Raw genomic sequence first — 42,129 nt, 5'->3', positions numbered from 1 at the left:
CGCAGTCGTCCCGCCACCGGTCGTCGGCGCAGTCGTCCCGCCACCGGTCGTCGGCGCAGTCGTCCCGCCACCGGTCGTCGGCGCAGTCGTCCCGCCACCGGTCGTCGGCGCAGTCGTCCCGCCGACCGTGTTACCGCCGCCGACCGTATTACCACTCCCCGCGATGACGGAGCCACCGATGGTGGAACCGATGATCTGGTTCAGGTTGTTGGTTGTCTGATTGACGACTTGGTTTATCACCGTCTGCGACAGGCCAAGGCTTCTCCCCGCGGCCTGTGCCGCCGCTACGCCCTGCGCCCTCGCCTCTTGCGGGGAAGCGCCCCTGCTCCTCGCCGCTTGTGCCGCGTTCGTTCCGGCAGCTGCGGCAGCGGCTGCACCTGCACCTGCTCCTGCCGATGTCGCTGAACCCCCTCCGGTGCAGGCCACAGGGCCTATGGAGAAGCTGCCCGCGCCCGTTACGGCGGTCGGTCCGATACGACCGTCAGGAGAAGATCGCACCATCATTCCCCCAGGGGAGACGGTGAACGTCCCGTTGGGACCGAAGTTCTCTCCCGTCAAGGTGCTTCCTACCACCCGACACGCCTGGGCCGGGGCAGCGGAAGCAGGTGCGGCAGTGGTCGCAGCCAGTCCTCCGACGAGCGCGACTGTTGCGGCGGAACTCAGGACGACGTTTCCTCTCACGGTTTTCTCCTTTTCGGCACTGTGCTTGCTTGCTGTTCCCGTCACCGTCGTGAGCGGCGGCCACAGCCACGGCGTGGCTCCGGCGTGACGCTGGCGTAGTGACGGAACTGGGCAGCAGCAACTCCGAGCGGAATCCCGGAATCCCTCCTCGAACAGCTTGCGCGTCCTCTTTGAAATTGTCGCGCCGAAATCTTTTTTCGTATTCAACCAGCCATGACTGGGGAGTTGACTCCGGCGACCGTCCGCTGGGCACCGGCACGGTGTGCGCGGGAAGAACCGAAGAACAGGAGAAGGATGAGAAAATGTACGCGAAGGCACTTCGCCGGGCGGAACAAGTGCCGTACGAGGCGCAACCCGGAGAATGTGACCCAGCTGAACGAGACGGGCCAGCAGCAGACCGGACCGAACGCTACGATGATTGTCGACGCCCGGTCCCAGTTCTACGAGAACCGTCCCCGTTGAGCCATGACGCCGGGGCCACCGAAGCCTAAGGGCCGTCCCGTATCCCCTGGCGGGCGCGCGACGACAGCTACGGCACCTCGCCGCATTGTCGGAACGTCCGCATACATCCAGCATGCGGACGCCCCTCCGCCTTGCGATGCACCGCATCCGACGCCGCGCGCTGATCCACCGGGGATTACGGGACCCCTTAGGCGCGCTGATGGGACATTCCAGTTCACTCCGAGCCTTTGGGCTGATGAACATGAAGAAGACAACCTTGCGGAACACCGGTGTCGCAGCGGCGGCCTCCTTCTTGGCGGCCGGCATATTGGGCACATCAGCAAGTGAATCCGTTGCCTCACCGAATAATTCCCAGGTCGCATCGTCGGCACTCAAGTGCTACACGGCCATTAACAATCCGAACAAGACCGTTTGCTACCGGGTTTCGCAGCGGGCTCTGAATACGGGCAGTCGGATTGTATTCTTCCCCTTCCTTATTCAGGTGCCCACGCCTTCGAATCCGCCAACTCCGGCCGTCGTGAATGCTTTGCCGCCGCCCCCGCCGGATCTGCCTCCAGGGGATTCCTCCAACGGCACCGGACAGTCGTTCCAGCCACCAGCCGGCTGAGACCGTCCTCACCGGGGACCGTCGGGCTCCCGGCAGACCGTGGACCCGGCGCACCCCGGAGCCTGAGGGCTGTCCCGTAATCCCTGGCGGGCCGAGCAGCGCTGTTGTGGTGCGACCGGTGCCGCAGGGCGGTTGCCCACGGACCTCGCGCGACTTTCCTCCTCATCGCGCCTCCCGGCACCGGCCCATCCCCTCAGTCGAACCGGCCCATCCTCTCAGTCAAAGGGACGGCGGCCGGGGCCGCATGCCGTGTGCGCCGGACGGGTGAGGTCCGGAGCGGCAGTGGCACTCGGGGAACGGTTGCCCTCTGGAGTTGCGGCGTCCCGGGAGCCTGCGTCGTGACGGTGGACGGGCGGGACCGCCCGGACGGGCCTCGGCGTCCGGGGGCCGTGCCGCTGCCACCTGCAGGGGGCCGATCCGGGTGCGGTCGTACGTGCCTGCGCCCCCGGGGATTCCGAGGGCACAGGCTTACGGCCTGGTGCACGACAGCGAGTGGATCAGGCCGTCAGGGTGTGCGAGCAGTCGATCGTCAGCGGCCGTATCGGATCAGGGCGCGGACCATGCGGCAGGTCGTGTCGGACGGCGGGTGGATGCCGATGCGCTCGGCGATCGTGTGTATCTTTTCGTTGGTCGCGGTCGACGGGTAGTAGACGCCCGTGTCGAGCAGGGCGATCGCCAGGCGCATGGCCTTCAGGCGGCGGTTGTGGGTGACGTACCACTCGCGGGGCCGGCCCGCGGGGAGCGGCTTCTTCCGCAGCGGCTTGTGGAGCGGCTCGGTCGTGACTACGGCAACGGCCATGTGCAACCTCCTGGCACGGTCGTGGAACCCTCACGAACTCCCTCTATTTTACGGCCCACCACTGACAATCGTCGCTGGCCGGCGGGGCTTTCGGAACGTCATTCCCGTACCGTTGGCCCCATGGAGATCTGGATCAATCCCGCCTGTTCGAAGTGCCGCGGCGCGGTGGAACTGCTCGACGCGGAGGGTGCCGAGTACACCGTCCGCCGCTACCTGGAGGACGTGCCTTCGCCGGACGAGATCCGGGCGGTGCTCGGCCGGCTCGGGCTGGAGCCGTGGGACATCACGCGGACGCAGGAGGCGGGGGCGAAGGAACTCGGGCTCAAGGAGTGGCCGCGCGAAGCCGGTTCACGAGAGCGGTGGATCTCGGCGCTCGCCGGGCATCCGAAGCTGATCCAGCGGCCGATCATCACGGCCGACGACGGGACCGCCGTCGTGGCACGCACGGACGAGGCGGTACGGGACGCCATGAAGCGCTGAACGTGTCGCAGGGCGGGAGCGGCCGGGTCATCGCAGGCTCTCGGCCCTCAGGAAGTCCTCCATCCTGCTGTTCAGTTCGGTGGCCGCCGGCTCGTGCAGCGGCAGGGTGTGGTGTGTCGCGCCGGGGATCACCGCCGTCCGCGCGTGCGGGAGCAGCCGGGCCGCCGCGGCGGCGACGCGGGCCGCGTCATGGGCCCGGCTGCGTTCGGCGAGCAGGATCAGGGTCGGCACGTCCAGTCCGCCCAGGGACCCGGGTGCGGGGCGGGGTCCGGTGACGGGGCGGGCGGACGGGAAGGCGGCTGCCGCGCAGCGCAGTTGCAGCCACACCGGGTCGAGTTCGGCATGACCCGTCTCCCACTCCAGGAAGGCGCGCGTCCGTTTCGCACCGGGGCGGAGCAGCATCGGCAGCGCGTGCAGCAGATAGCCGGGGCGGAAACCGGAGAAGCACTGGGTCGGGTCGAGGAGGATCAGTTTCCGGACGCGGTGGGGCGGCGCGTGCAGCGCATGGTGGAGGGCGATCCAGGCCCCGTACGAATGCCCGCACAGTGCGCTCCCGTCGGCGTTCAGGCCGTCCAGCACCGCGTCGAGCCACGTCGTCAGGTCCTCCGCCGTACGGATCGGGCGCGTTCCCGCGACGCTGCGGCCGGGGTCACCGACGAGGTCGACGGCGTGGACGCGATGGGTTCGGCCCAGATGGGCGGCCTGGGCGTACCAGACGGTGGAGGTACAACCACCGCCGGCCAGCAGCACCAGGGGCGGGGCACCCTCGGAGCCGTAACTGTTGACGTGGGTGGTGCCGTACGGGGTGGGGACCCGGGTGCCGCGGGTGCCCGTCGGCCACCTGGCCGCCAGGACCTCGTCGTACGCGTCGAGGAATGACGCAGCGGTGGTCATGTGATGCCTCCCCGGTCGGATACCGACGATATTATCTCGCTCAGCGAGACAATAAAGGTGATCGGAGAAAGGAGGCGCCTGAGTGACCGCCCAGGGGCCCGAGCTGGAGATCGTCCATCTGCTGCGCAAGGTGACGGTCGAATTCGGCCTGCGCCAGGCCGAATTCGCCACCCGGCACGGCATGCATCCCACCGATGTGCGGGCCCTGATCTGCCTGCTGGACGCCGGGCGGGCCGGCACGGACGCGACGGCCGGGTGGCTCGGTGCACAGCTCGGACTCAACTCCGCGGGCACCACGTCACTCATCGACCGCCTGGAACGTCTGGGCCACCTCGACCGCGCCCGTGACCCGCGGGACCGGCGACGGGTCCTGCTGAGCGTGACGCCACGTGCCGTGGAGCTGGGCCGGTCCTTCTTCGGGCCGCTGATCGACGACACGGTGGCAGTGCTGCGCACATTCGACGAGAGCGAGACGGTCGCGGTCCGACGCTTCCTGCACACCGCTCACCGGGCCGTCGCACCCCCTCCCCCGTCCGGGCGGGATGCTGACGGGGCGGCCGGAACGGATGGATAGTTCCTCGTGCGCAGGGACACGCCCGCCGCCGCCCCATGTCCCGCTCCCGTTACGGCCTGGTGCACGATGGAGAGTGGACGCCGGGAGCCCGCTCGCTGTCGTGCACCAGGCCGTTACTTCCCCGCCTGCCCCTCCGCCTCGGCCAGCAGCTCCGTCAGACGCAGGCCGAACCGTACGTCGCAGGGGTGCGGCTCGCCCGTGCGCACCGAGTCGATCAGGGCGTCCACCGCTGACCGGAAGGAGCCGACCGGATCGCTCCACCGCGGCAGTGCGACGGTTCCTTCTTCGCCCCTGATCTCGATCTCCGCGCCCACCGCGCCGACCGGGGCGCCCAGCGCGAGCGTCACCGTGCTGGAGGCGCCGGAGGTGTGGCGGAGGATCAGGTGCGTGGTGTCGGACGGACCACGGGCCGCGGTCAGTTGTGTGACGTCGCCCAGGATGGGGATGAGGACCGACAGGACGTGCGGGCCGACGTCCCACAGACCGCCCTTCTCGCGGCGCCAGGGCGAGGCCGCGTACTCACTGGTCGCGCCGGGGGCGAACAGCGCCCCGATCCACTCGGCGCGAGCGGTGAACCAGCCGTCCACGGCGGCCTGTTCGGTGATCCAGTCGGATGTCTCGGCCGCGAAGCGCAGGGTGCAGAAGACGATGGACGCGGCCCCCGTGTGCTCCGTGGCCCGGGCGACCTCGCGGGCTGCCGCCACGGTGGTCGCGACCGGCTTGTCCAGCAGCAGATGACGGCCGGTGGCGGCGGCGCGGGCGGCGAGCGGGGCCTGGACGTCCGGCGGCACGGCGAACGCGATCGCGTCGCTGGCCGCGAAGAGCTCGTCGATGCCCGCATCGCCGGTGTACGGCGTGGTGCCGTGGGCGGCGGCCAGCGCGTTCGCGGCTTCGGGCCGTCGGCCCCACACGCCGCTCAGAGCGACGCCGGGGTGGGCTGCGAGGGCGGGGGCCTGGGTGTTCCGGGCCCAGGGGCCCGCACCGACGAGGCCGATACGCAACGGGGTCGGGGGAAGTGTCGTCATGGGGCAAGTCTGCCGGGTTCGCCGGACCGCTCCCGTATTGAACTGGCGCCGAGTGGACTTCCTGGCTACGTTTGCGGTGCCGGCCGCGGGACTCCGGCGCGACTTCCGGGACTTGCCTCTGAAGCACTGATTTCGCTGTTCGCGCCCCCAATCCCCGGCCGGCGTTCCGCCCCTTCGCACCGGGGCGCGCGACACCACGGGGGAAACCATGACGACCAGCGGCGAGACCGCGCGCGCCGGGGCCGGTTCCGACCTCGTCGCCGCCGAGGACGTGCTCCTCTTCGTCAACGCGGCGATCACCGCGACCGGACAGCGCGAGTTCCGTACGACCGCGTATCAGCAGCAACTCTCGCTGGACTTCCTCCATGAGTACGTACGGGTCAACTATCGCCGCGTGTACGCCGCCGCGCTCGCCCTCGACATCAACGACCACAACGCCGCGCGCATCGTCCAGGGGCTGCTGGAGACCGCCGCCGACGCGACCGCCGAGGAGAAGGGCACCGAGGGCCGGCTGATCGCCGCCCGACTGGCGAAGCTGCCGCCGCAGCGCGTCTACCGGCTGTTCCGCGCGCTGCGCGGGGCGAAGGTGAACAACCGGCGGACCCGCGCGATCATGCGCGACTGGCTGGCCGCCCGGCCGGACTGGGCACACGACGCGGTGAAGTACCGCTCCGGCCTGAAGACGGCCGCGCGCCATGTCCACCTTCGGTTCGACGGGCCGGACGGGCCGGACGAGCTAGGGGACTTCCTGTTCCGGCCGGGGCGTCGGCCGCGCTACCGGCACCGGCTGCTCGACGCGTGGCGGCGCGCCCACTACGAGCAGGGGGCCGTCGACGAGCTGCCCTTCACCGTCGCGGAGGGCTTCGCCGCCCGGCACGGGATGAAGCGCGAGGTGTTCCTTGAGCGGGCGGTGCCGAGGATGACCCGGCTGGAGCGGCTGCGGAGCCTGGGGCAGCGCACGGCCGGGGACGAGGCTCCGCTGCCCCAGGGCGTCGACCTGACCGTGATGCCGCTGACCCGGCTCGCCCTGTACGTCCTGTCGCTCGGCTTCGGGGCGCGCCGGCTCCACCGCGAGGAGCTGACCCATGCCCTGCGGGCCGCCGCCCGCCGCGCGGCGGGACCGCATGCCGGGAGCTGGGGCCGGGTCGCCGCCGTACTGGACGACAGCTACTCGTCGTCCGGATCGGGCGAGAAGCGGCGCCGCCCGCTCGCCGTGGCGCTGGCCTGCCACTTCCTGCTGGAGGCGCTGGCCGCGCCTGGGGCGTACACCGCGCTGTGGACCTCGGGCGGCACCGATCCGCTGCTGGCCAGGCCCTGGGGACCGACCCCACTCGGCATCCGGGTACTGGACGCCCTGGAGCACGGTCCGGACCGGCTGGTCATCGTCTCGGACGGCTGGGACAACGCGCCGCCCGGACTCGCGGGCGAGGTGCTGCGGGTGTGGCGGACCCGGCTCGACCCGGACCGTCGCACGGCGGTGGTGCATGTGAACCCCGTATACGACGCGGACGGATTCGACGTGCGTCACCTCGCACCGGGCGTCCCCACCGCCGGTATCCGGGACGCGGAGGATCTGCCCGCGCTGGTGGAGATCGCGCAGTTCGCCGAGGGACGTACGGGAACGGCGGCCCTGTACGCCTACCTGGACCGCCAGGTCGCACGTTTCACCGGTGAGCAGAGAGGGGCAGCGGCGTGAACAGGCTCGAACTGTCCGGGCTCGCCGCTCGCCCCGCGCAGGTGTGGGGCGGCATCCGTCTGGTGCCGCTGGTGCGTGAGCAGCCGGTCGAGGGGCTCCGGCTGCACCGGGTGCTCCACACGGGGTACGGGAACGGCGTCGTGGACGTCGGTCCGCGCACGCGCTACACCTCGTACATCCCGCACGGCTTCGTCGCCGACTGGTCCGGCGAGGGCGCACAGTCCGCCGCGTACGGTACGCAGCTCGGCGCCGGACCCGGCGCCCCGGCCGGGAACCCGCCGCCCCGGACCGCCCGGCTCCAGCGCCACCACCATCGGATGGCCAAGCGGCAGCCGGGCGACCGGCTGCGCTTCCTGCCGTTGCACCTCGCGCTGGAGGGCTATCTCGCCCTGCACTTCGGTGGCCCCGTCGTCGCCTGGGAGGAGTGGTCGCGCCAGGCGCTGCGCGACGGGCTCTCGCCGCGCGCCGAGGACGCGTACCTGGGGTGGTCGGTGCGCGGGCTCGGTGACGCACTGCGGGCCTTCGAGATCCATCCCGGCCAGTGCGGGGTGATGGTGTACGCGGCCGACGCGCTCGCCGCCGCCTTCGTGACGCCGCATCCGGACGACTACCGCCTGCTGCACCCTTCGCTGATCGAGGATCTGTACGGGGAACTGGTCCACCAGTACGCGCTGTACGGTGCGCCCGTCCCGGAGTTCGCGGCGCGTATTCCCGACGGTCCGCGGCTGGGAACGCTCGCCGGTCTGCGGGCGGCGGCGCTGGCGCAGGAACGGGAGTGGGCCGAGGCGCACGACACGCTGTTCGCGCGAGAGCTGCTGGACACCTCGTACACCTTCGACCGGGTGTACCGGATGGGTTCGTTCACGCTGTGGCGGCTCCTGCCTCCGTTCCTCCGTACCGGGGAGGGCCGCCACATCGGCGAGACGATCACCGACCACAAGGGGCAGGTCGCGTATCTGAAGACGTTCCGGCTGTCCGAGGCCCAGATCAGGCGTGGACATCTGCTGCACCGGCTCTCCGACGCCGACTGGCGGCTCGCGCGGGCGGCCGAGGCGCTGGGCACCAGTGAGGAAGAACTGGTGCGCCGGATCCGCGCCGCCGGTTTCGAGACCCTGCTCAGAGCCCGCGCGTAACGCGGAAATCCTCGGTAACACGGGGTTCACACCCGGGCAACGGACGGGAAATCGCGTCTTGCGAAGCTGCGCTGCAGAGACCGGACCGCAGCACCGCAACACCCGCGAAGGATGGCTTCCGTGACGTTCAAGGCTGAGTACATCTGGATCGACGGCACCGAGCCGACCGCCAAGCTCCGTTCGAAGACGAAGATCATGGCCGGGAGTCCGTCGCAGGATGTGGCGGGGCTGCCGATCTGGGGCTTCGACGGTTCGAGCACCAACCAGGCCGAGGGCCACGCCTCCGACCGGGTGCTGAAGCCGGTCTTCACGTGTCCGGACCCGATCCGCGGCGGCGACGACATCCTCGTCCTGTGCGAGGTCCTCGACATCGACATGACGCCGCACGAGTCCAACACCCGTGCCGAGCTTCGTCCGACGGCCGAGCGGTTCGCCGGCCAGGAGCCGATCTTCGGCATCGAGCAGGAGTACACCTTCTTCGACGGCCACCGCCCGCTCGGCTTCCCCGAGGGCGGCTTCCCTGCCGCGCAGGGCGGCTACTACTGCGGGGTCGGTGCCGACGAGATCTTCGGCCGCGACATCGTCGAGAAGCACCTCGACAACTGCCTGAAGGCGGGCCTCGGCATCTCCGGCATCAACGCCGAAGTGATGCCCGGCCAGTGGGAGTTCCAGGTCGGCCCGCTGTCCCCGCTGGAGGTCTCCGACCAGCTGTGGGTCGCCCGCTGGCTGCTGTACCGCACCGCCGAGGACTTCGGCGTCTCCGCGACCCTCGACCCGAAGCCGGTCAAGGGCGACTGGAACGGAGCGGGTGCGCACACCAACTTCTCCACCAAGGCGATGCGCGAAGGACCCGAGGGCTATGCCGCGATCATCACCGCGTGCGAGTCGCTGGGCGAGGGCTCGAAGCCGATGGACCACGTCAAGAACTACGGCGCGGGCATCGACGACCGTCTGACCGGTCTGCACGAGACCGCTCCGTGGAACGAGTACAGCTACGGCGTCTCCGACCGAGGCGCCTCGGTCCGCATCCCGTGGCAGGTCGAGCAGGACCAGAAGGGCTACATCGAGGACCGCCGCCCGAACGCCAACGTCGACCCGTACGTCGTCACGCGGCTGATCGTCGACACCTGCTGCACCGCGCTGGAGAAGGCCGACCAGGTCTGATCCTCGACCGTCGTCAGCACGACGGGGCGTCCGACCGGCTGGTCGGACGCCCCGTCGGCTCCTCCGCCGCCCCGCCTCCCGAGCAGGTGAGGAACCTAACGCCAAGGGTCCGTATCGACGGCTGAGAGAGGCCTGCTGCGCCGTCACGTTCTCTGGTTCAATGGGGGCATGGCCAGCATCCAGCACACCTCGACAGGTCGCAGCGACCTCGAACCGTTCTGGCCGTCCCGTCAGCATCACGACTTCGACCGGGTGTGTTGCCGCGCGTTGAACGCGCAGGCCCTCTAAAGCCGCTCACCCCGGCCTTCGGTCCGCGCGCCAGTAAGTCCGTCCCTCGACGACTCCTTCGCGCGAAAGAGCTGACCCTCATGGCAAACACTGACACCTTCTCCGCCGCAGCCGCTGCCACCGCGGCGCCTCCGGCGACCGCTGCGGCCACCGCCTCCGCCCGCCCGCTCTCCCCCCACCGCCACCGGCTGCGCGCCGTCGCCCCCGACGAGGTCGTCCAGCTGGCCGATGTGGCTGAGTTCCTGCCGCCGGGTGCCACCTGGCTGCCCGCACCCCAGCACACCCTTCCGGCGCTGCCGGGCCGCCCGCCGATGATCGGCTACCTGGTGCTCGTACCGGCCGACCAGCAGCCGGCCGTCACCGCGGCCACCGCCGCGGCCGCCCAGTACGTGGTGCCGTCGCCGGTGAAGGACCCGGCCGCGGGTCCGGTGCGCATCGACCCCGTACAGCGCGTCGCCGCGGTCGACGGGAACACGCTCGACCTCACCTTCCTGGAGTTCGAGCTGCTCGCCCACCTCGTCGCGCACCCGCACCGGGTGCACACCCGCGATCAGTTGGTGACCACGGTCTGGGGCTACGGACATGTGGGCGATGGACGGACCGTGGACGTCCATGTCGCCCGGCTGCGCCGCAAGCTGGGCGCCGAGCACCGCCGGACGATCCAGACGGTGCGGCGCGTCGGCTACAAGTACGCCCCCTGAGGCCTGTCACCGTACGCAGCCAAGCACGGCGCTCGGTCGGATCCCTGCTCTCAGCTGCGCATATCGGGCGCCCGTGCCGAGCGGCAGCCGACTGGGCCGCCGCTCGGCACCTCCCCGGTGAGGTCGCGTGCCTCCAGGATCTCCTGCGTCTTCCTGCTGTTCTTCACACCGGCCGGTTTCGCCGACCGGAATCGGTTCGGGCCCCGGGAGACATGGCCGTCTTTAGGGAAGCCCTTGGCCAGCGCTGGGGCGCGAGTGGCCACCTGCGGGGAGTGTCCACAGGCTGCCGTCAGCTGAGCCCGGTCACGTCGGCGTCACGCCGCGGTGATGCCCGGCACCCCACGCTGGCTGATGCAGGCAAGCGCAAACCCGCTTTCGAACGCAAGGAATCCACCATGATGACAAGCATTCGGCAAGGAATTCCCCGCATCATCGGCGCGTCGTGCTTGGCCGCGGCCCTCGCGGGCGGCGTAGGCGCGACAAGCGCCGCAGCAGCGCCCCAGACCCCGCCAACGGCCCCGTCCGCAGTCTGCAATCGGTTCCAGCCACAGTTCTGCAACGGCAATGTCCTCCAGCAGGGCGCTCAGACCGGCCGGGGTGGCGGCAACGTCCTCCAGCAGGGCGCACAGACCGGCCGCGGTAACGGCAACGTCCTCCAGCAGGGCGCACAGACCGGCCGCGGTAACGGCAACGTCCTCCAGCAGGGCGCACAGACCGGCCGGGGTGGCGGCAACGTCCTCCAGCAGGGCGCTCAGACCGGTGGCAACGGCAACGTGCTGCAGCAGGGCGCTCAGACCGGCCGGGGTGGCGGCAACGTCCTCCAGCAGGGCGCTCAGACCGGCCGGGGTGGCGGCAACGTCCTCCAGCAGGGCGCACAGACCGGTGGCAACGGCAACGTCCTCCAGCAGGGCGCACAGACCGGCCGGGGTGGCGGCAACGTCCTCCAGCAAGGCGCACAGACCGGTGGCAACGGCAACGTCCTCCAGCAAGGTGCCCAGACCGGCCCCGGCAACGGCAACGTCCTCCAGCAGGGCGCACAGACCGGTGGCAACGGCAACGTCCTCCAGCAGGGCGCACAGACCGGTGGCAACGGCAACGTGCTGCAGCAAGGCGCCCAGACCGGCCCCGAGAACGGCAACGTGCTGCAGCAAGGCGCCCAGACCGGCCCCGAGAACGGCAACGTGCTGCAGCAAGGCGCCCAGACCGGCCCCGGCAACGGCAACGTCCTCCAGCAGGGCGCACAGACCGGCCCCGAGAACGGCAACGTCCTCCAGCAGGGCGCCCAGACCGGCCCCGAGAACGGCAACGTCCTCCAGCAGGGCGCCCAGACCGGCCCCGAGAACGGCAACGTCCTCCAGCAGGGCGCCCAGACGTGACCTCTGTCGCGAGCTGACCACGCCAGACCTACCGACCAGACTCGACAACGCGAACCCGCCACTGGGCAGTGGCGGGTTCGCCAATTCCGTGATAAGTCCGTCCCCTCGAACTGTGGGGGCGTTCCGATACAACCAGCTCCGCGGCGAGGCCGGTCCGGTACTCGCGTTGCCCTGATCCGGGCCTCGGCCCGGATCCCCGGCCGCCGGTGAAGGTATGACGGTGGACGTACTTGGCCTGAGAGCTCGTGACACGATCTTGTGGAAGCTGTTTGTCCTCTACAACGACATGGCCTGACAACTCCTGCCCGGGAGACGGGGTTCGGCTCGGGACGGACGTGCCGGCGCCGCCCGGACCGGCGGCAGAAGGCAGGAGTCTTCGACCGGCGGCACCGGCTCCTGCTCGCCAAGCTGAATGCGGCCGGCGAACTCGACTGGTCCCGGGCGTGCGTGGACGGTTCCCACATCCGTGCGAAGAAGGGGGCGCCGACACCGGTCCGTCGCCGGTCGACCGGCGGAAGGCGGGCAGCAAACAACCACCTGATCCGCGACGGACGCGACACCCCGCTCAAGGTCATCGCGACCGCGGCCAACGTCGACGACGTCACCCGGACCCTCGCTCCGGTCGAAGGGATCGCGCCCGTCGCGGGCTGCCCCGGCCGGCCCTGCCGCAGGCTCGAAGCCCTGCTCGGCGACAAGGGCTACGACATTCGACGGGTAGACCCCTCACCGACCTGCCCACATCATGAGACTGGCCACACGAAGGCGCCCTTGTCGCTGAAGATCACGCGGTGCCAGGGTTCAACCGCATCGGAACTCAGCAGGAGGAGGGGGAATGAAGAGAATCGCGTCGATAGTCGGTGGAATGGTGCTGGCAGCCTGCTCTTCATGTCCCCGTCCGCCGACGCAGCGTCGTACGGTTGCGCCGGCTCCGAGATCGATTCGTACGCCCTCAAGACCAGTGGCGGGGTGACGAACGGGACCATCCACCGGTTCCACGACTCGTCGTCGGGGAAGAACTGCGCGGTGGCCGTGGCGAGTTCGGCGGGAGGGTACGGCACGCCCACCCTGAAGATGGTGTGGCTGATGAAGTGCCCTGCCGGGTACAAGGCGTGGGCGCCGTGCGACGACGCCCACGACGCGTACATACAGGACCCTGCCGTGGGCAGCACGACGAAGTACTCCCAGTACGCGGGGCCCGTGTCGCTGAGCGCAGCCGGGCGGTGCGTCGCCGTCGGCGGGAGCATCACGTCCCCGAGCGGGACCAATGCCCATTACACGACCTATGCCACCCACTGCGGCTGAGCCCATCGCGCAGATTTCCGTACGTTCCGTAAGTCCATTTCCGATCCGCCTGCTACGGAACCTTTGGTTCTACGCCTGATACGCCTGATCAAGGGCTGTGTCGAACGCCCCGCTCAGCTGCGTCTCGTCGCGGGTGCACAGCCGGTGGGCCCGGACTGTGGCTGATCTCGCATGCAGTGGCAGCCCGGTGGTGATCGACCTGACGGTACCGCGCTCGTCCCGAAACAGACGCGCCATCACCCTCATCAGGAAGATCTCGCAGCACCCGACCCCGTTCAAGTACGCGGCTGTGCACGTCGGCTCGTACGCCGACGTGCACAGCCACTCACGCAGTCACAGCTACAGGGATCCGTTGCCGGGGCGCGACCGCTGCAGTTCGGACACGAGCCGGCGCAGCCGCGGTGTGGGCCGAAGCCCCAACTCGTCGTGGAGGTGCTGCTCGTAGCGTTCGAAGTCGCACAGCGCCTCGGACCGGTTGTCCTCCGCCAGGTGGGCACGGATCAGCGAAGCCTGGCTGCTCTCCCGCAGCGGATCCGCTTGAACGGCCGCACGGGCGGCCGTCACGGCTCCGGCGAACTCCTTCGTGTCGATGAAGACTCCCGTCAGTGCCTCAAGGGCGTGGAGTCGAAGTTGCCGCCATTGCTCGGCCTCCGGCAACATCCACTCGTCGTACCAGCCGGGCAGCAAGTCGACGGAGAGCTGGTCGACGGTCGCCGCGTTGAGGTCGAGCTCCTCGGCCGGGACATGGGGATCGAGTATGCGCTGGGCCAACGACCGGGCTCGGTACAGGTCGACGGTGGCTTCCCGCGCGAGACGCAGCTCGGCGGGGCAGATGTTCAGCGCTTGCTTCCCGAGGCCCTGCAGGCGTGACAGTGCCGACCGCAGGTTCGTGTTCGCACCCTGCTCGGATGCTTCGGGCCAAAGACTCCCGGCGACCAGAGCCCGGGGGACAGCAGCCCGGTAGTTGAGCGCGATGAACGCCAGAAGTCGCTTCGAGCCGACTGGGACGGTCACCGGTTCATCGCCGACCACGATGTCGAAACCGCCGAGAAGAGAGATGCTCACGGACGGCACGAGCCTGGTGGGTGGCGGAGAGAAAGCGAGATCATATGAACTCATGGCTTTGGGATCGCGTAGGGGTCGGTATACCCGGCGCCCGACGACCGGCCGCGCCGCCATTGCTGAGGGCCAGCGATCTTTACACCTCCCGCTTAGCCATGCTGCTCTACCCGCCGAGAGTTGTCGAATTGTCCCAATCGGGGCCCAGGAATGGCGCCCTCCGGCCACCTTCTGCAGATATGGCGCACGGGTCGAGCGTGCCGCGCAGCCCGCTCCCGCCGTTCGGGTGGCAGCCGGTGTGAGTGGCGTCCGCTGATGGCACCGCGGTGCACTGCACGGCACAAGTGCGCCAGGGTGGCCATCGCACCATTCGCCCCTTCTGTTGAACGTATAAACACTGTCGGCGGTATGTGCCGCAGCCGCCCCGGCCGGTGGTGAGCGGGCCGGGGCGGTCGGTCAGCCGCGCGTCCCGGACATCGCCAGTGCCTCGGGCGTACCCGTCTCCGGCTCGCCGTGCTCCAGGCCCGGCAGCCGGGCCAGCCCGCGCGGGGTCCGCCAGTTCCGCTCCCCCAGCAGGGCCATCACGGAGGGCAGCAGGACCATCCGTACGATCGTGGCGTCCAGCAGTACCGCGACGGCGAGGCCGACGCCCATCTGTTGCATGTCCTGCATCGACAGCGTCCCGAAGACCGCGAACACCGCGACCATGATCAGGGCGGCACCGGTCACCGCGCCCGCCGTCCGCCGGATGCCCTCGTCGATGGCGGCCCGGGTGCCCAGACCGCGGTCACGGGCCTCACGGATCCGGGAGACCACGAACACGTGGTAGTCCATGGAGAGTCCGAACAGGACGACCAGGACGAACAGCGGAATCCAGGCCTCGATCGCGCCGACGCCCTCCGAACCGATCAGCGAGGCCCCCCGGCCGTGCTGGAAGACGGCGACCATCACTCCGTACGCGGCGGCCACGGAGAGCAGGTTGAGCACGATCGAGGTCACGGCGATGACGTACGAGCGGAAGCAGAACAGCATCAGCAGGAAGGTCACGGCCGTGATGAAGACGAAGACCGGGACGATGCCGCGCTTCAGCTGGTCGTTGAAGTCCACGGACCCGGCGATCTCCCCGGTCACGTACACCTGGGCCCCCGTGCCGTCGAACGCGGCGGGCAACCGCTTCTCGCGCAGCTCGGAGAGGTCGGCCGCACCGCCGGGGAGCGGTACCTCGATCTCGGCGACGTTCTGCGCCGTGTGGACGGTGACCTTGTCGAAGCCGTCGAACGCCTTGCGCAGCGCGGGTGTCCCGATGTGGTCGGCCTTGACCACGACGCGTGCCGGGGCGGGGCCGCCGGGGAAGTTCTCGTTGATCTGCCGGTAGGCGACCGAGAGCTGCGAGTCGGAGCCGAACTGCTTCTCCAGGCCGAGCTGTTCGGTCTTCATGCCCAGGGCGGGCGCGGCGAGGGCGAGCAGTACGACGACCGAGGCCGCCGCGAAGATCTTCGGCCGCGACAGGACCGGCTTCAGCACCGTGCCGGCGAATCCGCCGCTGGTGCGTGCGCGCCGGTTCCCCAGCCGGTTCCCCCGGCCCCCGAGGAACGGCACCCGTCCCGCGTCGGTCCGGTCGCCCAGCCAGGACAGCAGTGCGGGAAGCACCGTCACCGAGCCCAGCATCGCGATGAAGACCACGATGATCGTGGCGAGCGCGAAGCCCTTGAACAGCATCAGCCCGGACAGGAACATGCCGGCCATCGCGACCATGACCGTGAGTCCGGAGACGAGCACGGCCCGGCCGCTGGTCGCCGCCGCGATCCGCAGGGCGGTTTCGGCATCGCGCCCCGCCGCCCGCTCGTCGCGCTCGCGCCGCAGGTAGAAGAGGCAGTAGTCGACGCCGACGGCGAAGCCCATCAGGAACATCACGGAGTACGTGGTCTGGAACAGGTGCAGTTGGTGGCTGGCGAGCGAGAGCAGTCCGAAGGCGGCCATGCAGGCGGTCAGTGCCAGCCCGACCGGGAGCAGCGCCGCGACGACCGCCCCGAAGGCGACCAGCAGAATGCCCAGGGCCAGGGGTACGGCGGTGAACTCGGCCTTCTTGAAGTCCTCGGACAGCAGGTCGCCGAGCCACTTCCCGGCGCTGGCCTCGCCGAACTGGTGGATGGTGACGCCGGGATGGTCCGCCCGGACGCCGGACACGGCGTCGAGCACGGGCTGCACCCTGTCCGGCGCCGTCGCCGCGTCCCCCTTCATGTCGAAGGTGATCAGCGCGTCCTTGCCGTCCTTGGAGGGGATCGGCCCCGCGACGTGCGTCACCTCGCCGGTCCTGTCGAGGGCCGCGGCGACCTCACGGGCGACTCCTCGCCAGTCGTCCGCCTTCGCGGTCGACACCATGACCAGCTCACCGGCCGGCTGCCCGAGCCCGGCGTCGTCGAGAATGCGCTCGGCCCGCGCCGAATCGCCCGCGGCGTTCTCCGCGTCGTCCATCTCGACCAGGCCGGATGCCCCGCCGATGGCCGTGGTGAGCACGACGAAGAGCAGCCAGCCGAGAATGGCGGTCCTGCGGTGGTGTGCGCTCCACCCACCGATGCGTGCCGCGAGGTTGCGCCTCATGGCGTGTTCGCCCCCAGAAGTCGGATCGAAGTCAATGGCAGCCGACGCCGGACGCGTCGCTGACGGACGCTGATGAATCTAGGAACGGCCGGCCGGCCGCCCCAGCCGTCGGGCACCCCTCTCACGGAGCCGTAGGGCGAAGGCGTCGGGGTGGTGCTGGGTACACCCCCGCCCGGGTGGCGAAACGGCTGCCCCCCGGGGAGCCGTCCGGGTGAGACTGTCCTCGGACGGGTCCGGCACGAGGGCCCGGCGAGGGGAGACGGACCGAGATGAACGCGATACGGACCCGGACACGGGGCGCGCTGCTGGCAGCCTGGCGGGGCGTCCTGGTGTCGATCGCCAGCCTGTTCGGGTCGATCACCCTCTTCGTGTGGGCCGTGCTCTCCATCGTCTTCATCCCGCTGGGCATCGGCCTGGTCACCACCCCCTACGTGCTGGAGCTGGTCCGCAAGCACGCCAACCGGCGCAGGCTGCTCGCGGTCACCTGGTGCGACATCCGTATCCCGGTCCCGTACCGGCCTTTCCCGAAGGATGTGCGCACCGGCTTCACCGGGCAGGTGGAGCGGACCACGCTGTTGCTGAAGGACCCGGCGACCTGGCGTGACATCCAGTGGCTGCTGGTCGACATGACCGCCGGCTACGTGGTGGCGGTCCTGGCCTCCGCGCTGCTGGTGTACCCGGTGGAGGGTTTCGTCCTGGCGGCCGGGTTGTGGCGGGTCTTCACCGACGACCGTTACTGGTACGCGTTCGTGCCGGTCGACAGCCAGGCGACGGGCCTTGCCGCCGCCGCGCTCGGCGTGGTGTTCTTCGCGACCGGTCTGCTGGTCGGCCGGCCGCTGCTGCGGCTGCACTTCGTGATCGCCCGCGCGATGCTGGCTCCCACCCAGGAGCAGGAGCTGGCCCGGCGCATCGACCGGCTGACCGAGACGCGGCACGAGGCCGTGGACACCGCCGCCTCCGAGCTGCGGCGCATCGAGCGGGACCTGCATGACGGGGCGCAGGCCCGGCTGGTCGCCATGGGAATGAACCTGGGCGCCGTGGAGGCGCTCATCGAGAAGGACCCGGAGCAGGCGAAGAAGCTCCTCGCCATGGCTCGCGAGTCGTCGGCCGAAGCCCTCACGGAGCTGCGCGATCTGGTCCGTGGCATCCACCCGCCGGTCCTCGCCGAGCGCGGACTGGGGGACGCGGTCAAGGCGTTGGCGCTGCGGCTGCCGATCGAGTCGGAGGTCCGGGTGGAGATGAACGGACGGGCGGACGCCGCGGTCGAGTCGGCGGCGTACTTCGCGGTGAGCGAGACGCTGACGAACACCGCCAAGCACTCGGGGGCCGACCGGGTCTGGGTGGACATCCATCACGCGGACGCCACACTGCGGGTCTCCGTCACGGACAACGGCAGGGGCGGTGCCGCGGTCGGATCCGGATCGGGTCTGAGCGGAATCGAACGCCGACTCGGTACATTCGACGGCATCATGGCCGTCAGCAGCCCCGCGGGCGGTCCCACCATGGTGACCATGGAGATCCCTTGCGAGTTGTCCTAGCCGAAGATCTCTTCCTGCTGCGCGACGGCCTGGTCCGGCTGCTGGAGGCGTACGACTTCGAGATCGCGGCAGCTGTGGAGACCGGGCCCGAACTGACCCGGGCCCTGGCCGAGTCGGCACCGGACGTCGCGGTCGTCGACGTCCGGCTTCCGCCGTCGCACACGGACGAGGGCCTGCAGTGTGCGCTGGCGGCCCGGCGGGCCAGGCCGGGGCTGCCGGTGCTCGTGCTCTCGCAGCACGTGGAGCAGTTGTACGCGCGCGAGCTGCTGGCGGACGGCAACGGCGGCATCGGCTATCTGCTCAAGGACCGGGTCTTCGACGCCGACCAGTTCATCGACGCGGTACGCAGGGTCGCCGCGGGCGGTACCGCGATGGACCCGCAGGTGATCTCGCAGCTGCTGTCGCGGCGCTCGCAGGACAAGCCGATGGGCGGGCTGACCCCGCGTGAGCTGGAGGTCATGGAGCTGATGGCGCAGGGCCGTTCGAACGCGGCGATCGCCTCGCAGATGGTGATCACGGAGCGGGCGGTGGCCAAGCACACCTCGAACATCTTCGGGAAGCTCGGTCTGCCGCCGTCCGACGACGACAACCGCCGCGTTCTCGCGGTGCTCGCCTATCTCGACCGGGGCTGAACCGAGCCCGCGGCCGGGGCCGCGCAGCCCTCGTGAGGTACGCGGCCCCGGCGGTCACGGCGCCGTGGTCAGGTGCAGTGTCGTCGCCCCCAGATGCGGTGTCGCCCGGGACTCCAGCACCTTCACCCGTACCGAGGTGGCGGTGACCGGCGCGGTCAGGGGCAGGATGCGGCGGTGGCCGATCGTCGTGCCCTCGGCGATCCGCTGCCAGGTCCCACCGATCCGGGCCTCCACGGCGAACTTCTCCACCCGCTGCCCGTGCCGGACGTCCTCACGGACGGCGACCCGGTCGAAGGTGTACGGGGCCGGGCCCTGCTTGCGTACGTCGGTGCCGTAGATCCGTCGTACGTCGGAACCGAAGGCGGTCAGTGACGCGACATCGGCGTCGTCGATCCGGCCGTCCTTGTTCGGCGGGACGTTGAGCAGCAGGGAGGCGTTGCGGCCGACGCTCTTCTCGTACAGGTTCATCAGCTGGGCGGGGGACTTGGGCTTCTCGTTCGGGTGGTGGAACCAGCCGGGCCTGATCGAGACGTCGGCCTCGGCCGGGTACCACTGCAGGTAGTTGACCGACGGGTCGAGGATCCTGGCCCGGGAACCGATGTCGGAGTCGGTCGAGTCGTTGGGGAGGCTGCCGAGCCCCGTCCACGGGTCGGTGGTGTGCGGGGTGACGCTCCACTCGGTCTCGCGGGCGACGCCGCTCTCGTTGCCGACCCAGCGCACGCCCTGCGGGCCCTGGAAGACGACGGTGTTCGGCGAGAGCGCCTTGACCATGTCGAACCACTGCTTGACGTTGTACTTCTGCGTGATGCCGGAGCCGGACCAGGGGTTGGCGCCGTCGAGCCAGAGTTCCTCGATCGGCCCGTACTGGGTGAAGAGTTCGTAGAGCTGGTTGAGGTAGTACGCGTCGTAGTCGTCGGCCATCACCTCGAAGACGGGCAGCTTGCCGCGCTCGACCGCGGCGGCCCGGTCGTCGCCGGGGACGAGGGTGGGGATGGTGCGCTGCGTGACCGCGCTGCCGTTGCCGAAGCGGCCCTCACCGGCCGGGGCGCGGTCGCCGTCCTCCAGGGCCATGCGCTCGGGCAGGCTGAGCGGCTTGCCCTCGGCCTGCTTCTTGCGGATCGTGTCGACCCACTGCGCGTGCCAGGCGTGCGGGAGTTCGGCGCCGTCGGAGGGCGAGAGGTAGAGCCCGACCTTCAGGCCCGCCTTGCGGGCGGCCTTCACGTACGCGGCCACGACATCGGGGCTGCCGGGGCTGAGCGCGACCGAGTGGTCGGTGTACCGGCTCGGGTAGAGCACGAAGCCGTCGTGGTGCTTGGCGGTGAGCATGACCTGCTCGACACCGGCGGCCTTGTAGGCGCGCATCCACTGGTCGGCGTCGATGGCCGTGGGGGCGAAGAGCTTCTCGTCCTCCGTACCGGAGCCCCACTCGCGGCCGGTGAACGTGTTCATCCCGAAGTGCGTGAAGGCGGTGACCTCCCGCTGCTGCCAGGCGAGTTGACCGCGGGTGGGAACGATGTCCGCGGCCTTCTCGAGGATCCGGTCCGGGCTGTCGCAGGACTCGACGGTCATCTGCGAGGCGGGCTTCACGGGCGCGGAGCACGGGGTCCCCGGCGGCGCCGACCGCTGGTCCACGGGCTGCTGCGCGATGGCCTGTACGGGGACGAGCGCGGCGGCCGCCGCCAGTGCGAGCGCACTGAGCACACGGGTACGTCGTGCCATGGTTCCCTCCCATTCCCGACCAGTATTGGTCGGATCTCTTGGGTGTCGACGTGCGCATGCTGCCGCACGGAACGACTCACGGGAAGGGCGTGCACAACATACGTCCTATCTATCGCCCCTAAAGTCCAAGCATCAGCCGGAACCGGAGCCCGGCACCCGCACCCACCCCGATCGCAATGAACCAGCCCGGAACGCCCGGAGCCCGGCACCGGCACCGGAACCCGCCTCAGTCACCGAACCAGCCCGGCACGTCCAGCCGGAACGCACCCGCGGGCACCATCGTGCGCAGATCGTCCTCCAGCGCGCGCACCCGGCCCTCGCCGAGCACCCGGACCCATTCGGCACGCAGCCGGTCGAAGCCCTCCGCCGATCCGACCAGGACGTCGACGCCCCGCGCGGTCAGCCGGACCAGCTTGCGCCGGCCGTCGCGGGGGTCGTCGACGCGTTCCACATAGCCGAGCGCCTCCAACTTCTCGACAGTCTTGCCCGCGGCCTGTTTGGAGACTCCGAGCCGTCGGCCGATCTCGCTGGCCGTCGCCCCGTCACGACCGACGGCCTGGAGCGCGAAACCGTGCGCGGGCCGCACATCGGGATGCCCCCGCTCGGCGAGCTCACGGTGCAACTCATCGATGATCGACCGGAATCCGGCGAACATCAGCAGGGGCAGTTCGAAGCCCGCCCCGGCACTCGCGGACGCCCGGGCCGCCACCCCGGCCCTCGCCTCAGCCATTGCAAAACTCGACAACCTGATTTACCTTTTCGTCAATCACGTTGTCGAGTTTAGCGTGAGCACCCACGGTGAGAACCCACCACGAGAGGTCACCCATGCCCGCGTCCGCGTTCCCCGACCACACCCTCGAATCCGCCCCGCCCGCTGCCCGCCGCGCCATGGAGGCGGTGTCGCGGAAACAGGGCCACCTGCCCTCCGCGGTCGCCCGGCTCGCCTCGTCCCCCGAGCTGCTCGACGGCTTCCTGAAGATCAGCGCGCTCTTCGAGTCGACCACCCTGGACCCGCTCTCCCGCGAGACCCTGATCATGACGATGGCGGTCCGCAACGAGTGCCACGTCTGCGTGGCGATGCACAGCGCGAAGCTCACCGCCCTCGACGCCGCCCCCGAGGTGCTCGCCGCGCTGCGCGAGCAGCGCGTGGTCCCGGACGAACGGCTGGAAGCGATCAGGCAGTTCACCCTGTCCGTGATCGCGACGGCCGGAGCCGTGGACGACGGGACGCTCCAGGCGTTCCTGGCCCACGGGTACACCACCCGCAACGCCCTGGAAGTGGTCCTGGGCATCGGCGCGTACACGATGTCGACGCTGGGCAACCGGATGACGGGAGCGTCGCTGGATCCCCAAATGGCCGCCTTCGCCTGATCCTTGGCCGCCTCCTCTCCCAGAGCGGAGGCGGCCGGGCCGCGTGGCGCGACGACGGCCCTCCCACCCGGTTGCGGCGGCCGAACGGCTGGATCGGGACGAACCGCCGCACGCCCCATTGCCCGCCCCGTCCCCCGTCAATAAGTTGCGCACCGCACACGCCTGTTGTCGCATGCGCCACCATGAACAACACCGAGGAGTGCGGACCATGCCGGAACCTTCCCTGCCCTTCAGCTCCTCCCGACCGTCGAGACGTACGGTGCTGGGCGCCGCCGGAGCCGTAGGCGCCGCCGCCGCGGTCGGTGCCTCCGCACCCGCCCGTGCGGCCGCCGCGCCGACGACCCCTCCCCGCGCACCCCTGGACCTCGCCCCCGCACGCGAGGCCCTGGGCCGTCTGCTGCCGGACCACGCGGACCAGTTCCGCATCCGCGCACTCCCGGGCGACGACGGCCCCGACCGCTTCCGGGTCACCGGCGCCACCGGCCGGATCGAGATCGCCGCCACCACCCCGGTCGCCGCGCTCACCGGGGCGCACTGGTATCTCAAGTACACCTGCCACCGGGTCGTTTCATGGTCCGGCAGCCGCACCGACCTCCCCCGTCGGCTCCCCGCCCCCCGCGCTCCCGTCCAGCGGTCCGCGACCGTGCCGCACCGGTTCGCGCTCAACGACACACACGACGGCTACACCGCCCCGTACGCCGACTGGCCGCGCTGGGAACGAATGATCGACGTCCTCGCCCTGCACGGCTGCAACGAGGTCCTGGTCACCGCCGGGCAGGAGGCCGTCTACCACCGCCTGCTTCAGGACTTCGGCTACACCGACGCCGAGGCCCTCGCCTGGCTGCCGGCACCGTCCCACCAGCCGTGGTGGCTGCTCCAGAACATGAGCGGATACGGCGGACCGCTCGGTGCCGAGTTGATCGGCCGGCGCGCCGAACTGGGCCGGCGCATCGCCGACCGGATGCGGGAACTGGGCATGGCACCGGTCTTCCCCGGCTACTTCGGCACGGTTCCGGACGGCTTCGTGGCTCGCAACCCGGGGGCCCGGGTCGTCCCGCAGGGCACCTGGAACGGACTGCGCCGCCCCGACTGGCTCGACCCGCGCACGCCCGTCTTCGCCGAGCTTGCCGCCGCCTTCTACCGGCACCAGGAGGAGCTGTTCGGCCCGGCGGACCACTTCAAGATGGATCTGCTGCACGAGGGTGGCACCGCCGGTGACGTCCCCGTGCCGGACGCCGCCCGCGCCGTCGAGGCGGCCCTGCGGACCGCGCGTCCCGCCGCGACCTGGGTGATCCTCGGCTGGCAGGCCAATCCGCGGCCGGCTCTGCTGGAGGCGATCGACACCGACCGGATCCTGATCGTCGACGGTCTCTCCGATCTGGACACCGTCACCGACCGGGAGAAGGACTGGGGCGGGGCCCCGTACGCCTTCGGCACCATTCCGAACTTCGGCGGCCGGACCACGATCGGCGCCAACACCGACCGCTGGACGGAGAAGTTCACGGCCTGGCGCGACAAGCCGGGCAGCGCCCTGGCCGGTACGGCGTACATGCCGGAGGCGGCCGAACGCGATCCGGCGGCGTTCGAGCTGTTCAGCGAGCTGGCCTGGCGGCCCGGGAAGATCGACCGGGAGGCCTGGTTCCGGGAGTACCCACAGGTCCGTTACGGCGGCCGCGACCGGTCCGCCGAGGCGGCCTTCGCCGCACTGGCCGCCACCGCGTACCGGCTGACGAGCACGGACGGCCGCCCCGTCGACTCCCTCTTCTCCCGTCGCCCGAGCATCACCGCGTCGGTCGGCACCGCCTTCGACCCGGCCGGATTCGACCGGGCGTTCGCGGCGCTCCTCGACGTGCACCCGTCCCTGCGTGACTCGGACACCTACCGCCACGACCTCACCGACCTGGCCCGGCAGGCGCTCGCCAACCGCTCCCGGACCCTGCTGCCGCGGCTCCGGGCCGCCCACGCGGACGGGGACGGGGACGGATTCCGCGCGCTCGCCGCTCTCTGGCTGAGGCTGATGCGGCTGACGGAGGCGATGTCGGGCTGTCACCGGGCCTTTCTGCTCGGGCCGTGGCTGGAGGACGCCAAACGGCTGGCGACGAGCCCGGCGGAGGCGGTGCGGCTGGAATGGACGGCCCGCACCCTGATCACCACCTGGGCGGACCGGACGGCCGCCGACAATCTCAGCAACTACGCCAACCGCGACTGGCAGGGGCTGATGGCCGAGGTCCATCTCCCGCAGTGGCAGGCGTACTTGGACGAACTGACCGACGCGCTCGACGAGGGCAGAGCGGCGAAGCCCTTCGACTGGTACGTGGGCGAGGAGGAGTGGACCCGGCGGACCACGGGCTTCCCGGTGCGGCCGACGGGCGATGCCCACCGCACGGCCCGACGGGTCTTCGACGTCCTGTCCACCGCGCCGTACCAGGGGACCGTCACGGTCCTCGCCGATCCGGTGGCGTTCACCCCGGGCAGCTCCGGCACGGTGACGGCCGCTTTCCGCAATCTGAACGGACTGCGGTCCACCGGGCGGATCGACTTCGCGCTCACGGGCCTCGACGCCCGTGCGACGGGCGACACCTTCGTCGAGGAGGTCGCGGCCGGCGGTTCGGGCTCGGTCGGCTGGCGGGTGACGGCCCCGTCCGAGCCGTTGACCGCACCGCTGCGGCCGATGCCGTACGAGCTGCGCACCGCGTACGGACCGCGCGGCCAGGAGCGGGTGACCGACCGGCAGCGCGGTGCGGTGTACATGGCGGCTCCCCTGGAGGCCGGCTGGCGCACGTACACGGTCAACGCGGCGGTCTTCGGGCAGCTGGGCGAGCGGTACGCGATCAACGGCGCGGGCCAGGACCTGTGGAAGGGCACCGCCCAGTTCGGCACGGCGTACCGGGAGGGGGCGTGGGCCGACGGGTCGTCCGTGACCGTGCGGGTCGACGCGCAGGAGGACACCGGGGGCTGGGCACGGTCCGGCATCATGGTGCGCGACGGCCTCGCGACGCCGGGTTCCGCCGGGTTCCTGAACCTGGCGGTGACGCCGTCCAACGGTGTGGTGCTGTCGTACGACACGAACGGCGACGGCACGCTCGACGCGTACCAGCGGATCACCGGGATCAGGGCCCCGGTGCTGCTCCGGCTGACCCGGGCCGGGGGCACCTGCACCGGTTCCTGTTCCACCGACGGCGGGGTGACCTGGCGGGTGGTGGCCACGGTCGCCGTGCCGGGAGCGGCGGCGGCCTCGGACGTGGGGATGTTCATGAGCGCGACGAACGGCGGGAGCGGGCTGCGCGGCACGGTCGAGTTCAGTGGATGGCGGCTGTCGTGAGCCGTGCCCGGACGCCGCGCGCGCGAATGCGCCAATGCGCCGGGCGCACCGTGACGCACCGGGGTGACCATCGCACGATTCGCTCGTTCTGCCGATCGTGCGCCCACTGCCCGAGGTACCTTCCGCAGCCGCCCCGGCCGGGGCTGAGCAGGCCGCGCTCGTCGCGCACTATCCGCGACTGGTCCGGCTCGGCTATCTCGTGCTGTCGCCGTCCCTCGGCAGCCATCGCCGGGTTCTGACGGCGCACACGCTGGCCCAGCGGTCACTGTTGTCGGTGCGCCGGGAAGAGGGTGCGGCCGAGGGCCGCGTCCCGCTGCAGCGTCGGCCCGGTGGCCCGGCGGTGGACCCGTCCTACGCCCGCGTCCGCGAGCGGGTGCTGCGTGCGGCGCTGACGGCGGGCCGTCCATGGCACCGCGTCCGGCTGCCGCCGTACCTCCCGCTGGTGTGGGGGCTGCGGCTGTTGCCGCACTCGGGCGGATCGGATGAACTCGCCCTGGAGCACGCCCTGTCGGCCCTGTCCGGCCCCGGGCGCGCCGCCCATGTCCTGCGCGGCCTGGAGCGGCTGGCCGACGTCGAGGTGCGGCGCGTGCTGGCCGCCGCCGGGGTGGCGGACCCGCATGCGGCGCTCGCGGAGGCGGACGGCGTGTCGGCACCGTACGCGCTCCTCGCGTCCCCGGAGTTCGATCCCTGTTCGCTCCAGGCCCGCCCGCCGGATCTGCCGCGCCGTCGCCGGCGCGCGAAGGCGGCGGTGGCGGCCGTCGCCGCGCTGCTGGTGTGCGCGACACTGCTGGGGCTGCCGGGCGGCGGCTGGGGACGTGACACATCGCCCGCGTCGCGTCCCCGTCAGGCCCCCGCCGCGCAGACCCCGGATCCCGGCGCGTTGGGCCGGGTGCCGGCGACGTACTGGCGACGCTCGCCGCGTACCGACTTCAGCTCCTGGCCCACCCGGGGCGACCGTGCCCGGGACCTCCCGCTGCTGCGCCGCGCGCTCACCGCGTGGGCGCGGCCGGACGGCGCGGTGCGCGTGTCGGCGACTGCGGGCACTCCCACGGGGCCGCCGATGGGCGCCCCTCAGTTGCTGTACGCGGGCCGGGTGGGCCGGGCGACGGTGGTGCTGTTCTACGACGGGCTGCGCGTCGTGCGGTACGCGGAACCGCAGGGCCCCGCCCCGGCCGTGGGCGCGGCGCTCGACTTCGCCCGGGTCGACAGTGCCGACAGGGCCTCGGCGGGCGCCCTGGTCGCGGGCCGTACGGGCGACCGGATCCGCTATCTCACCGCGCCCTGGGTGCGTGCGGTGTCCGTACGGGATCTGCTCGCTCCGGGCGGCGGCGCGCGTCCCCTGCACCGCACCGCCGACGGCGTGACCGCCGCGCTGAGGAGCACGGTCATGGCCCGGAGCTGTCGCGTCTGGGACGCGATCGAACTGCGGGACGGCGCGACGACCCGTCTGATGACGGACCTCGGCGAGCTGACTCCCGTCCGGCTGACGTCGGGCCCGCCGTCGGCCCCGCACGACGTCGACGGGCGGGCGGAGCGGGACAGTTGGGCGCGGACCGCCTGCCTGCTGCCGGCGGTCCGTTCGCACGGTGTGCGAACGGTGAACTCCTGGCAGTACGCCGAGCAGCCGCTGCCGGAGGGCAACGGCTCGGCGCGCTGGCTGTGCACCAGGGCGGAGACCTGGCGGGGCACCGGGAGCCGGGTGCTCGCCCAGTTCCAGGCCCCGTCGGCCCCGTCCGTGGCGACGGGCGGGCCGCCCGGAGCGGTCGCGGCCCGTGCCGAGGACTCACCGGCGTGCGGAACGCGCGATCCACGGGTGCTGGCCGGGGTGTTGTGGAAGTCGCACGGCGGCCACTGGTACGTACTGGCCGCGGGCAGCGAGCAGTTCGTCTCGCTGACCACGTCGGGCGGGGTGGAGGGGAGGTCCGACGGCCGGTTCCTCGCCGTACCCGCCGGGGCGGGCGACCGGGCACGGCTGAACGGGACGCTGGCGGACGGCGGCCGCATGGGCGCCCTGCGCTGACGGCCCGAACCCCCGGGCAGGACCGGGAATTTCCACGCACACCTCTGTTCCCACGGCTTACCCGCCAGTACATTGACGCCATGTCTAACACGCAGCCAGCGCCGGTCGCGTCGGAGCGGACGCAGCTCATGGCCCGCAAGGTCTCCTTCGCCTGGGAGAAGACGCCCCTGCACTGGGTGCCGGGCGATCCGTTCACCACGCACACCATCAATGTGCTCCATCTGCTGCTGCCCGCCGGGGAGCGATGGTTCATCCATGTGTACCGGCAGGTGCTGCCGTACATCCATGACGAGCAACTGCGCCAGGACGTCATCGGGTTCATCGGCCAGGAGGCCGTGCACTCCCAGGCGCACGACGACGTCCTGCCGCGTCTGAAGCAGCTCGGTCTCGATCCGACGCCGTACACCGCGCAGGTCGACTGGTTCTTCGAGAAGCTGCTGGGCGACCGGACGCTGCCGCCGGGCCGGGCGCGCACATGGTGGCTGATGGAGCGGGTGGCGACGATCGCCGCGATCGAGCACTACACCGCCTTCCTGGGCGACTGGGTGCTGAACGCCGACGAGCTGGACCGGCGCGGCGCCGATCCGACGATGCTGGACCTGCTGCGCTGGCACGGCGCGGAGGAGGTCGAGCACCGCTCGGTCGCGTTCGACGTGTTCATGCATGTCGACGGCAGCTACCGGCGGCGGGTACGGACCTGGGCCACGGCGTTCACCGCACTGTTCTTCTTCTGGCAGCGCGGCACGCGCTTCTTCATGGAGAACGACCCGACCCTGATGCAGGGCAAGGCCTCGTTCAAGGAGTTCTACAGCAGCGGCAGGCGCGGCACCCTGCCCGCGACCGGTGATCTGCTGCGCTCCATCCCCCGTTACCTGAGCCGGGCCTACCATCCCTCGCAGGAGGGCAGTACCGCCCAGGCCGTCGACTATCTCGCCCAGTCGCCCGCGGCCACGGCCGCCGAGGCCCGTATGACGGGAACCAGCTGACCATGCCGCTCCCCCTGCCCCGCCTGCGCACCGCCGTCCTCGTCACCGGCGCCGCGCTGTTCGCGAAGCGGGCCATGCGCAAGCGCATCCGGAACTCCCCGCTCTGGCCGCTGCCAGCCCTGGAGAACCCGGTCTCGGGCCACTCCGACCGCAGCTCCACCACCACCCGCCGACTGCTGATCACCGAGCGGACCACCCCCGCCGAGGGTGTGGTCCGACTCCGCCTGGAAGGCCCCGACCTGCCCGCCTGGCAGCCGGGCGCGCACCTCGATCTCCTCCTTCCCTCCGGCCTGGTCCGCCAGTACTCCCTCTGCGGGGACCCGTCCGACCGCGACGCGTACACGATCGCGACCCGCCTGGTGGAGGACGGCCGGGGCGGTTCCCACGAGGTGCACACCCGGCTCCACGAGGGCGTGGAGGTCGAGATCCGCGCCCCCCGCAACCGCTTCCCCCTCGTCGCGGCCCCCGCGTACCTCTTCGTCGCCGGCGGCATCGGCATCACCCCGATCCTGCCGATGCTGCGGTCCGTGGCCGCCTCGGGCGCCGACTGGCGGCTGCTGTACGGCGGCCGGTCCCGCGCCTCGATGCCCTTCCTGGACGAGATCGAGAAGCTGGGCGCGGAGGGCGGCCGGGTGACGATCGTCCCCGCCGACGAGATGGGTCACCCGGACGCGCCCGCGGCCCTGGCGGACACGGTCGAGGGCACAGCCGTCCACTGCTGCGGCCCGGAGCCGTTGATGGACGCGGTCGCCGCCGCCCTCCCACCCGGCCGCACCCTGCATCTGGAACGCTTCACGGCGGCGACCACGTCGTCCACCGACTCCGGCCCCTTCGAGGTCGAACTGCGGCGCTCCGGCCGCACGGTCCGGGTGGCGCCGGACCAGTCGGTGCTGGCCGCGGTGCGCGAGGAGCTGCGTCACGTCCCGTACTCCTGCGAGCAGGGCTTCTGCGGAACGTGCCAACAGCGCGTCCTGGAGGGCGAGATCGACCACCGCGACGAACTCCTGACGGACTCGGAACGGGGCGATTCGATGCTCATCTGCGTGTCGCGGTGCCGGGGGGAGAGACTGGTGCTGGACCTGTGACGGCGGATGGCCGGATGTCGCCCGGCGCGGTGGGCCGCCCCGGCCCGCCACCTCTCCCCCGCGGCCCCACTCGGTACGCTGTCCACCATGACGACCGGGGTGCGGCGCAGGATGGGCGTCGAGGAGCGCAGGCAACAGCTGATCGGTGTCGCGCTGGAGCTGTTCAGCCACCGTTCCCCGGACGAGGTCTCGATCGACGAGATCGCGGCCGCTGCCGGAATCTCGCGGCCGTTGGTCTACCACTACTTCCCGGGGAAGCAGAGCCTGTACGAGGCGGCGCTGCGACGGGCGGCCGACGAACTGGCGGCGCGGTTCGTGGAGCCGCGCGAAGGTCCCCTCGGGGAACGGCTGTTGAGGGTGATGGGCCGGTTCTTCGACTTCGTCGAGGAGCACGGGCCGGGGTTCTCGGCGTTGATGCGGGGCGGACCCGCGGTGGGGTCGTCGACGGCCAACGCGATGATCGACGGGGTGCGGCAGGCGGCGTACGAGCAGATCCTGGCCCATCTGGGGGTCGAGGATCCCCCGGCGCGGCTGGAGTTGGTCGTGCGGTCGTGGGTTTCGCTGGCCGAGTCGACCGCGCTGATCTGGCTTGACGGACGGCGGATCGCGCGCGCGGAGCTGGAGTTGCAGCTGGTGCACGACTTCGCGGCGCTGGCCGCGGTGAGTGCCGCGTACAACACGGAGATGGCGGGCGTCGTGCTGCGCGTCCTCGGACAGGAACCGACGGACGGGCCGTTCGGGGAGCTGTTGGACCGGCTCTCCGCGCTGGCGCCCGCCGTGCCGACCGTCCCCGCGCAGCGACTGCCGTAAGGGCTGTCCCGCACCCCCTGGCCGGGACGGCCCTCAGCTGAGCAGTTCGCCCTGGAGCGCGGCCGCCAGACCGACCTCCGCGTTGTCCGTCCGCCCCCGGTCGAAGGCGCGCTGGTAGGCGTCGTCGCCGACGGCCGCGCGGGCCTGGCGTTCGCACGCCTCGCGCAACGGGCCCAGTTCCGGGGTGCCGCGCTGCGGGTGGCCGACCATGCGCCAGTAGACCTGTCCCGTGCCGTACACCCGGGCGGCGCGGGCGCCCGCGCCCTGCGCGGCGATCGCCGCGGCCAGGATGTCCAGGCCGAGCGCGATACCGAAGCTGTCGCGCATGCGGTGCTTGCCCGCGAGCATCGAGCGGGCGTAGGAGGCGGAGGATTCGGCGTCGCCCCGCAGCAGGGCGATCAGGGCGAGTTGGTAGTCGACGTAGCTGCGGGTCCAGCACTCGTCCTGGGCTTCGCAGGCCGCGCGCAGGGCCATGGCCGCCTTCACCGCCTCGTCCAGCCGTCCCAGGCTGGTCAGCGCGAAGACCGTGATGAGGTGGCAGCGCAGCCGGTAGATCGATTCGAGCGGGGTGGCGGCGCCGGTGATGCGCAGCACCCGGGCGACCTGGCGCAGACTCGCCTCGGGGCGGCCGGTCATCAGATGGGTGAGTCCGCACAGATAGGCGGCGGCGAGGATGCCTTCGTCGGTCCCGTCGTGGGCCGCCGACCGGGTGCACTCCCTGCCCAGGCGCCGGGCGGCCGGGTAGTCGCCCTGGAGCATGACGGTGATGCCCAGCACCCACAGGGCACGGGTGCGGTGGGGGCCCTCGGCCGGTCCGACGTCCAGGGCGCGCTGCGCGTACTCACGGGTCTGCGGCAGATGACCGCAGCAGCACCAGAAGAAGCCGATCCGGCCCGCCATCTCCTGGGCGGCCGCGGTGTCGTGGGCCAGCAGGTGGTCGAGGGCGGCGCACAGGTCGGCGTGCGACTCGGCGATGCGGTGGTACCAGAAGATCTGGTCGTCGCCGGTCCAGCCCGCGTGGGCGTAGCGGGCCAGGCCGAGGAAACAGGCGGCGTGCCGGTCGGCGGCGGCCTGTTCCTCGCCGAGTTCGGCGAGCCACATCCGGCCGTACTCGCGGATGGTGTCGAGCATCCGGTGGCGTGCGCCGTCCCGTCCGACGACGGACTTGGCGACCAGGCCGTTCAGCGCCTCGGTCACACCGTCCGCGGTGAGCGGCCCCTCGGCGCAGACCTCGCGGGCCACTGCCTCGTCGAAGTCGCCGCGCAGCACGGTCAGCCGCGCCCAGAGCAGCCGTTCCAACGGGGTGCACAGCTCATGGCTCCAGCCGATGGCGGTACGCAGGGTGCGGTGGCGCGGCGGCCGGATCGACGCGTCGGCCGGTACGTCGAAGCGGGAACCGATCCGTAGGGCCACCTGCTCGACGGTGTCCCGGCCGAGGGCTCCCGCCGCGAGTTCGATGGCGAGCGGAATGCCTTCGAGGCGGTGACAGATCTCTTCGGCGGCCTCGGCGTTGCCCGGCGCGTCGAGGGCCAGCCGCGGAGCCGCCGCGGCCGCCCGGTCCCGGAACAGGGTCAGTGCGTCACCGGCGCCCTCGACGGGCAGCGGTTGCACCTCGACGAGCCGTTCGCCCCTGATGCCCAGGGGTTGCCGGCTGGTCGCCAGCACGGTGAGGCCCGGTGACGTGGTGAGGATCTCGCCGAGCAGGTGCGCGCAGGCGGAGCGCAGATGCTCGCACGAGTCGAGGACCAGCAGCAGTTCCTTGTCGGCGAGCCATTCGCACAGCGCATCGATGGGCATGCGCAGGGTGTGGTCGGAGAGCCCGACGGAGTCGGAGACGGTCGCGATGAGCAGTCCGTCGTCGTGGAGCGGGGAAAGGTCCGCCCACCGGGCTCCGTCGCGATGTGCGGGCGCCGCCTGCCGGGCCGCGCGGACCGCGAGCCTGGTCTTGCCGACGCCGCCGCTGCCGGTGAGGGTGGTCAGCCGGTGCGTGGCGAGGGTGTGTTCGAGGCGGGCAAGTTCCGCTTTCCGTCCGACAAAGCTCGTTGTCTCCTCGGGGATGTTGCTCGCCATGGTCACCGTCGCCGAAAACAGATGGACCGGCCGGTCCCGGCCCCTGGTTCCGTACGGTCAGGCATGGGAGGACACCTGACGCACCGGAAAGGGGGCCGGGACCGGCCGGGGGTGGGAGGGCGCGCCCGGAAGTGCGGTACTGCGGCACTCCCGGACGGCTGCTGCCTCCCAACGTAGACCGTTTTGGCTCAGCTCAGCGAAAAAACCGCCACTGTGCGCCCCGGGACGGTGAAGCTTCCCGAACTCCGCTCGTAGGAGGACTTCTTCACGGTAGGGTCCGCGCCCGCGGCCTGGACGGGATGCAGGGTGTACCGCTTCCCCGCCAGACCGGCGATCCGCTGGGTCTCGGTCCCGGGGGCCGCGTTGAGGACGACCACCAGCCTGCCGAGCCGCATGGTGATCACCCCGGGCGTCTCGTCCTTCCCGGAGAGCGGGAAGGACAGGGTGGACTGCACCTGTCCGGTGGTGGCGAGATCGAACTCCTTCTCCGTCGCACGGATGGTGAGCAGGTCCCGGTAGGCGGCCGATGCGCCGTCGATCTGCGCGCACCCCGGCCTGAGCGCGGCGTCCGCCAGCAGCGGCCGTGCGTAGGACCACTTGGACGCGTTGTCGGCGGCCGGCGGCAGCCCGCGGCCGAAGCCGTTGCCGTCGCGGCAGTCCCAGTGCAGGGCGTTGAACCAGTCGCCGCTGTCGTACGAGTTGCGGTCCAGGGACTTGGAGCGCAGCAGGTCGGTGCCCGCCTGGGAGAGCGAGGGGCCCTGCGAGAGGGTGGCCGTCGCCATCGCCAGCACCTGCATGCGGGCCCGGTCCGCCGCCGGGGTGTCCGCCGGGAGCTTGAAGGCGAGTGCGTCGTACAGCGACTCGTTGTCGTGGGCGTCCGCATAGGCGAGGGCGTCGCCGGGGGCCGCGGCGTATCCGGCGGGGGCGCCGTTGTAGTCGACGCCGGACCCCTTGACGGTCCTCCCCGAGGAGTCGGTGAAGGTGTAGTCGGCGAGGTTGCCGGTGAGGCCGACCTTGATCAGGTCCTGGTAGTGGAGCAGCCGGGCCTTCTGTTCGGCCCGGGTGCCGTTGGCGGTCCAGGTGTTGGGGTCGGTGTAGAGGCCGGTGGCGAAGCCCTGCACGCCCGGGTCCTCGTCGAAGGGGCTGCCGCCGCGGACGGCGTCGCGGGCCCGGTCGGAGAACGTGGCGATGCCGGTGCCGGCCATGTTCTTCTGGGTGGCCTGGACGAAGCGGGCGTCGTCGGCGATCTCGCCGAAGTTCCAGCCCTCCCCGTACAGGATGATCTTCTTCCCGTCGACGCCGTCCTTCGCCGGGGTCAGCGCGTCCAGCGCCTTGCGGACGGCGAGGATGTTGGCCTTGGGGTGGTGGCCCATGAGGTCGAAGCGGAAGCCGTCGACCTTGTACTCCTTGGCCCAGGTGACGACCGAGTCCACGACGAGCTTGCCCATCATGGTGTTCTCGGGCGCGGTGTTGGCGCAGCAGGTGGAGGTGGCGACGGTGCCGTCCTCCAGCAGCCGCTGGTAGTAGCCGGGCACGATCCGGTCGAGTACGGACTTGTCGTCCTGGCCGGAGGCGACGGTGTGGTTGTAGACGACGTCCATGACGGTCCGCAGGCCCGCGCCGTTCAGCCCCTGGACCATCTGCCGGAACTCGACGGTGCGCCGGGTGCCGTCCGGGTCGGAGGCGTAGCTGCCCTCCGGGACGGTGTAGTGCAGCGGGTCGTAGCCCCAGTTGAACCCGTCCCGTGCCGCGGTCTTCGCGACGCAGGCCTGCTGCTCCTCGGAGTCGGGGGCGTACACGGACAGATCGCAGGCCGGCTTCCGCTGGTCCGACTTCCTCTCGGGGATGGTGCCGATGTCGAAGGCGGGCAGCAGGTGGACGTAGCCGGTACCGGAGTCGGCGAGCCGCTTGAGGTGCTTCATCCCGTCGGAGCCGGTGTCGGTGAAGGCGAGGTATTCGCCGGGGTGCTTCGAGGTGCGGTCCGCGATCGAGAAGTCACGGACGTGGAGCTCCTGGATCCGGGCGTCGCGCAGCGGGACGGCGGCGGGTTTCCGCAGCCCGGACCAGCCCTTCGGCGCGAGGCCCGGGTCGTCGAGGTCGACGACGAGGCTGCGGGCGGAGTCCGTGGTCAGCGCGGTGGAGTAGGGGTCGGTGACCCGGTTGCTGACCATCTTGCCAACGGTGGGCGCCCAGACGTCGACCACGTAGCGGTAGGGCTTGCCCGACCATGCCCTGGTGCCCGTGACGGACCACACGCCGGTACGGTCGTCCCGGCGCATCGGGACGCTGCGGCCGTCGAGTTCGAGGGCGACGGTACGGGCGGTGGGTGCCCAGACGGACAGCGTGGGGCGGCCGTGGTCGAAGACCGGGCCGAGCGAGGCGCCGGCCGCTTTCTTCCCGTACAGGTCGTCGAGCACACCCGCGCTCTGCACTCCGGTGGCGGCGAGCAGGGCGCCGTTGGCGGCGCGCTGGGTGGCGATCAGCTGGCCGCGCAGTGCCTCTCGGATCCGGTCCCGGTCTCGGACGTCGACGGTGAACGCCGGATGGTCCTTGAGGTGCGGGTACTTCGCCTTCTGGTTGTCGGTCAGCGCGGACGGGGTGAGCCGCAGCCACTGGCCCTCGTCGGAGAGTGCCCCGTCGACGACGGAGATGCCGCCGCCCTGTGCGTAGACGAGTTGCTGGCTGGTGGCGTCGGTGGCCTTCACCTTCCACACGACGGTGTCGACGTCGATCCACTGCGCCTCGGCCTTGGAGAGGTCGGGCGTGGGCACACCGCCGGTCTGCGGCAGCAGGTAGCCGGGGGTGCCGGCGAGCATCCACACCTCGTGCCCGTAGGTGGCGAGGTCGAGCGACTGGTCGCTCGGGAGGTCCTTCTCGTCGCCCTTGTGCAGGATGTAGCTGAGCGAGGTGGCACCGTCGGTGAGCGGCACCTCGAAGGTGAGGCCCGAGGCGTCCCTCTTCACCGGCTGGAGCGGCTTGGCCCAGTCGGTGGGGTCCTTGGCTCCGGTCCAGGTGTGCAGCCCCCAGCCGTCGTAGTCGCCGTCGGCCCGGTAGTAGTGCAGTACGGCCTTCGTCGTGTCCTGCGGCGGATAGGCACCGGCGGGGGCCTCGTCGGCCTGGCCGTCCTTGTCCTGCTCGATCCAGACCTGTCCGGTCCTCGCGAGGTCGACGGTGCGCTGCGGGCCGTCGGCGGTGCCGTTCCTCTCCACGGTGTACGGGAGGGAGGAGGCGCCCTCGTCGAGCTTGATCCAGGCGAAGGCGCCGTAGGCGTCCCGCCCGGTGAACGCGGCTGCCTCGTCGCCCGCCTTGAGCTGCCAGCCGTCGTAGTCGCCGTCCGCGCGCCTGTAGTGGACGACGGCGTAGTCGCGTTCGACCGCGACGGGCTTCTCGGCGACGGGCGGCTGCCCGGCCGTGGACGAGGCGAGGGCACTCGCGGTCCGGCCGGCGCGGTCGACGACAACGGCCTTGTACCGCAGGGGTGTTCCGGCGGTGACCTTGTCGCCCACGGTCTGGGTGACCTTGTACGGGGCGTGGTCGGCGGAGCCGAGGGTGACCCACTTCCCGTTGCCCGTCTGGGCGGCGAAGACGACGCGGTTGAGCTGTCCGCCGTCGATGTCCGCGGAGATCTCTACGGTGCCGGTGGCTCCGGCGGCGGGCGCCTCCAGCGTGATCGAGGGCTTGGTGGCGGGCCGGCCCATCGTCTTCTCGGCGCGCAGGACGAGGCTGGACAGGGCGGGCACGGTGACGGTGATCTTCTTGTCCGCTCCACTGCGGACGGTTCCCGAACCGCCGTACAGCGTGCGGAAGTCCATACCGGCGAACGCGGTGGGAAGCTCGACGGTCCGCGGCCCGGTGGCGTTGTTCGTGGCGACGACGTACTCGCGGCCCTGCCCGGCGTCCGTGCGGGAGAACGCGTGGACGGAGCCCTGGGCGTACCGCTCGGTCTGGACGCCGTCGCGCAGGGCGGGGTTCTTCCTGGTCAGCTCGGAGAGCGCGGCGATGTTCCGGTACAAGGGGTGGTTGGTGTCGTACGCGTCGGAGGCGTGGGTGCGGTCGGTGCCCAGTTCGTCGTCGTCGAGGTAGTCGGGGGTCTTCGAGGCGAACATGGTCTGGCGGGCGTCCTTGTCGCCGCCCGCGCCGGTGAAGCCCTGCTCGTCGCCGTAGTAGACGACGGGGTTGCCCCGGCTGAGGAACATCACCTCGTTGGCGAGCCGGGCCCGCTGGACGAGTTCGGCGTCGTCGGCCTTCGGGTTGTCCTGCTTGAGGAAGGTCCCGATGCGCCCCATGTCGTGGTTGCCGAGGAAAGTGACCTGCTCGTAGGCGTTGGCCTTGTCGGTGGTGTAGCGGTAGTCGTCACCGAGGACGGCGGCGAGCTTCGAGGCCGGGGCGCCCTGCGAGGCGTACTGCCTGGCCGCTTCCTGGAACGGGAAGTCGAGCGTCGCGTCGAGCCGGCCCTGCGTGACGTAGGGCGAGGTCACGGCCGTGTCGGCGGAGTAGACCTCGCCGAACATGAAGAAGTCCTTGCGGCCGTGCTTCGCCGCGTAGGTGTCCAGTGCCGTGGCCCACTGGGTCCAGAAGTCCAGGTCGACGTGTTTGACGGTGTCGATCCGGAAGCCGTCGATGTCGAAGTCCCTGACCCACTTCTCGTAGATCTTCTCCATGCCGGAGACGACCTCGGGCCGCTCGGTCCACAGGTCGTCGAGCCCGGAGAAGTCGCCGTACGTGGTGGACTCGCCTGCGTAGGTCGAGTCGCCGCGGTTGTGGTACATCGTCGGGTCGTCGAGCCAGGACGGGACCTTGGTCCCGGTGTTCTCCGGGGTGTACGGGAACGAGTCCGCGTCCACCTTCGCCAGGCCCTTGGCGTCGTCGAACGGGCGGCCGTCCCGGTCCAGGTACGGGTAGGCGCCCTTGGGCCGGTAGCCGTAGGTCTTCTCGGCGTAGTCGACGGTGTCCGCGGTGTGGTTGGTGATGACGTCGAAGAAGACCTTCATGCCCTTGCCGTGGGCCCTGTCGATGAGTTTCGACAGGTCGGCGTTGGTGCCGAAGTGCGGGTCGACCCGGGTGAAGTCGGTGATCCAGTAGCCGTGGTAGCCGGCCGAGGCGTCCTTGCCGGTGCCCTGGACGGGGCGGTTCTTGAAGATCGGGGCGAGCCAGATGGCGGTGGTGCCGAGGCCCTTGATGTAGTCGAGCCGCTCGGTCAGGCCCTTGAGGTCGCCACCCTGGTAGAAGCCCTTGTCCGTGGGGTCGTAGCCGGTCTCCGGGCGCGAACCGGTGAGCCCTCCGCGGTCGTTGGAGGTGTCCCCGCTGGCGAACCGGTCGGGCATGACGAAGTAGAACTGCTCACGCGTCAGATCGTGACGGGCGGGCTCGGCGGCCAGCCGGGCGTCCGAGGGCGGGCCCGGGGGTCTCGGCGCGGCGGACGCGGATGCCGCCGGGACGACGGGGAGGAGCGCGGCGCAGAGTGCGGCCACGGCTCCCCGTCTCAGGGTGGAACGGAACACGGGCAAGGTCTCCTTGTGTGCGGGATGGGGATCTCGGGGCGGGCGGGACCGCCGGGCGGCGGATCGGGCGGGGCGGGGGGCCACCAGGACGTCTCGGCGGACGGCACGGAGCGCCCCGCGGGCGCGGGCGCGGGCGCGAGCGCGGGCGCGGGCGCGGGGCGAGCGCGGGCGCGGGGCGAGCCGCCTTCCGCCGCGTCCGCTGCGCGGGGTACGCCGTGGTGCGCTCCCCAGCACGGTCCGGGGCGCCGCGGACGGGCCCCGGACCGGTCACCGACGTCAGCTGCGCCAGACGTCGCCCGTCAGCGTCGCCCTGCCGGACGACGGCACGGTCGCGGTGCGGTTCGCGCCGCTCTCCCAGGTGACGTTGCCGCTCGCGTCCTTGCGGAGGTACTTGTACTCGAACGAGGTTCCTGCGGGCATGTCCACATCGAGCTTCCAGACCGGGTACGTGGCCGGGTCGAGCTTCAGCGCGCTGCCGGTGTTCCAGTCGCCGAGGGCCGACCGGTTGCCGGTGACGTAGATGTTCTGGCCGGGCTGCGTGGTGGCGTTGACGCCGAAGGAGGCGCCGGAGGTGCCGGTACCGGGGTCCGTGGTGCCGCCGCCCGCGCAGGTACGGGCGTTCACCTGCAGCGCGACGGCCGTGTCGGCGCCGAGCGTCGCGGTGAACCGGCCCGAGCCGTCGACCGTGACGCCCTTGCCGGACTGGATGTCGCAGTAGTCACCGGCGGGCAGCGACGTCTGGAACGTACGGGTCAGCGAGGCGCCCTCGTGGTTGATCGCGACATACGCCTTGGAGCCGCGGCCGAACGCGATCTGGTTGCCGCCGTTGTCCCACCAGTTCGTGACGGACTCGCCGCGGGCGGTGTTGCGGAAACCCACCATGGAGGAGATCTCGCGCCAGGCGTGCTGGCACTTCCAGCCGTCGCTGTAACAGGCGTTCACCGTGCCGCCGCCCGGCGGACCGGCGTCCTTGTCGGACCACTCGTAGCCGGAGTGGACGTCGGGCGATCCGTACGGCCAGGCCAGCATGAAGACACTGGCGAGGGTGTACTTGGCGCCGTCCTTGTAGTTCAGCGTGTCGCCGCCGCGCTCGGTGTCGTGGTTGTCGACGAAGACCGCGGCCTTCGACGAGGGCATGAAGCCCCAGCCCTCACCGAAGTTCTTCAGGTGGGCGAGCTTCTCGTTGTTGAAGACCTGCTTGAGGCCGCGGGCGTACCGGAACTCCTGGACGTCCCCGGTGCCGGTGTACTCGTCGGGCGAGACGGCCTCGCCCGCCCCGTAGATCGCCTCCTGCTTCCAGTAGGCGTTCGGGTTGCTCAGCCGCGACTTGATGTTGGCGAGGTCGGCGGCGGGCATGTGCTTGGCGGCGTCGACACGGAAGCCGTCGACGCCGAGGGAGAGGAGGTCGTTGAGGTATCCGGCGATCCTGCCGCGGACGTACTCCTCACCGGTGTCCAGGTCGGCGAGGCCGACGAGTTCGCAGTTCTGGACGTTGGCCCGGTCCTGGTAGTTGCTGATCTGCGCCGTGCAGTCGTCCATGTCGGGCGCGGAGTACACACCGGGGTAGTTGTACTTCGTGTACGAGGATCCGCCGGTGCCGGTGCCCGATCCCGCCGTCATGTGGTTGATGACGGAGTCGGCGACGACCTCGACTCCCGCGCCGTGGCAGGTGCTGATCATGTTGGCGAAGGAGGCGCGGTCGCCGAGCCGGCCCGCGATCTTGTAGCTGACCGGTTGGTACGAGGTCCACCACTGGCTGCCCTGGATGTGCTCCTGGGGCGGCGAGACCTGTACGTAGCCGTAGCCGGCCGGGCCGAGGGAGTCCGTGCAGGCCTTGGCCACGGAGTCGAACTTCCATTCGAAGAGGACGGCGGTGACGTCCTTGTCGCCCGGCGTGGCGGCCTGGGCGGTCGTGGTGGGGGCCACCAGGGCGGCGGCGCCCGCTATCAGGGCGAGCGCCGCGGACAGTGGTCTGCGTGCCATGCTTCCTCCTGCTGTGGGGGAAATGCGGGTGACGGTGCAGCCTCACGTGGCAACGCGCCCTGCCCTCAAGGCTCCTGAAGGTTCTTGCTGCAAGAATGCAAACCTTGCTGCGACCGAGACCGTACGATCCTGTCCGGCCTCGGTCAACCCTTTGGACACCGTCCGCTCACATCCGCGAGATCCAGCAGTTTTCTTTCTGCAAGGCCTTACGCAAAACATTGCAGCGCTGTTACGTTTCTCCCGACTCCGGTCCGGTCGGCCGGGGGTTCCGGCGACCCCGGACCCCACGCGCCCGGCCGGCCGGGCCGGTCACGGACAAGAGAGGCACCCGGAGTCGCTCACTCCCCGCCGGCCCATTCAGGGCCGACTCCCGGTGCCTCTCCTGTACGCCCGGATCGTGTACGCCCGGACACCCGGGCCGGGCCTCAGAGGCCGCGGACCGCCGCGGTGGATCCCCGCACCACCAGCTCCGGCTGGAACACGTACTCCGTGCGCTGCACGGGGCTGCCGCCGATCTCCTCCAGCAGGGCGCTCACCGCGGCCGCCGCCATCGCCTGTACGGGCTGACGCACCGTCGTCAGCGGCGGATCGGTGAACGCGATCAGCTGCGAGTCGTCGAAGCCCACCACCGACACGTCGCGCGGCACGTCGAGCCCGCGCTCCCGCGCCGCACGCACCACGCCCAGCGCCATCAGGTCACTGCCGCAGACGATGCCCGTGCACCCCAGGTCGAGCAGCGCACCGGCCGCGACCTGGCCGCCCTCGACACCGAACAGCGCGGAGCAGACGAGGAGTTCGGCCTCGGCGCGGCCCAGGCCCAGCAGGTTCACGGCGGCCTCGACGAAGCCCTCCCGCTTGCGACGGGACGGCACGTAGCGCTGTGGTCCGACGGCCAGGCCGACCCTGCGGTGGCCGAGTTCGGCGAGGTGCCCGACGGCCATCCTGACGGCGGCGGAGTCGTCGGGCGAGACGAACGGGGCGCTGATCCGTTCGTTGTAGCCGTTGATCAGGACGAACGGTACGCCGCGTTCGGTGAGCGCGGCGTACCGTGCGGGGTCGGTCGACAGGTCGGCGTGCAGCCCGGAGAGGAAGACGATCCCGCCCACGCCGCGTTCGACGAGCTGCTCGACGAGCTCGTCCTCGGTGGCGCCGCCGGGGGTCTGGGTGCAGAGCACCGGCGTGTAGCCGTGTCCGGCCAGTACCTGTTCGACGGACTGCGCGAAGGCCGGGAAGATCGGGTTGGTGAGTTCGGGCGTCACCAGTCCGATCAGCCCGGCGCTGCGCTGCCGCAGCCGTACGGGGCGTTCGTAGCCGAGGATGTCCAGCGCCGCGAGCACCCGCTGGCGCGTGGTGTCCGCGACGCCCGGCTTCCCGTTGAGCACCCGGCTGACGGTCGCCTCGCTGACCGCCGCCTGGCCGGCGATGTCCGAGAGTCTCGGCGCACCGCCGGTTCCAGGGCCCTTCTTCCGGAGGTTGCCGGGCTCGGCCCGATCCGGAGGAGAGGCCCTGGGCAGAGGAACCGTCACACCGTCCACCACACCGTGGTGTCCGCGGGCAGCTCGATCTCGGCGCCGTCGGTGACGACCGGGGTGCTGGACAGCAGGACGGTGCCGCGCACGGGGATGCGCACCGGGCGGCCCGTCGTGTTGACGGTGCAGACGAAGCCGGGGCGGGCGAAGATCAGCAGCCCCTCGGGGGCCTGGAGCCACTCCACCCCGGTCCCGGCGCCGAGCCCCGGGTGCTCCCGGCGGGCGGCGATCGCGGCCCGGTACAACTCCAGCGTGGAACCGGCGTCGCCGGTCTGCGCCTCGACGCTCAGCTCGCCCCAGCCGTCGGGCTGGGGCAGCCAGCTGCCGCCGCTGCCGAAGCCGTACGAGCTGCCGTCGCGGGTCCACGGGATCGGGACGCGGCAGCCGTCGCGGAAGCCGTCCTGGCCCTCCGCACGGAAGAACGACGGGTCCTGGCGGGCGTCGTCGGGCAGGTCGGTAACATCGGGCAGGCCGAGCTCCTCGCCCTGGTAGACGTACGCCGAGCCGGGCAGCGCCAGCATCAGCAGGGTGGCGGCGCGGGCGCGGCGCAGGCCCAGCCCACGATCGCCGGCGCTTCGGATCTGGGTGCCGAGGCCGGGCGGGTTGGCGAACCGGGTGGTGTGCCGGGTCACGTCGTGGTTGGACAGCACCCAGGTGGTGGGGGCTCCGACCGGCCGCATGGCGTCGAGCGAGCTGTCGACGACCTTGCGGAGCTCGGCGG

At 71.1% G+C, this 42,129-nt stretch carries 31 protein-coding genes (1 of these 31 cut by a window edge); 17 read left to right on the top strand and 14 right to left on the bottom strand.

All coding sequences use genetic code 11. The annotated features are described in order from the left end of the window. A partial coding sequence (locus tag ACIOHC_RS25755) for a hypothetical protein (protein ID WP_401844164.1) occupies window positions 1-558 on the bottom strand: 558 nt, incomplete at its 3' end. Window positions 559-1,378: 820 nt separating this feature from the next. Between ACIOHC_RS25755 and ACIOHC_RS25750 the strand changes: the two genes are divergently transcribed. Further along, a complete protein-coding gene (locus ACIOHC_RS25750; protein ID WP_365694486.1) occupies window positions 1,379-1,750 on the top strand; it encodes a hypothetical protein in 372 nt (123 codons plus the stop codon). Between the two features lie 529 nt (window positions 1,751-2,279). Here the strand turns inward: ACIOHC_RS25750 and ACIOHC_RS25745 are convergent. Next, window positions 2,280-2,549 carry a hypothetical protein gene (locus tag ACIOHC_RS25745; protein WP_351082797.1) on the bottom strand — a complete coding sequence of 90 codons (270 nt, stop codon included), beginning with the start codon at window positions 2,547-2,549 and terminating at the stop codon, window positions 2,280-2,282. Window positions 2,550-2,669: 120 nt separating this feature from the next. Here ACIOHC_RS25745 and ACIOHC_RS25740 point away from each other — a divergent pair, with 120 nt between their 5' ends. Then, entirely contained in the window at window positions 2,670-3,029 is a 360-nt protein-coding gene (locus ACIOHC_RS25740; RefSeq protein ID WP_351082799.1) for an arsenate reductase family protein, read from the top strand. A gap of 27 nt (window positions 3,030-3,056) precedes the next feature. Here the strand turns inward: ACIOHC_RS25740 and ACIOHC_RS25735 are convergent, their stop codons facing one another. Next, entirely contained in the window at window positions 3,057-3,923 is an 867-nt protein-coding gene (locus ACIOHC_RS25735) for an alpha/beta hydrolase (protein ID WP_365694484.1), read from the bottom strand. 82 nt (window positions 3,924-4,005) lie between these two features. On the opposite strand from ACIOHC_RS25735, the gene ACIOHC_RS25730 reads away from it, so the two are divergent. Beyond that, the gene (locus ACIOHC_RS25730; protein WP_365694482.1) at window positions 4,006-4,497 is read left to right on the top strand and encodes a MarR family winged helix-turn-helix transcriptional regulator; all 492 of its coding nucleotides are present in this window, start codon (window positions 4,006-4,008) and stop codon (window positions 4,495-4,497) included. A gap of 113 nt (window positions 4,498-4,610) precedes the next feature. Here the strand turns inward: ACIOHC_RS25730 and ACIOHC_RS25725 are convergent, their stop codons facing one another. Continuing rightward, entirely contained in the window at window positions 4,611-5,522 is a 912-nt protein-coding gene (locus tag ACIOHC_RS25725; protein WP_351082805.1) for a Gfo/Idh/MocA family oxidoreductase, read from the bottom strand. Window positions 5,523-5,730: 208 nt separating this feature from the next. Here ACIOHC_RS25725 and ACIOHC_RS25720 point away from each other — a divergent pair, with 208 nt between their 5' ends. From ACIOHC_RS25720 to ACIOHC_RS25705, 4 genes are all read left to right on the top strand, one after another. Then, on the top strand, window positions 5,731-7,218 hold the full coding sequence (locus ACIOHC_RS25720; protein WP_365694480.1) for a hypothetical protein: 1,488 nt from the start codon (window positions 5,731-5,733) through the stop codon (window positions 7,216-7,218). Next, window positions 7,215-8,351 (top strand): ARPP-2 domain-containing protein, encoded by a 1,137-nt coding sequence (locus ACIOHC_RS25715; RefSeq protein ID WP_351082809.1) that lies wholly within the window; start codon window positions 7,215-7,217, stop codon window positions 8,349-8,351. The genes ACIOHC_RS25720 and ACIOHC_RS25715 overlap by 4 nt, the downstream gene beginning before the upstream one ends. 120 nt (window positions 8,352-8,471) lie before the next feature. Further along, window positions 8,472-9,515: a glutamine synthetase gene (gene glnII / locus ACIOHC_RS25710; RefSeq protein WP_351082811.1), complete on the top strand. Its 1,044-nt coding sequence runs from the start codon at window positions 8,472-8,474 to the stop codon at window positions 9,513-9,515. Window positions 9,516-9,883: 368 nt separating this feature from the next. Continuing rightward, the gene (locus tag ACIOHC_RS25705; protein WP_351082813.1) at window positions 9,884-10,504 is read left to right on the top strand and encodes a winged helix-turn-helix domain-containing protein; all 621 of its coding nucleotides are present in this window, start codon (window positions 9,884-9,886) and stop codon (window positions 10,502-10,504) included. Between the two features lie 50 nt (window positions 10,505-10,554). On the opposite strand, the gene ACIOHC_RS25700 is transcribed toward ACIOHC_RS25705, so the two are convergent. Beyond that, complete coding sequence (locus ACIOHC_RS25700; RefSeq protein ID WP_351082815.1) at window positions 10,555-10,767, bottom strand: hypothetical protein; 213 nt, start codon at window positions 10,765-10,767, stop codon at window positions 10,555-10,557. A gap of 132 nt (window positions 10,768-10,899) precedes the next feature. Between ACIOHC_RS25700 and ACIOHC_RS25695 the strand changes: the two genes are divergently transcribed. Both ACIOHC_RS25695 and ACIOHC_RS25690 read left to right on the top strand, forming a co-directional pair. Continuing rightward, window positions 10,900-11,880 carry a hypothetical protein gene (locus tag ACIOHC_RS25695; RefSeq protein WP_401844158.1) on the top strand — a complete coding sequence of 327 codons (981 nt, stop codon included), beginning with the start codon at window positions 10,900-10,902 and terminating at the stop codon, window positions 11,878-11,880. An 885-nt stretch (window positions 11,881-12,765) separates the two neighbouring features. Beyond that, the gene (locus ACIOHC_RS25690) at window positions 12,766-13,182 is read left to right on the top strand and encodes a hypothetical protein (RefSeq protein WP_401844157.1); all 417 of its coding nucleotides are present in this window, start codon (window positions 12,766-12,768) and stop codon (window positions 13,180-13,182) included. A 339-nt stretch (window positions 13,183-13,521) separates the two neighbouring features. Here ACIOHC_RS25690 and ACIOHC_RS25685 read toward each other — a convergent pair whose 3' ends face one another. Further along, window positions 13,522-14,247 (bottom strand): BTAD domain-containing putative transcriptional regulator, encoded by a 726-nt coding sequence (locus ACIOHC_RS25685; RefSeq protein WP_351082822.1) that lies wholly within the window; start codon window positions 14,245-14,247, stop codon window positions 13,522-13,524. A gap of 450 nt (window positions 14,248-14,697) precedes the next feature. Continuing rightward, entirely contained in the window at window positions 14,698-16,842 is a 2,145-nt protein-coding gene (locus ACIOHC_RS25680; protein ID WP_351082824.1) for an MMPL family transporter, read from the bottom strand. Between the two features lie 269 nt (window positions 16,843-17,111). On the opposite strand from ACIOHC_RS25680, the gene ACIOHC_RS25675 reads away from it, so the two are divergent. After that, a complete protein-coding gene (locus ACIOHC_RS25675) occupies window positions 17,112-18,380 on the top strand; it encodes a sensor histidine kinase (RefSeq protein WP_401844154.1) in 1,269 nt (422 codons plus the stop codon). Beyond that, the gene (locus tag ACIOHC_RS25670; protein WP_351082828.1) at window positions 18,365-19,012 is read left to right on the top strand and encodes a response regulator transcription factor; all 648 of its coding nucleotides are present in this window, start codon (window positions 18,365-18,367) and stop codon (window positions 19,010-19,012) included. Before ACIOHC_RS25675 ends, ACIOHC_RS25670 begins: the two co-directional genes overlap by 16 nt. 54 nt (window positions 19,013-19,066) lie before the next feature. On the opposite strand, the gene ACIOHC_RS25665 is transcribed toward ACIOHC_RS25670, so the two are convergent. Both ACIOHC_RS25665 and ACIOHC_RS25660 read right to left on the bottom strand, forming a co-directional pair. After that, window positions 19,067-20,731, bottom strand: a complete 1,665-nt coding sequence (locus tag ACIOHC_RS25665; RefSeq protein ID WP_351082830.1) for an alpha-L-fucosidase — start codon at window positions 20,729-20,731, stop codon at window positions 19,067-19,069. A gap of 226 nt (window positions 20,732-20,957) precedes the next feature. Beyond that, window positions 20,958-21,461, bottom strand: coding sequence for a MarR family transcriptional regulator (locus tag ACIOHC_RS25660; protein ID WP_351082832.1), 504 nt, complete (start codon window positions 21,459-21,461; stop codon window positions 20,958-20,960). Between the two features lie 95 nt (window positions 21,462-21,556). Here ACIOHC_RS25660 and ACIOHC_RS25655 point away from each other — a divergent pair, with 95 nt between their 5' ends. The 6 genes from ACIOHC_RS25655 to ACIOHC_RS25630 all read left to right on the top strand — a co-directional run bounded on the left by ACIOHC_RS25655 (window position 21,557) and on the right by ACIOHC_RS25630 (window position 30,325). Further along, window positions 21,557-22,102 carry a carboxymuconolactone decarboxylase family protein gene (locus tag ACIOHC_RS25655; RefSeq protein WP_365688433.1) on the top strand — a complete coding sequence of 182 codons (546 nt, stop codon included), beginning with the start codon at window positions 21,557-21,559 and terminating at the stop codon, window positions 22,100-22,102. A 208-nt stretch (window positions 22,103-22,310) separates the two neighbouring features. After that, window positions 22,311-25,424 (top strand): alpha-N-acetylglucosaminidase, encoded by a 3,114-nt coding sequence (locus tag ACIOHC_RS25650; protein WP_401844152.1) that lies wholly within the window; start codon window positions 22,311-22,313, stop codon window positions 25,422-25,424. Window positions 25,425-25,521: 97 nt separating this feature from the next. After that, window positions 25,522-27,444 (top strand): hypothetical protein, encoded by a 1,923-nt coding sequence (locus tag ACIOHC_RS25645; protein ID WP_365688431.1) that lies wholly within the window; start codon window positions 25,522-25,524, stop codon window positions 27,442-27,444. A gap of 80 nt (window positions 27,445-27,524) precedes the next feature. After that, a complete protein-coding gene (locus tag ACIOHC_RS25640) occupies window positions 27,525-28,430 on the top strand; it encodes a metal-dependent hydrolase (protein WP_351082840.1) in 906 nt (301 codons plus the stop codon). Window positions 28,431-28,432: 2 nt separating this feature from the next. Further along, the gene (locus ACIOHC_RS25635) at window positions 28,433-29,515 is read left to right on the top strand and encodes a PDR/VanB family oxidoreductase (RefSeq protein ID WP_365688430.1); all 1,083 of its coding nucleotides are present in this window, start codon (window positions 28,433-28,435) and stop codon (window positions 29,513-29,515) included. Window positions 29,516-29,602: 87 nt separating this feature from the next. Continuing rightward, window positions 29,603-30,325 (top strand): TetR/AcrR family transcriptional regulator, encoded by a 723-nt coding sequence (locus tag ACIOHC_RS25630; protein ID WP_351082843.1) that lies wholly within the window; start codon window positions 29,603-29,605, stop codon window positions 30,323-30,325. Between the two features lie 33 nt (window positions 30,326-30,358). Here ACIOHC_RS25630 and ACIOHC_RS25625 read toward each other — a convergent pair whose 3' ends face one another. The 5 genes from ACIOHC_RS25625 to ACIOHC_RS25605 form a co-directional block, all read right to left on the bottom strand. Continuing rightward, complete coding sequence (locus ACIOHC_RS25625; RefSeq protein ID WP_351082845.1) at window positions 30,359-32,395, bottom strand: NB-ARC domain-containing protein; 2,037 nt, start codon at window positions 32,393-32,395, stop codon at window positions 30,359-30,361. 188 nt (window positions 32,396-32,583) lie between these two features. Then, a complete protein-coding gene (gene pulA, locus ACIOHC_RS25620; protein ID WP_401844150.1) occupies window positions 32,584-37,896 on the bottom strand; it encodes a pullulanase-type alpha-1,6-glucosidase in 5,313 nt (1,770 codons plus the stop codon). A 276-nt stretch (window positions 37,897-38,172) separates the two neighbouring features. Continuing rightward, window positions 38,173-39,879: a carbohydrate-binding module family 20 domain-containing protein gene (locus ACIOHC_RS25615; protein ID WP_351082849.1), complete on the bottom strand. Its 1,707-nt coding sequence runs from the start codon at window positions 39,877-39,879 to the stop codon at window positions 38,173-38,175. A 425-nt stretch (window positions 39,880-40,304) separates the two neighbouring features. After that, on the bottom strand, window positions 40,305-41,417 hold the full coding sequence (locus ACIOHC_RS25610) for a LacI family DNA-binding transcriptional regulator (protein ID WP_389637314.1): 1,113 nt from the start codon (window positions 41,415-41,417) through the stop codon (window positions 40,305-40,307). Next, a protein-coding gene (locus tag ACIOHC_RS25605; RefSeq protein WP_351082851.1) for a glycoside hydrolase family 13 protein crosses the window boundary here: on the bottom strand, window positions 41,402-42,129 show its 3' portion. It continues 979 nt past the right edge of the window; 728 of the gene's 1,707 nt are visible here — the last part of the coding sequence; the start codon falls outside the window, past its right edge — the gene reads right to left on this strand; it ends in the stop codon at window positions 41,402-41,404. Before ACIOHC_RS25605 ends, ACIOHC_RS25610 begins: the two co-directional genes overlap by 16 nt.

Origin of the sequence: Streptomyces sp. NPDC088252 (assembly GCF_044740965.1) — a bacterium.
GTDB lineage: Bacteria > Actinomycetota > Actinomycetes > Streptomycetales > Streptomycetaceae > Streptomyces.
The sequence above is the reverse complement of the archived record's forward strand: the minus strand, read 5'-3'. Positions and strand labels throughout refer to the sequence as shown.

Coding starts and splice junctions, on each gene's coding strand:
- ACIOHC_RS25750 (WP_365694486.1), top strand. CDS start 1,379: ATGAACATGAAGAAGACAACCTTGCGGAACACCGGTGTCGCAGCGGCG.
- ACIOHC_RS25745 (WP_351082797.1), bottom strand. CDS start 2,549: ATGGCCGTTGCCGTAGTCACGACCGAGCCGCTCCACAAGCCGCTGCGG.
- ACIOHC_RS25740 (WP_351082799.1), top strand. CDS start 2,670: ATGGAGATCTGGATCAATCCCGCCTGTTCGAAGTGCCGCGGCGCGGTG.
- ACIOHC_RS25735 (WP_365694484.1), bottom strand. CDS start 3,923: ATGACCACCGCTGCGTCATTCCTCGACGCGTACGACGAGGTCCTGGCG.
- ACIOHC_RS25725 (WP_351082805.1), bottom strand. CDS start 5,522: ATGACGACACTTCCCCCGACCCCGTTGCGTATCGGCCTCGTCGGTGCG.
- ACIOHC_RS25720 (WP_365694480.1), top strand. CDS start 5,731: ATGACGACCAGCGGCGAGACCGCGCGCGCCGGGGCCGGTTCCGACCTC.
- ACIOHC_RS25705 (WP_351082813.1), top strand. CDS start 9,884: ATGGCAAACACTGACACCTTCTCCGCCGCAGCCGCTGCCACCGCGGCG.
- ACIOHC_RS25695 (WP_401844158.1), top strand. CDS start 10,900: ATGATGACAAGCATTCGGCAAGGAATTCCCCGCATCATCGGCGCGTCG.
- ACIOHC_RS25690 (WP_401844157.1), top strand. CDS start 12,766: ATGTCCCCGTCCGCCGACGCAGCGTCGTACGGTTGCGCCGGCTCCGAG.
- ACIOHC_RS25680 (WP_351082824.1), bottom strand. CDS start 16,842: ATGAGGCGCAACCTCGCGGCACGCATCGGTGGGTGGAGCGCACACCAC.
- ACIOHC_RS25675 (WP_401844154.1), top strand. CDS start 17,112: ATGAACGCGATACGGACCCGGACACGGGGCGCGCTGCTGGCAGCCTGG.
- ACIOHC_RS25665 (WP_351082830.1), bottom strand. CDS start 20,731: ATGGCACGACGTACCCGTGTGCTCAGTGCGCTCGCACTGGCGGCGGCC.
- ACIOHC_RS25660 (WP_351082832.1), bottom strand. CDS start 21,461: ATGGCTGAGGCGAGGGCCGGGGTGGCGGCCCGGGCGTCCGCGAGTGCC.
- ACIOHC_RS25655 (WP_365688433.1), top strand. CDS start 21,557: ATGCCCGCGTCCGCGTTCCCCGACCACACCCTCGAATCCGCCCCGCCC.
- ACIOHC_RS25650 (WP_401844152.1), top strand. CDS start 22,311: ATGCCGGAACCTTCCCTGCCCTTCAGCTCCTCCCGACCGTCGAGACGT.
- ACIOHC_RS25640 (WP_351082840.1), top strand. CDS start 27,525: ATGTCTAACACGCAGCCAGCGCCGGTCGCGTCGGAGCGGACGCAGCTC.
- ACIOHC_RS25635 (WP_365688430.1), top strand. CDS start 28,433: ATGCCGCTCCCCCTGCCCCGCCTGCGCACCGCCGTCCTCGTCACCGGC.
- ACIOHC_RS25630 (WP_351082843.1), top strand. CDS start 29,603: ATGACGACCGGGGTGCGGCGCAGGATGGGCGTCGAGGAGCGCAGGCAA.
- ACIOHC_RS25625 (WP_351082845.1), bottom strand. CDS start 32,395: ATGGCGAGCAACATCCCCGAGGAGACAACGAGCTTTGTCGGACGGAAA.
- ACIOHC_RS25615 (WP_351082849.1), bottom strand. CDS start 39,879: ATGGCACGCAGACCACTGTCCGCGGCGCTCGCCCTGATAGCGGGCGCC.